The following is a 57671-nucleotide window of genomic DNA, read 5'->3' on the forward strand; positions in this document are numbered from 1 at the left end:
GTAAAGAGTCCCGATTGCCGCAAAAGCAACAGTAGAAATGACAGATACAAGAAAAAACGAACGTGCATTGTCTTTCATTCTGAATGACAAATCAGAGAAAATCACCATATTGGTCTTTTTCCAAAAGATTTTCTGATTTTTTTTTAACTTCTCAATGCTCCAGACACTTAATTGGTTAAACAAGAATCTAGTTCCGACAACAACTAGGAAAATAACTGGGATCATTACAACTGGAACCATCATTCCCGGTACAAGCAATGCAACTGCATAGCCAACTCCAATCAAAACAATTGCCAATATTCCTTTTAGTAAAGAGCCTTTGATCATTCCTTTACCTAAATCGCCTGCTTTCAGCAAGGTTTGCAACTTAAGTTTTGGCAAACGAAACTGGATGAAAAAAGCTATCATAAAAAATAAAAGTGTGAATGCCGCAATCGTAATCAGCATTGCCTGCAACGGAAAATAGAAAGCCAGCTGTACATGAATTAAATGATTGCTGATCAGGAGAATAATCTGAGAAAATCCAATTCCCGCAAATCCGCCGATAAATGTTGCAAAAAAACCAATGACCAGATTCTCAATAAAGATCATCCGCTTCAGCTGTTTCGGACTCATTCCCTGAATCATTAATAATCCAAATTCTTTTTTTCTGGACTGAATAAAAACATCCATCGAATATAAAACAAAGAAAAACGAAAAGGCATAAATAATAATTGCTGCACCAAGCATCCCCTGTCTTGCACTCGCATTCAGTCCATCTGATAAAGCAGGATGAAACGCAAAACCGGTAAATGTAAAGAAGACCATCACTGCAAACAATGTACTCAGGAAGTAAGCCATATACAGCCTTTTATTTCTTATTGTATTGCGGATAACAAATTGACTAAAACTCATTTTCAACACCTTCAATCTTAGCCAAATTTACCATAATCTCATTGTAGAACTGCTTCTGACCATTCATCTGCCTAATTTCACCAATCAGCTGTCCATCTTTAATAAAGACAATTCTTTGACAGTAGCTGGCAGCCAGCGGATCATGTGTCACCATTAGAATTGTCGCTTTTTCTCTTTTGTTCAGCTGTTGGAGCAGCTTCATAACATCTTTGGAAGACTTAGTATCCAGATTCCCTGTCGGTTCATCTGCAAGCAGCAGCTGCGGCTGATGGATCATCGCTCTTGCCACTGCTGCACGCTGTGCCTGTCCTCCGGAAATTTCAGCAATTCTCTTTTTGAGCAAAGGCGCAATTCCCAGCTGTTCTGATAATCTGCTCAGTTTTTTCTTCATCACCGAAATTTTTTCTCCATCCAAAGTCAGCGGCAGTACAATATTTTCTTCCACTGTCAAGGTCGGCATCAGGTTAAAGCTTTGAAAAACAAAACCAAGTTCTCTTCTTCTGAATTTAGCAATAGCCTCCTGATTCAATTCATTTGGATTTTTTCCATTTAGTTCAATCGTTCCTGAGGTTGGCTGATCAATTGTTGCCAGTAAATTCAAAAATGTACTCTTCCCACTTCCGGAAGGTCCCATAATTCCTATAAATTCTCCATCCTCAACAGTAAGATTCAAGGCTTTTAAAGCTTTATATTTAATTTCATCTCCATAGGTTTTACTTAGATTTTTTACTTGCAGCATTTTTCTCACTCCATTTTCTTTTTCCTTTCATTCTATAGGAGACACTGCTTACCAGCCATTGAAACAAATAACAAAGGACTTACATTTTTGTCATGTAAGTCCTTTGTTATTTATGCTTCATATTCAATCACGTAAGGATGCATGGCTGTGTTATAAACAGCCTCAGAAAACTCAACAATTTGGTCGTTCTTACCAAATGATCGGCGGATTCGTTTCAGCCCTGACGATTCAGCTGTATTCAAGATTTTTTGCAGCTTGGGAGTCAACGGGATAATTTCAAAGCTATCCTCGAATCGATAAATCTCTATATGATGCTGATCAAGAATCCGATAGAGTGATTCTGTTTCGAATTGTTCTACAGTCACATCCGACAGTGCTCTTGGCAGCAGATATTCAAAATAGATATAGGGCTGGCTGTCAAGCAGATAGAGCCTTGAAAACTTCACTGCGCTGTTTCCCAGTCCTTTGTATGCTTCCATATCTTCTGACAAAGTCACAAGCTCAAGATCAAAGTTCTTTTTAATAATATCCAATCCTGAATCATGGAGATATTCTGTAAAGGTTCCTGCTTTTGATAATTTGTTGTATGGACGATTACTTAGAACAGTCGTCCCTTTTCCACTTTTCTTTTCCACCAGCTCTTCATCTGCCAACATTTCAATTGCCCGACGAATCGTAATTTTACTAACCTCAAACAATTCTTCCAGTTCTGACTCTGTCGGAAGCAGAGAACCAACAGGATATTTGCCATTTAGGATATCCGCTTTGATTTGTTCTGCCACTTCCAGATATAAGACGCTTTTTCTCTTCATATCGCTCACCCTTATCCCTATTTTATCTATCTGTTCCCGCCAAACAGCATGCAGCTCGTATTTTTTCCTTACAAACTATTCCAAACAAGAACTAATACCTTTTTCTTTTTTCCAGACACTTCTGTTGTTTCTTCTCAAAAAATAAGCTGCGTTTCCTCAGAGCTTCTTTCACTGCGCTCGTGCTTTTTTCAATTCTCAATTCCTCGTACTGTTCCGCCATGACTGCCTGTGCTTTTTGTAATAACAACTAGTTTTTTTTCTTCTCTTTCTGAATCATTCTTTGTACATGCTTGAGATTCAGCCTTTTCTTTTCTGTCTTTACACTTGTTATCTGACTGTGCCATGATTCTTCCTTCTTAAAATGAAAAAAAGAACAACCGACACCCCAAGGAGGAAAGGTTACTGACAATTTATGCTTTTGGACTACCAACCAAAATATGTTTTTATGCTCTTATAAACATGATACCGCAAATAGAGCGGAATGCAATTCGATTAAGGTTGATTTCTCTAAAAAAAGAAGAAATATTTTATAAAAAAGGAAAAATCAGGTAACTTAGAAATATCTAAACAGTCTATCTTACTGGTTTCTAAACAGTCTTCAGACTGTTTATTTCTATCTGTATATCTTTCATTTTATTTCAGGGAGATATCTTTTGTTCAGATCAATCGAGCTGTTTATAGAATGGCATGATATCTACATACGAGCCATTCGAAAGCTTAAAGCCATTTGGCATAGCTCCCAGTGCTGTAGTCATATAAATGAACAGCTCCCTTATTAGCTGCTGCAATTTATACTGCTTCCCTTCTGTTTTTTAGTGTAAAAGAAGAGACCACGGAAATTCCTCCCATGGTCTCTGATACAACAATTTCTCTTAATTAATAATCTTGATCATGTTCAGGCGGTTGAACCTCTTCCTCTTCTTCCACTTCAACAAAAACTTTTCTTGGTTTGCTGCCTTCAGACGGACCGATAACATGATTGGCTTCCAGCTCATCCACCAGACGGGCTGCCCGATTATAACCGATTCTGAACCGGCGCTGCAGCAAAGAGATACTTGCTGTCTGCATTTCAATCACAAGTGCTTTTGCTTCTCCATATAGTTCATCCTGAGGATTTTCACTGCTTCCGGAAACAGCTTCTTCCGTAGGCATCATATCTTCCTGATAGTCTGCCTCCTGCTGCTCCGTCACAAAGCTCACTACACGTTCCACTTCGTGATCCGAAATAAATGCTCCCTGCACGCGTATTGGTTTATTTTCCCCCATAGGCAGAAACAGCATATCTCCGCGTCCAAGAAGCTTCTCTGCACCGTTACTGTCAATAATCGTTCGGGAATCTGTCCCGCTGGAAACCGCAAACGCAATTCTGGACGGAACATTCGCTTTGATAATTCCTGTAATAACGTCAACACTTGGCCGCTGCGTAGCAAGAATCATGTGAATACCCGCTGCCCTCGCCATTTGTGCCAGTCGAATGATTGCATCTTCCACTTCATTGCTGGCCACCATCATCAAGTCAGCCAATTCATCAACAATCACAACAATAAATGGTAAAATCGGACGGTTCTCGCCATCCTCGAGATTTTTCTGAATCACCAGCTCGTTGTAGCCGGATATATTTCTCACACCCGCTGCTGCAAATTTTTCATAACGGAATTCCATCTCCTGAACAACCTTTTGTAAAGCCTGTGCTGCTTTTCTGGGGTTTGTAACCACTGGCGTCAGCAAATGCGGAATCCCGTTGTAGACATTCAATTCCACCATTTTGGGATCAATCATCATCATTTTTACTTCGTGAGGCTTTGCTCTCATCAGAATGCTGGTAATAATCCCATTAATAGCTACAGATTTACCACTACCAGTAGAGCCGGCAATCAGCAAATGCGGCATCTTTGTCAAATCAGCAGACTGTACAACACCAGATATGTCTCTTCCCAAAGGCACTTCCAAAATTTTATCCGGATGACTTGGCTGAGCATCAATCACATCTCTAAATGATACTGTGCTGACTGTACTATTGGGCACTTCAATTCCAATTAAGGATTTCCCCGGAATCGGCGCCTCCATCCTTACATCTTTCGCGGCCAATGCCAAAGCAATATCGTCTGTCAATCCGACAATTTTACTTACCTTCACACCCACAGCAGGTTGAACTTCAAACTTGGTAACAGCCGGACCCAAGCTCGCCTTGACAACTTGAGCGTCAACACCAAAGCTCTTGAATGTCTGCTCCAAAACAGAAATATTCTTTTCAATCTTCTTATATTCTCCACTCTGGTCAGCAACAGGTACTGAGTCAAGAAGAGTCGAAAAAGGCAGTTGGTAGTCGCGGTCTTCTGCTTCAGCAGCAATATCAAAGTCAAGATCACCAGCCTCTTCCTGTTCGTTATAGTGTATCTCTTCCTGAGAATAATGCGGTTCAGACCTTTCCTGTTCCTGACTCTGAAAGCTGTCAATTGGTACCAAGGTCAACTGCTCAGGCTCCTGTTCAGGATAATCGTACTGCTCTCTTTCAGTTTGCGCCAGATGCTCTCCCGGCGTATGCTCTCTGACCTGATTCTTCTCAAGCCACTGTTCAGCCATCTCTCTGGCTCTTTCCTGTTTTTCTGCTTCCTTCATTTTTTTCTGTTCTGCACGCTTCTCTGCTCTCGCAGCCAGATGCTCATCACTTTTTGCAAATAGCGTTCCCAGTACCTTGCGAAATTTCTGAATACCATCCAACAGCTGCTGAATTTCCAGCATGCTGATCAAATAGCTGCCGGTCAATATCAACACAACAGCAACAGCATAACTCCCAAGCTGAGCAACCAGAAAATGGGTAACAGTGTACAAGCCGGCTCCGATCATTCCTCCGCCGATATTTTCAGCAATGGTGCTTCTGCTTAGATCCATTTTCAAAAAATCCCAGGTAGTATTAATAATATTAGGTGATCCGCTGCCAATATTTCGAAACCAGTAAACATGCAGGAATAGCAATACTCCTAAATATATCAGCAGCCCGCCAATAATAGGACGAGCGGATTTAATTGGAAAATTTTCTCCGAAAAGGACCAGCGAAAACCCATATAACATTAACAAAACTGCAGCAATGGTAAAGGTATTCCCCACTACCAGACGCAGTCCGTTTGCAATCAGTATCCCCAAGTATCCCAACTTTAGCAACCCCAGTAAACTAAAGCAAATAAAGAAGATACCAATAAAAATGTAACGCAGCTGTTCTTGCTGCTTTTTCTGTTTCTTTGTCTTTTTTTTCTGCGCCATTTTTTCCCCTCTTTTCAACAAATTCCATTATACCTGAAAACGAGCACGATCAAAAGTATCCCTATTCCTTTTTCAAAATTATTCACAGAAACATGATTTTATTCAGATTTACAGAGAGTTCCTTCTTAACATTCCCTTTATCAAATAGTCTAACTCTAATAGAAATATTCTCTCATTGAAGAAGCTTCTCCCTGTTTATACTGCCTGAAACCAGTAATCTGCATTTCTCATTTAATATTAAAGAAATATAATTGTAATATTTTTGACACGCAAGTAATATTATGTAATAATTTTTCTTAGGGGAAGTTAATATTATGGAGGGTACTGGTTATGGGAAGAAAATTATTTTGTGAAATCTCACCGACAACATACAAACTATCAGTCTATAAAAATATTATCTCAAGGCATTTTCAGGATAAACTGCAAAAGCAACGATTCGCTTCAAAAAAAGAGGCAGAGAAACTGCCTGTTTGTATTTATAAACATAGTTCGTTAATTAGAAGAAAGCTTGGAAATGTCGATCAGCATCTGCAGGATAACAAAGCGGTTAATTTGGCACTGTCAACCCCAAAGGTTTCAGGAATCCTCATCCGACCGGGCGAAACTTTTTCATTTTGGAAGCTGGTAGGCTCGTGTAAGGAAAAAGACGGCTATCAGGAAGGACTGATGATAGGCAAAGAAGAAGCGATCAGCGGAATAGGCGGAGGGATGTGCCAGTTTACCAATCTAATTCACTGGATGGTTCTTCATACTCCGTTTGAAATTGTGGAACATCATCATCATGATGGGGTGGATCTTTTCCCAGATTATGGCAGAGTCATTCCTTTTGGAACTGGAACATCCATTGTTTACAACTATATGGACTACCGTTTCAAAAATTCTTCCGATCAAACCTATCAGCTTATTACTTATACAGACGACACTCATCTTCACGGAGAGCTTTATGCTGAAAAAGAGCAGCCCTACAGCTATCACGTAAAATGTGAAGATGACTATTTTAGCAGAGAACAGGGAATTGTTTACCGCAACAGCAATATTTATCAACAAGTCATTGACAAACAAACAGGAAACGAAATTAAAAAAGTACTAATTAAAAAAAATCATGCCAAAGTTGTCTACCCTACAGACCATTTAACTATAATAGAAAAGTAGAACAACCGATAAATTATTTACAGCTTAACAAATTAATAGCGTGAATGGGACAGAAATAAAGTTCCCAACTCTCTTCGTATCTAATCCCGAATAAACGGCGAGACAAAAGCAAAAATTCTTTTTGCGACGAGTAACCGCAGGAGCAACTCCTTCGGAATTAAGCCAAACTATCCTGAAAATATGAGGAGCTCCAGGGAGGTATCAATTCACAGCTAGTCATTTTATGACTAGTGTTCCTTGACAATTTTCGGATATTCCTTCTTAATTCTCGGAGCTGATCGCTTTTGTCCCGACCTTGTTTTTTCAATAATTAATCAAAGCAGCAATGTTAACTCTTAATGGTAAAAATCAAAACGTCCTTTAGCCAATACTTCTTTTACTCCGCCCGTTTCAAATAGGGAGCGATCCATAATGGCTTTCTTAACAAATGAAGCAGGATAGCCTTTAATTTCCATTTTGCCAACCTCTCCAAAAGCATGGGTGTTTCCGATAGAGCAAACAGAGCCCAAAGAATGAAAAGTAAATGGCTGTGTTGATTTTCCTCTAAGCTGAGCTTTAATATTCTTTCCGGCGCACTCGCCCATTTTCAGTGAAATTTGAGCGGTTGTCGGATAAGGTCGTTGACTTTCTTCATCCATTACTGCAGAACAATCTCCGATAATGTAGACATTATCACGTCCGGGGTAAGTTAAATCAGGATTAACCATTACTCTCCCGCGTTTTTCTTCAAAGCCCGATGCGCCAATAACATGGCTGCCGCTGACTCCTGTCGTCCAAATGATGGTTCCGCCATGTAATTCTTTTAAGGTATTGTTTTCTTTGTCATCCAAATAAACAACCGATCCTTCTTTGATTTCCTTAATCGGTTTGCCTGTTAAGAACTCAACACCCCAATCTTTCAGCTTATTGATTCCATAATCAGAAAGTTTTTCACTAAACATAGGCAATAAGCGGGTAACAGCTTCAACACAATACAGTCTAATTTTTTCCGAATCTACACCAGCAGCCTCAGCCAGCTTTTTCTTTCCGTCTGTCAAAGCACCCAGCAATTCAATTCCTGTAAACCCTGCCCCGCAAACAATAATTTTCAGCGCATTTTCATCCTGCATTTCTTTATAGCTCTTCATTTGCTCCTCAATATGCTGATAGATTTTCTCAGCAGTATCCACATCAACCATTTGCAGCGAGTATTCGTCGACACCTGGGATTCCGAATGATTCAGATTCAAATCCTAAAGCTACCACCAAATAATCATAGGATAATGTCTTTCCATCTGCTAATTTTACCAGCTGCTGTTCAGTATCAATCGCACTGACGGTTCCCTGTATAAAGGTTGTACATGAATTTTTTACAACATCTCTGATCGGGTAAATGATTCTTTCGCTTTTTTGCGTACCGGCTGCTACCTCATGAAGATCTGTTGCTTCGTAATGATACTCATTTCGGTCCACCAAAGTAATTTCTATATCGGCTGCCTCTTTCTGCAATTCATGCAATGCTCTTAAACCAGCATATCCCGCACCTAAAATAACGATTTTTTTACTCATTTTATTTATCCCTCTCTCTACACGTTTATTTGATCATTCATCACTTATCGGCTGCCATCTTCTTTCACAAATATCCAAACCTTCAAATTCACAGCCACAAACCTAGCGCAAAAAAGAATACTTGAGCAAATGCTCCGACTGCCAATATTTTTACTGCACAGCTAAACGTTTTTGACTTTATCTGTTCTTTCAGAAAGCCGCAGGTCTCTTTCCAAACAAAAGGAATAACTACCACCGTCAGCAGTAGAGTCATCGGTGCCAGTCCTGCAATAACACTGTAAAAAACTGCAGATAAAGCAATCAACAATAATAAAACAAATAATGTAAGTGATTTTTTTCTTCCTAAATAGTGCACCAGTGTAAAGCGGTGATTTCTTTCATCCTCATCTAAATCACAGATATTATTTGCCAACATTAGATTGGCAATCAGACACATATTCGGAAGAGCAATCACAAACACATTGAACAAGCTTTCTCCTGTCCATTGAAAAACCTCAAACGTATTGATATAAACACAAATCAAAAGAATCATAAAGCCCATCGTAAATCCTGAAAAAAACTCTCCCAAAGGTAAACTGGATAACGGTCTAGGTCCTGAAGAATAAAAAATGCCGACTAGGTAACAATAAATTCCCATCCAAAGCAGCGGCCAGCCGACTACTGCTGAAAGTAAAATACCAATCACTGCCGAACTGCAGACCATCCATTGAATCCATTGACGAATCATTGATAATGACAATCTTTCTCTACCAATAATGTTCGTTTTTTCTTTATAATCATGTCCCTCTTTAGCATGAAGATAATCATTATAATTATCCAGAATATCTACAGCCATGTTAAAAACGATCATTGCTACAAAGTAGATAAGTACATACAATACGTGAACCTGACGATAATGATACCAGCTGAAACACAGACCTAAAAGAAATGGCAAAATACTGGCAGTTTTTGCTTTTAATTCAACTAGCTCAAAAAATATTTCTCTATTCAAACTATACTCCTATCTTCAGCTTTTTATCAAAAATTTGCTTTGCAAAGTTTTGATAAGATTTACTGTATTTATTTTGGCTCTTCGTATACAATCAATAGTATTGAGCTATTGAAAGGATTATTTATGTTATGGAAAAATTTTGGACATATTTCCCATTGATCCAGCAACAGTTAGATGAAACGCGGTTGCTGATCATAGAAAAAGTCAACAGTCGCAACAAAGAGATTAAACAGGCTTTGGTTGAATTGACCAACTCCGGCGGTAAACTACTGCGCCCGGCTTTTTTCTTTATCTTTACCCAAATGGGAAATGCCGATCAACAAGACCGCCAGCAGCTGATTAAAATTGCTGCTTCACTTGAGATTTTGCATATGGCAACGTTGATTCATGACGACATTATAGATGATTCTCCATTACGTCGGGGAACACAAACCATTCAATCACGTTACGGCAAAGACATTGCAGTATATACAGGGGATCTGCTGTTTACAGAATTCTTTGATTTGCTTGCTGATACTATGAAGGATTCTAAATATCTTCAAATTAACGCCCATTCAATGAAGCGCCTGCTGCTTGGCGAGCTAGACCAGATGCATACCCGCTATAACCAAAATATCACGATTACCGATTACTTACGAAGTGTAAATGGAAAAACGGCTGAGCTTTTTTCATTGAGCTGTCTGGAAGGTGCACACTTTGGTCACGCGTCTAAAGAAATTGAACAGTTGGCTAGACGAATCGGGCGTCATATCGGAATTGCCTTTCAGGTTTACGATGATATTCTTGATTATACAGCGACCACAGAAACGTTACAAAAACCGACAATTGAAGATATTGCTCAAGGTGTTTATACACTGCCGCTGATCTTTACCCTGCAGGAACACCCCGCTCTCCTTGCCCCTTACTTAAATAAAAAGGAGCAGCTGACTGCTGAAGAAGCAGCAGAAGTCGCCTCGATTGTTCAACAACTGGATGGAGTGGAAAAAGCAAAGGAATTCGCTGATCTGATGACCGAAAAAGCCAGACAGGATATTGCCAAGCTGCCAAAAAGCACCAGCCGTAAACAGCTGCAGAAACTGACTGAACTATTACTAGTCCGTAAGTACTGATAATGCCTGATAAAAGCATGAGGTATAAACAACTCTCATGCTTCCAGGATTGAAGCATGGAAGGGCTTTTTCTTTGAATACTCAGCGCATGTATGAACTTGCTCCTACGCTTCTTATCGAATGCTCGAATCATACAAAGACTGGAACACCGTTGATTCGGTTTTAGGGATCTCAGACATACTTTTGTCACAGTCCCTAGTGAGAACCACAGAGACAAAAACTAACAGAGCTTCTACTGGTCCGCAGTCATTAATATACTTGGTAAATACGCAGAGGGGATGTGACAACGCTACGTCGCATCCCCTTAAGCATTGACTAGTAGATGATACATGGTACCTGTCTTGTGCTAGAAGCTGGATGCTTATATCTCTGCGATTAGCTGTCTCCTATTTAAGTTTGAAGAATATCTGCACATTCAGCAGATCGTTGTTTCACATACAACTGTATCTTTGTATCTGAAATAAATTCTGACAAATTTATCCCCATCAGTACTTCGCATACAAGCAGCCTCTTAGCAATGAACATAGCTGTTTGTTCATTTATGCATTGGTATGTCTTATATGCCCCTCAAATATACGATGAGCATTCATAGAAGCGTAGAAGCAAGTGACCCCTTCAGCCAAGCAAAGAGCTGTCACAATCTCTTTTAACTAATGCATTGCTTAATAGATAGATTGCCTGTACCAGCAAAAGAGATGGAAGTTCCATTTCTTTGACTGTAAACGTCGTTATGATTTGAAGCAGTCAGTATACTAATTTAAGCCTTGATCAATTCTATACAGCATTTGGAAATGCCGGTTTCCTGTCATCAATTCTTCAGGTGTTCCGCTCATCATCAACTGACCATCCTCAATAAAAATTATCCGATCCATTTTTTGTACACTCTGCAGGTGATGTGTAATCCAGATGATCGTTTTATCCTCAAGTACATCAAAAAAGGTTGTTAACAGTTTTTGCTCTGTAATTGGATCCAGTCCTGTTGTCGGCTCATCAAGCAGAACAACTGGCGTATCCTGCAGAAGAATCCTGGCCAGTGCAAGTCGATGCCGCTCTCCTCCGGAAAAGCGGAGTCCGGCTTCATCCACCATTGTCTGCAATCCATCAGGCAGCTGCTGAACCATTTTCTTAAGTCCAACTAATTCCAGAACATGCCAGACCTCTTCTTCACTTGCTGATTCCTTACCAATTCTAAGATTATTGAGGATCGTTGTATGGAACAGATACGGTTTTTGTTGAATTACCCCGATATATTCTGTAATAGAATCCCCTAGTTGGTCTGCCGGCACACCGCCAATCAGCATTTCTCCCTGAGTCGGCTGAAGGTCCCCTCTTATTAAAGAGGCCAGCGTACTTTTCCCAGAACCACTGCGCCCTAAAATCGCCAGTTTCTCTTTTTCTGGAATCTCAAGCGACAGATTGCTCAGCACAGTCCGTGAAGCATTCTGATACGTAAAGGTCAGCTGTCGGGCCTCTATCTTTGTTGAATTCGGGTTTGACGCAGCGGCTTCTTTTGCTCCTTCCACTTCCGGAAGCTCATTCAAACGTGAAATGGAATCTTTATAAATTGTCGTTTCCTGAGCCGCATCCGACAATGGAGCAAACGCATCAATCAAAGGAAAAACAGTTAATACAAATGCTGCTATCCAATTAGCGGCACCACCATGATTTCCTGGAAAGCGAGTGCCTGCCCAGATTAGCACAGCAAGTGCAATCATACCAAAGAACAGCTGAAACACAACATCTCTTCTGCGATCAAACTTCTTAATTTCTCCATCAATCTCACGCAGTTCCTTTTCCTTCTCTTCGTAGGAAAGAACAAATTCCGAACCCCGCTGACTGAAAACCCAATCAGAGACGCCCAAAATATTATCCGTCAAAATTTTATACAATTGATTTTTTGTTCCTTTCTGCCGCTCCTGTCTGGCGCCGTTCACCAGTACAGACAATATCGGCAGGAGAACAACCGTTACGCCTAAAAGAAGAAGCATACAAAGAGCAAACCACCAGGAAAAGAAGCCCAAGCCAATCACAATGACTACATACAGCAATCCTGCAATAATCATTGGAAAGATTGTTCTCAAATACAAATTCTGCAAATGATTGATATCTTCTGAAAGCAGCCCCAGAATATCTCCGGTTTGATAATTTGATTTAAGAAACATTGCATCTTTTTCCAAAATCCGATACAGCTTTAAACGCAGATCAGAAGTCATTTTCAATACCCAGTTATGGCTGACCAGGCGCTCAACATAGCGGAAAACAGGACGACTGATACCAAACGCTCTTGTCAAAACAATCGGAATATAAATCAGCAAAATGTTCTCAGGCAATGAAGCTGCCCGGCTGATTAAATAACCTGAATTGAACATCAGAGCACCAGCACTGAAGAAGGTGAGGAAACCTAAAAAAATTGCCAGCATCAGCAGTCCTTTATATTTTTTTAAAAACGGTCGAACCCACTGATCCTGCTGCCCATTGTCAGTCATTGACAGTTTCATTTGCTTCCCCCCTCATTTCTTTAGTCAACGCTACGTAATACCCTTCTTTTTCCATAAGCTCATCCAGCGTTCCTGCTTCAACCAGCATCCCTTCATCCATGACTAAAATATAGTCCATCTCTTTCATCCAGTGAAGACGGTGAGTGGCAAAGAAAACCAGATGATCTTCTATTAACGGCAGCATTTTATCTTTAATCTCAACTTCGGTTTCAATATCCAAATGTGCAGTTGGTTCGTCAAATACCAAAATACGGCGTTCCTGATCCAAAAATGCTCTTGCCAAGGCAATACGCTGCGCCTGACCACCGCTGAACATTCGTCCGCTTTCGCCAATAACCGTCTCTATTCCTTCCGGAAGCTCCGCTACCAACTCTGTCAATCCGACTAAGTCAATCACATGCATAATTTCCTGATCAGAAGCTGCCGGTGTATAAAATCGAATGTTATTTGCCAGTGTATCCTGAAAAATATAAGGAGACTGCGGAATATAGAGCATTTGTTTCTGCCAGTCCTTTTGATTTAAATGAGACATCCCTTCTCCATTAATAGCAAAGCAAGAATTGTCCGGAGCAAGAAAGCCGTTCAATAAATTTATAAGTGTAGATTTGCCCGAACCGCTGGAACCGATAATTCCAATTTTTTGAAACCCCCGAACAGAAAATTCTACCTCTTTCAGCGCAGGAAAATCACTCTGTCCATAGGTAAAATTAAGCTTATTGACTGTCAGCTGATCATTCCTTGTCCAAGTTGATAAGTTTAACTGATCTGTATCCATTATTTCAGGAAGATTCATAATCGCTTGAATCGCCTGAAAGGAATTTTTTCCATCAAGAGTTGCATGGTAGTCACCTGCAAAATCTCTGACCGGAAGAAAAAATTCCGGAGCCAGAATCAGGGTGGTCAATGCAGGGAACAGCAGAATCTGTCCATTAAGCAATGCCAGTCCCAAGAAGACTGCGACCACTGCGACAGAAAGTGTTGTAAAAAAGTCCAGTGCAAAGGTCGATAAAATTGCTATTTTCAAAGTCCCCATTGTTGCTTCCCTAAACCGCTCACTGGTAGCATAGATGCTTCTAGCATAATTCTTGCTCAATCCGAACAGTTTTAATGTATCCAATCCTCTCAGAGAATCGATGAAATGATTAGACAGCAGCTGAAAGGCTTTATATTGCTTATCTGCTTTACTTTGGGCTGCATACCCCAGAATAATCATAAAAATAATGATGATGGGAAAAACAATCAGCAATACAGCAGCTGATCGAAGGTCCAAAGTAAACAGGAAGATCAGGATGATCCATGGAATCATCATCATGTTGATTATTTTCATTAAAATCAGCTGCAGATAATTTTCTGTCTGATGAATACCTTCCAATGCCATGGTTACCATGTTGCCGGTCCCCTCTTCCTGCACAACAACAGGGCCAAGACGAAACACCTTGGATAAAAGTGCTGCTCTTAACTCACTGGAGCGCTTGTAGCTGAACGTATCCAAAAGCTTGTCCCGGAAAAAAGTGATCATATGACGACCGCTGTAAAATAAAAAAAACAGGAGCATGGACAGCCCCTGCTCCTGTAACTGTCCGCCATTCCAAAGCCCAGTAACTGCTTTGGCCAAATAATAAGCCTGCCCAATAATAAACACTGCTTGCAGGAAAGCAGCCCCTGCAAGCAATAGCATTACTTTTTTTATCTCAGGCATTTTTAAAATTGCCTTATCTATCATTCGCCATACCCCGTATGTGTCGGCAGATTGGAAACACGTTTTCTGAAGACATGATACGTCCAACCTGTATACACCAGTACAAATGGCAAAATACTCAACGAAATCCAAGACATGATTTTCAGTGTGTATGGGCTGCTGGATGCTGTTTCAATCAACAGATCGTTGGAAGCTCCTAAAGAGCTGATCATTACTCGAGGGAACAACCCGCTGAATAATAATGCAACAAGAAGGATCATGGTCAAACCGCTGGCAACAAACGCAAGCAGTTCCTTTTGCTTGAAGACACTGATATTTGCAACTACAGTCAAGCTTACAATTCCCACAAGCAAAATCAGTGTAGTCATCAAATGACGGTCAAAAAAGTCTGTATTGAAGTACAGTAATACAGCAAAAACAACTAAGCCGACATAAAGAATCCCATATAAAAACTGTGCATAGTTTCTCGCACGATGTCTGATATCACCATCGGTTTTTAAAGCAATATAGTTCAGTCCATGCAGATAGCACAATAATGTCAATGCAACTCCGCCAACTAAAGAAAATAGATTGATATAATCTGAGAAGCCTGCTGTCATATTGCCTGCTGAATCAATCGGCATTCCCTGAATCATACTGATAAATAGAATACCAAAGAAAAACGGCACAATAAAACTGCCTATCGACAAAGTCCAATTCCAGACATTTCTCATTTTTCCTTCCGGCATCCGATGACGAAATTCAAAAGAGACACCTCGAATAATCAAACCTATTAAAATAATGAATAAAATTAGATAGTAGCCGCTGAACAAAGAGGCATACCAGTATGGAAATGATGCAAACATTGCGCCGCCTGCAGTCAGCAGCCAGACTTCATTTCCATCCCAAACAGGTCCAATAGTCTCAACGATCTGATTTTTTTCTCCATCATTATGTGTCAGAGTCTGAACAGCCATTCCAACTCCAAAGTCAAAGCCTTCCAAAAAGAAGAAGCCTGAGAAAAGTACCCCAATCAGTACATACCATAATAACTGCAAATTACTCATTTAATTAAAAACCTCCTTATCAAAAGGATCAGAAGAAGCTGTTTGTTTTTGCGCCAGCATCTTTTCCTCATAATCAGGTCCCTTTTTCAATTCTCTGATAACCAGATAGATCATTACAGAAGCCAAACCAGCAAACAAAACGAAGTAAACAATATTTGAAATCAGCAGTGAAGTCACTGATACGTTTGGTGAAACACTATCTTCGATTTTAAATAATCCGTAAACCGTCCAAGGATAACGTCCCAGTTCAGTAATCAGCCAACCAGCTGTATTTGCCAAAAACGGTGCAAAGGTGCACAGCCCCATAATCCACAGCATCCAGCGTTTCTCATAGAGAGAGGGTTTCTTTTTACGGGTAAAAAATAGTCCCAGTGCTGACACCAGCAGCATCAGCATACCAAAGCCGGCCATCACACGGAAGCTCCAGAACAGTGTATTCACCGGAGGGAAATAATTGTCTTCCCCATATTCTTCAATCAGCTTCCTATTGACAGTATCCATCCCATCGACTGATCCTGAAGGTTTATTATAAGACAAGATACTCAGCATATATGGAATTTTAATCCCAAAAACCTGCTTGCGGTTGGCTTCATCTGCCCAGCCAATTAACGTCCAGGCTGCCGGATCTCCAGAGTCTTCATACTCTCCTTCCATTGCCGCAAATTTCATCGGCTGATCATCAAGGAGAGCTTTCATCTGCATATCTCCTGTTCCCAGCACAAAAAGAGCACCAAACAATGTGACAACCAATCCTAAACGCATGGAAGGTTTGTGAAACTCGACATCTCTTTTCTTTAAAATCTGAAAAGCAGCCAATCCGGCTACGATCATTCCGCCCATTGTAATTGCTCCCGCAATCACGTGAGTAAACTCATATAAAACCTGATGGCTGGTCAGCAGCGCTCCAAAATCAGTCATTTCTGCACGGCCATTATTAAGTGTATAACCCACAGGATGCTGCATAAAGCTGTTGGCTACCAGTATCCAAAATGCTGACATCATAGAAGAAATGGTTACGAGCCAAATAAACAATAAATGCAGTTTCGGTTTTACTCTATCCCAGGTAAAAATCCATAAGCCTAAAAAGGTTGACTCCATAAAGAAAGCCAGCAACGCTTCAACAGCTAACGGTGCTCCAAAAATATCCCCGACAAAACGAGAGTAATCAGACCAGTTCATACCAAACTGGAATTCCTGAATAATCCCTGTCACCACACCAACTGCAAAGCTTAAGAGAAAAATATTTCCCCAAAATTTTGCCATTTTTCGATAACGTTCATCTTTTTTCCATACATACATTGATTCCATAATTGCCACAACAAGAGCGACCCCAATAGAAAACGGTACAAAGAAAAAGTGAAAAACCGTAGTCATCCCAAATTGAAATCTCGCTAAAGTAACAATATCCATAAAAATCCCCCTCCTAATCTCTGTTTTTCCTTCAATTAAGAAAAACTTTACTAAATAATCATTATAATGATGTCAATTCGAGTATACTCCTTTAAACAGAAAAGTACCAAATATTTGTTAAAAAATTTCAACTTTTTACCTAGTTCTATTCAAGGATTTAAATGGATACGGTCTTTTATAAAAATAAAAGAACCCGACAAGGCTGAAAAAAGTACGCTTTTTTAAAATAAGCGAAAATATTTTTTTATTTCAATATAAACCAGCGGAAAGATTGACAGCCCAAGAACCCATATCCAGTTAATCAAGCTGATTGTTACAAACCCAAAAATTTGTTGCGTTACAGGGATATTTACCAGAAGAATGATGATCAAAGCTCCTGCAATTGTGGTTGCTGCCAGCAAAGAATTACTTAAAAAGTCCATTTTGAAAATAGAGCCGGTACTCCGACAGTTATACATGTGTACGATTGTCGACAGCCCCAAAACAATAAATGTCATTGTTCTTGTTATCTCAACCGATTGTGCTTGTCCCACTAAAATAGCAATTAATGTAACCCCTGTAAACACCGCAGAAATTTCAATAATTTTAAGCAGCAAACCATTCAAAAAAATACTCTCATATTTACTTATAGGAGGATACTTCATCCCTTCTTTATCTGCAGGTTCTACACTTAAGCTGAACCCTGGAATACCATCTGCGACTACCTTAATAATTAAAAGTTGAATGGCTGTAACCGGTGCTCCCCAGCCAAGTAATAAAGAAATCAGAACAATGGTCAGTGCCGAAATGTTGCACCCCAGCATTGCATATAAGGATTTCCTGATATTGCTGTATACACGCCGACCTTCCTCAACAGCTGCTACTATCGTTGCAAAATTATCGTCTGCCAAAATCATATCTGAAGCCTCTTTTGCAACCTCTGTTCCTCCCCCCATAGCAATCCCCACATCAGCGGCTTTCAATGCAGGAGCATCATTCACGCCATCCCCAGTCATTGCGACAATTTCATCATTGCTTTGAAAAGCTTTGACAATGCGGATTTTATCTTCGGGAGACGTACGAGCGAAAACCCGGTAGTCTTGAATAACAGCAGCTAATTCCTCATCCCCCAATTTATTTAGGTCTGCACCTGTCATCGCCTTTTTTCCTTCCGCAAGAATCCCCACATCTTCTGCTATCTTCTCAGCTGTTAATAAATGGTCTCCGGTAATCATGACCGTTTCAATTCCTGCTTGTTTTGCTGCAGCAACAGCCTGATAACTCTCTGCTCTTGCAGGGTCCATAATTCCCACAAAGCCGGCAAGATTCAAGCTGCATTCCAACTCATCATCAGAAATACCAGTCGGAAAATTTTCATATATCTTATAGGCTGCTGCCAATACACGGTAGGCTTGTTCAGCTAATTTATCGTGTTCCTGCAAATAAAAGTCCTGCTTATCATTTATAATATTTAATCGGTCAAAGGCTCCTTTTGTTACTGAAATATACTGCTCTTTAACTTTATATAAAACAGTCATTCTTTTTCTTTTGGAATCAAAGGGGACTTCATAAACTTTTTCAACTGTTGAAGCAGCATTCGTTAATTCTTCCTGCGTGAAAGCCTCAGCTAAAGCTTTACTAATTGCCAATTCAGTGGGATTGCTGCTGACAGTCGCGTTTGCTTCAATGGAACTAGCAAGATAAAATAAAAACAATAAATTTTTTTCCTTATCTTCTGTAATATTAAAAACTGTATTTGATAAGTCTCCCAATGGACTGACACACTTAACTGTCATTCTATTTTCTGTTATTGTCCCTGTTTTGTCTGAACAGATAACAGACACTCCGCCAATGGTTTCGACGGTTGAAGGTGTTCTGACAATTGTCTGTTTTATCGCCATATTGCTCATTCCTACTGCCAGTGAAATAGTCACTACTACAGGCAAAACTTCAGGAATCGCAGCAACAGCCATTGAAATAGCTGTCATAATACTTGTTTCCAAAGGCAAGCCTTTGATCACGCCTATGCCTATCGCAAAGAATCCAGCTAAAATGGCAACAAACCCTAATGCTTTTCCAAGCTTTTGCATTTTAAGCTGCAACGGTGCTGTATTCGCAGCTTCATTATTTATCAAGCTGGAAATTTTGCCAATTTCTGTATGAATACCTGTTTTTTCAACTCTGACTTTCGCTTTTCCTGTTACTACCAACGAGCTTGAAAAAACTAATTCTTTTCGATCCCCCAGTGAATCATGCTCCAAAGGAATATACTCAGGATTCTTTTCACTGGGTTCACTTTCACCTGTCAAAAATGATTCATCAACAAAAAAATTGCTGCAGCTCAAAATTTTTGCATCGGCTGGAATTCGGTCCCCCAGTTCCAGCTGAATGATATCATCTGGAACAATCGCTGTACTTTCAATTTCTTTTATTTGTCCATCCCTAAGAACTTTACTTGTCGAAACGCTCATTTTTTTCAGCTCATTCATTGATTTTTCCGCATTTTTTTGCTGCCGAATGGATAAATAAATGTTAAGCAGAACAACTGAAAAGATAACAATCGGTTCAGAAAAATCATCCGGGTGTACTGTGAAAGCAATGTACCCTGATAGAATCGTTGCAAAAATTAAGATAAGTATCGTGATATCCTTTACCGTTTCTTTTAAATACTCAAAGAACTTTTTTCCAGTCCGGATTTCCAGTTGGTTATAGCCAAATTCTTCTAATCGTCTCTGCACCTCTTCTTTTGAAAGCCCCATTTTTTCGTTAACTTGCACTTCTTTTCCAAAGATTTCTTTTGTCATATGCCTGTACCTCCTATGAAAAAAGGAGCCAGCCAAACGAACCATTAAAGCCTACGGTCCGTTTGTCTGACTCCTGCAAGATTGTTCCGGCGAACAAATCTTAAGTCGTTTCTATTTTGAAGCTATTATTTCACACTTTAAAAAAGAGTTCAAGGGGCAACTTATTTGAATTTACCCATTCCCCACTAAAACTACTATTATATCAGTAGTTACAGAAGCTGCTTTGTAAACAAATGAAATACACTTTAAAATACTGCTAGTTCAATAATTTGGGGTAAATTCAAAATAACTTAAAATAACAAGTAAAGAAAGACTGACTTTTCATTCTCATTTATAAAATCTCGATTTTTCCATATCTGTGATGCTCTTATTCAACAATTACTGCAACATTATAACCAATGCAGCTATTCATTTTAGACTAGTCCCAGCATCTATATATCCCAGGCGTTCTTCCCCATAACTAATATCAAATTTTCCTGCTTCTTCAAGCTATCCGAATTATAAACAATAATTTCCCAATTTAATCCATCATTCAAGGACGATTACATATTTTTTTGCCAACACTTTCCACCTGCTAATCCAAAAATGATGAAAAGAATCAAAGCCGCAAATAAAATTCCTGCCACAATAAGAATGTCAGTCTAAAGATTTATAAGCTATAGAAATTATCTAGTGTATTAACCGAATTAAAACTAAGTTAGGCTGCTAATTCAAGAAACGTACAGCCGGCACGGGAGCAAAAACAGCTTTGTGAGTTGCTTTTCATCAGTAACAGTTTAATTTCCTCTTTCAACAAAGAATTCAATAACTTCTTGTTTAGTTTTTAATTGATTCAAAAGAGTAATGCTGCCATCTTCAGTGATCTTTATCAACGTTTTGTAGAAGCCGCGAATCGTTTTTTCAGTGGTAAAATCATTGATCTCAGAAACAACAAGAAAAAAGATATGCTTAACTTTGTCTGCTTCTGTCCATTGAATCGGCTCCTGTAAATTAATATAAACAATGATTGATTTTTTCACTAATTTTGAATTTCCATGAGGAATTGCAACTGCAGAACCAATTTCCGTAGAAACAAAAACTTCCCGTTTAATAACCGATTGTATATAGTTTTTGTAGACGTATCCTTTTCTCTCTAAAAGCCTGCAGATTTCTGTAATAATTGTGTTCTTTTCTTTGGATGGATAGTCCAGAAAAATAAATTCTTCCTTGAGTCCCATTGCTTCATTCACATCTCGTTTTTTATTGCCTAATATTTTCTTTTTAATCAATTCTTTAACAGTTGATAAGACCGCAATCTTATCATTTTCAGTTAGAATACGTCCAATATGAATGACTTTTTTTGAGGTATAGTTACTTACATTCATTAAAGGTGAAACAACTATATCATAGACATCCTGATACTCTTCTGTTGTTTGGCAGCTCAAAGAAATTCTCGGATGAAGATTCCTGATTTGCTCATACAATAACTCTGAAAAACTATTCTTACCGTTCACAAGTAAACAAATATTAATATTTTGTTTTCTTTTTTCCTTTGCGATACCCAAATATAAAGCAATATAAGCAATTTCATCTTCATTAATTGTTGCATTATAGTATTGATCGAAAAGCAAGCTACTGGCCCAGGTAGCTTTATAGACCATTGAAAAGTTTTTCTTTACCTCATAAAGAAGCGGGTTATGAATACGAATACTCATAGTCAGCCTTAAGATCGTTCCGCTAAGATGATGGACAATTCCCTTTTTCAGCTGCTTATCTGTACCAATATCAATATTTAATATACCTTCAGTGATGCTTAAAAAGTTATCAATAAACTCGTTAAATCTCTCAGATTTTTCTACCTCAAGTTTCTTTTTATCAAAAGAATTGGAAGTCAGCAGTCCATATAAATCAAGGTAAAGATAGATATAGGAAAGCTCAGTTTTAGATGGCTCTGTTGTATAATTTTCCTTGAAAAACTGTCCCAATTCATTTAAAAACATTTTGGGAAAAGAAGCGATTAGCTCTTTCTGTTGTCGAGTATATGTCAACTTATACCCTAATTTTTCACGAATGATCGCTAAAGAAATATGCAAAAGTACCGTATTTCTGGAAAAGTGATCCAGCTTTAGCTGATTTTTCTTTTCAAAACCCAAAATCAATTGTTCAATCGGATGATAATTAAACTCGCCAAAAACACTTTTAAATGAGTACTCTTGTTTTTCATTAAAGAAGTGCTTCCCAACTGCAACTTGTGTTGGAAACAAATAGGTTTTTAAGAACAATTCGATAATGGCATCACGAATATCGAATTCACTGCCTTCAATGACCAAACCATAATTTTTAACTCGTTTAATCATCACATGGTAGTCATGACAAATTTGATTTAAATCTTCAATTTTATGAGCTAAATAGCTGCGGCTTACATATAATTCTCGTTTTAGTTTCTTTTCTGTAACAATAGTCTTTTTCGGCCCCATGAAAAGTCGTTTTAGCAGGTGAGACACATCATCATCTACAGAGATTTGATAGCAGGCTTCTTCTAGCTTTTGCTTCGAAACAGCGTCTTCAATCAGTAAACGAATTCCAACACCACGACTCTTGATCAGCCTGCCATACTTCCTCTTTTTCAGTTCTTGATCAATTACCGTCAGTTCATTGAGAACAGTCTTGTCAGATAAAGAAAGCGTCTCTGCAATTGCTTTACTAGTTGATTGTTCCTTTTCTAGTAATACTTTAACAATCATCTGTTGCCGTTTCGTCAGCATCTTATCGCACCTTCTCTCTCGTTCTTACTTCTTATATCCTAATTTGAAGCTTTACCTGCTTGACCGGCTAACTTCATATAATAAATAAGTCTATCCTTAAATCCCTTTTGCAAGCGATGATAAATCATATAAGATTCTCCGAGTTGATTGCCTTCATCAATCGCAGCTGTAAACAGATCCGTCGCGATATTGATTTTCGTAATCCCACATTTGATTGCTTTCACTAAGTTGGCATCTCCTGTACCGCTCCCTCCATGCAAGACCAATGGAATTAACAGCTTTTGATTCAATTCATTTAAGAGTTCGAAGTTTAAATGAGGTAATCCGTTATACTGTCCGTGAGCAGTTCCCACAGCTACTGCTAAACAATCTATACCCGTCTTTGTAACAAAGCTCTGGGCTTCTTCCACATCAGTATACAGTCCTTTAACAGAATCTCCATACATTTTGCCTTCTCCAACATGTCCAAGCTCTGCCTCAACACTTACATTTACTGCATGAGCCATTTTCACAATTTCCTTTGTTTCCCTAATATTTTGTTCCAGAGGCGCCGTACTGCGATCAACCATTACTGAGGTAAAACCCGCTCGAATTGCCCAAACGGCTTGCTCGAAAGTAGCACCGTGATCCAAGTTTAAAGCGATAGGAACAGAAACTTGATTGGCTAAATATTCAATGATTCTTCCTAAATAGACAATGTCCTTATGAAATACAAAACCAAAATCTAAAATCAAAGGAGCATCTAACTCAACAGCAGCTTCGATACAGGCTCGAGCAGTATCTTCATTAATAACATTGGGTGCAATCACCCCATATTTTTGTTCTCTGGCTTTTTCTAAGATTTCCTTCATTGGAACTAGCATGCTTTCATCCCCTACTAATTGAATTTAATTTCAAAATCAATCTCTTCTTCTTTTTCTTCATTTTCAATCGCTTTTGGTTTCAGTATGATCAAACTAATTGCCGTAACCGCTACACCAATAACAAATGCCAGGATAAACATGAACGGTCGTTCAATAAATGGAATAGCAAAAATGCCGCCAGCTGGAATCGGACACAAGCAACCAAAGACAACGGCCAAACTGCCGGATATGGCACTTCCTAAAGTACAGGAAATAATGATTCGAATGGGATCAGTTGCAAGAAACGGAAAAACTCCTTCAGTAATGAAGAATAACCCTAAAGGAAAAGCTGTTTTTGCAGCATTTTGTTCTGCTTGCGTGAATTTTTTTCGGGCTAAAAATACAGCTACTGCAACACCAACCGGAGGTGTCATACCACTAACCATACTAGCCGCTTTGGGTGCATAAATACCTTCTACTAACATGGCATCACAAAATGCACTTGCTGCTTGAGCAAAGGGGCCTCCCATATCAAAACGCATCGCTCCGATAATACCGCCTAGAAGAAATCCAGATTCTCCCTGCAAGCTAAGCAGCCAGTCGGTCATACTGCTTTGAATAAAAGCCAGAGGTCCTCCTAAAGCATATACAAAAACAAGTCCGACAATCAGAGTAGAACTAACAGGAATAATCAAAACCGGCATTAACCCTTGCAATACTTTTGGTGGTTTTACATAGGTTTTCACCATAAGTGCAATATAACCAGCTAGGAATCCACCCACAAGACCACCAAGAAAACCTGCTCCTACAGCATTAGCCAAAGCTCCGGCTGCTAATCCGGGAGCAATCCCCGGCCTTCCCGCAATTGAATAGGCAATTGCCGCAGCAATAACAGGGACCGTAAAAGTAATAGCAGCTACACCAATATCTTGAAGCGAAGCAGCAAAAGTTCCAGGCTGAATATCAATACCACCGAATATTTGAGATAATCCTAGGCAAATCCCCCCAGCAACGACAACAGGAATCATAAATGAAATACCAGTCAATACATGTTTTTTAAATTGAAGCTTCTCCATGAGATTTCCTCCTCACTCTGATTTCAACTTTTCTTCTATCTTTGACAAGAGATTTTTAGGAGATTTCATCGCAATTTTCATTGGAACTTCTAAAATTTTTTTCCCATCAAATCTTTCTCTTCCAGATACTTCAATATCTGCAGAAATAATCACTACATCTGCTTCTTCGATATCGTTGCTTGTTAAAATATCTTCATTTCCAATACTTCCCTGAGTTTCAATTTTTATTTCATGTCCTAATTCTGCAGCTGCATTAATCAGCTTTTCTTTGACTAGATAAGTGTGCGCAATGCCTGCAGTACAGGCAGTAATCCCCACAATTCTCATACTAAATTCTCCTCTCTTTGCGAAAAGATTTCAACGACTTCCTTTGCATTTACGGCCTTCTTCAATTGCTCCTTCAGCTCATCATGTGCCAGTACCTTTGCAACATTCGCCATCATTTTTAAATGACGTTTGCTGCTTCCATATTCCTTAGTAGAGACAGCAAATAGAACAATAACCTTAATTTTTTCATTATCGACACTTTCCCAATAGATAGTTTCTTTGAGAATACCAACAGCTATCGCATCCTTTTCTACCCCGCTTGAAACGCCATGGGGAATTGCTACCCCATCCCCAATGCCTGTCGCTCCTTCTTTTTCTCTAATATAGATATCCATAATAAACTGCTTTTTATCCGATAAAACACCATTATCCTCCAATAGATTTGCTAAAATTTTTACAGCCTCTTTTTTGTCTTTTGCTGAAACATTCATTAAAACAAACTTCTCATCAAGTCTAATTTCTGCAGTCATCCACTCACCTCTTTCTCTACACTTAAATCATAGCATTGATTTTAAAATCAATAATTCTGATATTTACCTTAAAAAAAAAGAAATTTTTGCATTATCTCTTAAAATCTGCCTATTCCTTCAAAGAAGTCAGCTTATTAACCTATTCAAGCTTGAGACTGACAATTCTACTAAAAGTTCACATACTAGTAGAATATCCTTATATCTACAAGTCTCACATTGTTCGGCTCTCGATACAGATGCATCTACTTGAAAAAGCATTGGTGTGTCTTGCAGGACCACTCAGACATACGACAAACATTCGAAGAAACGTAGGAACACGTTCTTACATGACCCTCAGACATGCGACGAGCATTCGAAGAAGCGTAGGAGCACGTTCTTGCAGGAGCCCTCAGAAAAACAAAAACCGATACAACCCTTTTTTGTTCTTTAAATACAGCTTAACAGTCAATTTCATTACACATTATTTAGGACATGTCTGAAAATTCAAGCGGCGAATATTTTGATAATTTTTATCGAACTCCTCGTCATAAATACTCGCTTATGAACCACATAAGCTGTGTTTTCTTCCTTGATTTCAACAAAAATCACTGAAAAATTCGAATTCCACTAACTTTTCAGACATACCCTAGTCTGATTGCTCTCTGTTTTTTTCAACTCTCAAACATGAAAATCGGAAATGGACTCATCAATACGCATGCTGAGTCCATTTCCGATTCTGTTATATTCTTTTTACTTATCTTCACCCAATGCAGCTTTCAGCGCCTGAGCCAACGCACTCTCTTCCGGCTCTTTTTTCTTTGAGTACTGCTTCATTAAACGCTTCTCTTCATGTTTAGTCATTTTTTTACTATGCTGTTTTTTATCAGGAATTTTTTCACTGATCGAACACTGATTACATTTAAAATAGGCACCATTTTTCCCTTCAATAATCACCATTTTACGATGACACTGCGGACAGCGATGATTAGAGGTTTTCGGTTCTTTTCTGCGTTTATAGCTGCATTCCTGGTTCGAACAGACATAGAGCTTTCCGTCTCGAGTATTCTTCTCTTTGAGATTTGAACCACAATCCGGACATTTTTTCTGTGTCATTGAAAAATCCTGATAGCTGTTTTCGCTATGTTTAATCTCACTGACCAGACGGCTCGTGTCCGCTTCTATTTCACTTAGGAAAACCTTGCTGTTTTTCTTTCCTTTGGCAATGCCCTCCAACGTTTTCTCCCATTTTTCCGTTAGCTCCGGAGTAACTAGTGAAGCATTTACCAGCTGCAAAAGCTGTTTTCCTTTAAGTGAAACCTTCAATCCCTGTGGTGTTCGTTCCATCAATTCTGACTTAATCAGCTTTTCTATGATTTCTGCCCGAGTTGCCGGTGTTCCTAAGCTATGCTTCTCCATAAAGCCCAGCAGACTACCTTCGTTCAATGGCTTGGGCGGCGAAGTCAGTTCTTTATTAATTGTAAAGTCGGCAGGAACAATCATGTCCTTTTTCCAGGCAACAGTCGAAACTGCTTCATCTTTTTCCTGTTTCCAGCCTGCTTCCTCTACCTTATTTTGTCTAAAAATAAATTGTTCCTTCCCAAACTGAGCTATGATTTTTCGCTGATTCACTCGATGGGGCTGGGCAAAAATTCCCAAAAAGCGATTGACAATCATCAAATAAATTTTCTGTTCGTCATTGCTCAGCTTTTCAAATCTGGGCTGCTGCTCTGTTGGAATCAGTGCATGGTGATCACTGACTTTTTCATTGTTAAATACTTTATTTAAAACAACTTTTCCGCCTGTTTTCAGATACTCTTTTGCTTTTGGAAAGCTTAAACTGATCGCACGAAGCCGCTCTTTCATCGTATCCTTCATGTCTGTTGTCAGATATTTACTATCCGTCCTTGGATACGTGACAATTTTATGAAATTCATAGAGACTTTGAACCAGTGACAGGGTCTTTTTAGCAGAAAACTGATAGCGTTGATTAGCCTCTCTCTGAATCTCAGTTAAATCATACGGAAGAGGTGCTGCTTCTGTCTTAATTTTATCCTGAATATCTGTCACTCTGCCTTTAGTTTTGCTCAGCTCTTTGACAAAGCTTTCCACATCGTTTCTTTCTTTGAATGCAAACTGATTTTTCTGAACCAGCCGTCCTTTTTCTTTTTGATAAAGCAAATCTACAGTAAAATAAGTTTGCGGTCTAAAGGATTCAATCTTTTTTTCCTGATCCCTGACCAGTGCCAGAGTAGGTGTCTGCACACGTCCCGCCGAAAGGTTATCCTGATATTTTACAGTCAAGGCTCTTGTCACATTCAGACCCACCAGCCAGTCTGCTTTCGCTCTTGCCAAAGCAGAATAATAGAGATTATCATATTCTTTTGCCGGTTTTAGTTTTCTAAATCCTTCTTTAATTGCTTTGTCTGTCTGAGAAGAAATCCATAAGCGCTTTACAGGTTTATCAAAACGAATGTATTCCAGAATCCAGCGGGCAACCAGTTCACCCTCTCTCCCAGCATCTGTTGCAATCACCGCTTCACCAACGTCTTTACGACTTGCCAGTTGTTTAATGGCTTTCAGCTGATGACCTGTTTTTGGCAAGGGCTTAATTCCCAGTTGTTTTGGCAGCATAGGGAGAGTTTCCATTTGCCAGTTCTGCCAGTCTTTATTTAAATCTTCGGGCATTTTCAAGCCCAGTAAATGTCCCAATGCCCAGGTAACAATCACATCAGGACCTTCATAGTAGCTTTTGTTTTTATTTTTAGCATTCAAAACACGACTCAAATCTTTCGCTACACTGGGTTTTTCAGCGATAATTAATTGTTTTTTTGCCATAATACTCTCCTTTAATTTTTCTGCAGCACTTTAATTATAACAAAACTGGAAATAATAAATGAATCTTTTTATAAGTGTTTGTACCGCCGTTTATTCGGGGGTAGACACGAAGAGAGTCCAGAACTTTATTTCTGTCCCACTCTCCTGTCTATTTAAAAGAAAAAAGATGGGCCGTTGTCCAATTGACAGTGCACCATCCCTTTTGTGGTTTTCATTGAATTATCTGTATTGCCGACGATTTGCTTACCAGATTTCGTTTGCAGCATTTTGCCTTGCCGCATTTATTTGTCACTTCTGAAAAATCACTGCTGCTTTCATGCGAAACAGCCTGATAATCTTTTAATAAAGCCAAGCCAATATACTGCTGCAAATCTTCATCGCATTCTTCACACCATCGTTCATCGCCATCATTCCAGAAAGCAGCCAGATAGTTGGGTTTAATGTTCGTATATGTATATTTTGAAGAAATTTCTTTCCACTTTTCCAAGTAGTATGTAACTGCTTCATCTAAACTATCGAATTCATATTTTTCAACAATGTCGTCCTGCCATTCTTCAAAAAACCACCATGGTTCATTATCACCGTACATCACGATCACTTGGTACAATCCACTCACCTCTCCAATTCATACAACTGCTATTGTAATCACTTCCAAACGAAGATGCAAGTGTTTGAGATTCTTTTCTCCGCATTTTTCAAAATTCTTTCCATTTTAAAACAGAAGAAGCAAAGAAATTGATACTCTTCAGCCTCTCCTATTCTAATTTAATTTTCTTTTATTTTTTAACATTTTCCAGTCTGCAACTGATTAAACGTATTGAAGTATTTTTTCTTCTTTATAGGCCTGATCAATCAGACCCCCGCCCAAACATTCCATACCATCATAGAAAACCACCGCTTGTCCCGGCGTAATGGCTCGAACTGGTTCGTCAAAAATTACCTCAGCCTGATCATTTTCCAGGAGACGTACAGTTACAGGTACATCTTGCTGACGATAACGGAATTTTGCTGTACAACGAAATTCCTTTGGCTTTTCTTCATTCGTCGTAAAATGAATAGCACTGGCATCCAAACGAGTCGCATAAAGTGTTGGATGATGAAATCCCTGTCCAACAATCAGCGTATTGGTTTCCAGTTCCTTGCCAATAACAAACCAAGGGTCCTGGGAGGTTCCGCCTCCGCCGATCCCCAAGCCTTGGCGCTGACCAATCGTATAATACATCAATCCGGCATGCTGACCTTTAATTTCGCCATCTTCTGTCACCATGTTGCCTTTTTTAGCCGGAAGATAGTTGCTTAGGAACTCTTTAAAGTTCTTTTCACCGATAAAACAGACCCCTGTTGAATCCTTTTTCTTGGCTGTTGCCAAGCCCGCACGCTCAGCAATTTCACGTACTTCTGATTTTTCCATTCCACCAAGAGGAAACATTGTTTTTGATAATTGTTCCTGAGAAAGCTGACTGAGGAAATAGGTTTGATCCTTATTATTATCTATCCCTCTCAGCATATGAACCGTACCATCCTCATCTTTTGTTACCTGCGCATAATGTCCGGTTGCCACATAATCTGCACCAAGCTGCATGGCATAGTCGAGAAAAGCTTTAAACTTAATTTCTTTATTGCACATCACATCTGGATTTGGTGTTCTGCCTAAACGATATTCCGCTAAAAAATATTCAAACACCCGATCCCAGTATTCTTTTTCAAAATTAACAGAATAGTAGGGAATCCCAATTTGATCGGCTACCTTGGCAACATCCTTGTAATCCTCTGTTGCTGTACATACACCGTTTTCATCTGTGTCGTCCCAATTCTTCATAAAAATTCCGACAACATCATAGCCTTGTTCCTTGAGCAGTAAAGCAGTGACAGATGAATCCACTCCTCCGCTCATCCCGACAACCACACGTATTTGTCTGTTGTCTGTCATTGTATCACCATCATTTCATATAGATTCTGAAATATCCACGATTTGAAGGTCGCTGTTTCCAGTGTTTCTAATTATACTAGGTTTTTTGGAGATGTAAAGATGTTCGCAAGATGTTGAATAACACAATAGCCCGTACTGCTTTAATTAACAAAAGTCTTTCAAAAAAAATGTTTGTCACAATCTCTTCAATATGCTTTTAGCGAACGAAGGCTCTTCTGCTTATTAACTAAAGCCGTATCGTTCGCCATTTCATTGCATCTTCCAAAAACTATCAGCTCTTAACCACTTTCATTATCTCGCTTTTTTGTTTGGATATCTCAACTTTATACTGATGACCTTTCACAAAAATTTTAAATGACAGCTTCTGCCATTTTTCAGGCAGCACCGGATCGACTGTAATAATACCAGCTTCATTTACTTTCAAGCCGCCAAACCCCAGTACCGCTGTCATCCAAGCTCCGCCATTAGCTGCCGGATGAGTTCCGCCAATGTAGATTGTGCCGGCAAATTGCTTGGATTCTCCAGTCAAGTCTACTGAAGCTGTTTTCATAAAATAGGGATAAGCCCACTCAGGATCACCAATATCACAGGCCTGCATCGCATAGGTACAAGCACTTAGAGAAGAACCATGCTCTGTTCTGGGTTCATAATAGGTCCAGTTTGCCTCTTTGTCTTTCTGTGAGTACTCTTCTTTGAACAGATTCAGCAGCAGCACAACATCTGCCTGCTTAATAATTTGTGTATCCGAAGCGACTCCATAAGCTCCGCCCCAGTATTCTTTCGGATTAATCAATCGGGAGCGAACTTCCTCGACCGTAGTATCCTCCAAATTAAAATAACCATCAAACTGTTCGATTAAGCCTGTTTTTCTATCTGGTTCAGGTACATAAAGCATTCGCTTCAACCTTATGATTCCTTCAAGGTCCTCCTGATAATTCAGCTTGTCAATCAACGCTTCATAAAAATTCGGTTCTTCTTTCAGCAATTCCAATGTTTCCAAAGCAATTTTAATCGTGTAAACAGCCATTTTATTGGTATAAGCATTGTTATATACGCGCTCATGATATTCATCCGGTCCAATTACATCAATCAATTCAAAACGTTCTTTCTCTTCTTTATAATAGGAGAAAGAGCAATAGAAACGGGCACATTCTAAAATCACTTCTGCTCCTCCATCCAACAAGATTGAGCGATCACCGGTTAGAAGATAAACCTGCCAAATGCCATATGCCACATCCGCGCTGATATGAACCTGCTTATCTCTAAAATACGTTCTCATCGGCCGATTGGTAAATACATCTGTCACATTATAATCCGAACAGGCATCCTGCCCGTTTTCCTGGCTTTCCCAAGCATAAAAGGCCCCTCGGAATCCATATTCAGCAGCTTTTTTTCTAGCCCCATTTAATGTTTTGATACGGTAATTCATTAGATTTTTCCCAACTTCCGGATCAGTATAAAGGAAAAAGGGCAGCATAAACATCTCAGTATCCCAAAAAACGGCTCCTTTATAGGTTTGTCCTGACAATCCTCTTGCAGGAATTGAAGCAGCCTGAGTATGACGGGGAGCAATACTCAGCAGCTGATAGATACTGTACCGTAAAGCAAATTGTGCCTCCTTATCTCCTTCAATAATAACGTCTGCCGCTTCCCAGTAGTCTGCCCAGATTTTCTCATGCTCTTTTTTCAGCGTATCATATCCTCGCTCAATGGCCGAACAACTTTCTTCAAGTGCCAATGTCAACGGATCTGCAACATCTTCTGACGTATAGACAACTACTGCTTTACTGATTGTATAGGTTTTTCCAGCTTTAGCAGAAAAACTGATTTTTCGAAAAATTCCTTTGTCCTTTTCGATTATTTCCTGTCTGCCTTCAACGTTCATTACCGCAGTTTCTGCTGTGACAACGTGATGATGAAGCTCTCCGGTAATCACCTCTACAGCTAGTGCTGCTCCCTCTTTATGATAAGCATAATCAGCAAAGTGAGGTCCGTTGATATCCCATACATCTCCATCAATTCCGGTAATCAGCTGTACTTCTGCTGAATGAGTAAATGAAAAAGAATAGTTCATAGTCAGCAAATGATAATCTGCTGCACTGGCAAATCGTTCACTTTTAACTTTAACTTCATTGTTTTTACCAGATAAAACGGATTCTCTTAAATGTATAGCAAATCGCATATCAAGTTGTTGATTATGGTCCTTCACATCACAACTCAATAGATCGTATGGTTCGCCATCAGCCAACAATTTTGTATACATGCCATTTGGCGCATTAATCGGCTCCCGCCAGGCAGTTCCCTGCTGATCATAAATTCCTGAAAGAATACATGCAGTAAATTCTTTTTTCCCATATTCCTCCATTGTACCGCGATAACCCAGATAGCCGTTCCCAACTAAAAATTTATTCCCGAAGTCTACTATTTTTTCCTGCTGCAAATTTTTCTCTCCAACAATCCATTTCATTGCTCTGCCTCATTTCTCGTTTAATCAGATCGCAACAGCTATATTCAATTCCTTGAATCTTGCAAAGTATTCTGAATCAGGACTCTTTTAACTGAACAGCAGAAAAATCCAGGCTCTTTTTCACTGCTGAAATTCTTTTCCTGCAGCTTCGTTACTACCTTCCGGTTAGCTAATTCGCTTGTCTTCTGGAATCGTTACTTTCGCTTCTTCAGAATCGACTGTCATTGGACTGCCGTAAATAATGAAATGAATTTTATCCCCTTTCAGCACATTAAGCAATACCTCTTCCTTTGTTACCTTGACTTCCAAAATCGTCTTTCTGTATTCAATTCGGAATGTGTAGCTGTTCCATTGTTTTGGAAGAACAGGATTCAAAATTAATTCCATTCCGTCACTGCGCAACCCGCCAAAGCCATAAACAATATTCATCCAGGCAGCAGCAAGCGACGTCGTATGCAGACCATCTTTGGTATTTCTATTGTAATCATCCAAATCCATCCGTGTTGAAAAGGAGAAAAATGACAATGCCTGATCAAACTTTCCCAGTTCTGCTGCTAAAATAGAGTGCACTGAAGGTGATAAAGAAGATTCGTGAATGGTCCGAGGTTCGTAATATTCATAATTTACCCGTTTTGATTCCTCAGTGAACCATTGATTATGGAGAAATTGAAACATCAGCACATCCGGCTGCTTGATCATGTCATTACGGTAAAGCCGATCATGTGCCCAGTGCTCATAAAGTGGAAACTGGGTTGGCGGAATCAAGTCAGCATCAATATGCGGCAGATCAAAGAATCCTTTATTTTGCTCAATAATTCCTTCCTGACTTTTGTGGAGCCAAGTATTCTTGGCACATTTCCACCAATACTCGCGTTCTGTTTCTGTTACACCAGTTCGTTCTTTTAACTGCGCCAAAATTGCCGGTTTCTTTTCTGAAAGTTCACTTAAAACCATCAAAGTATAGGCAAATGTTTGTTGAGCCATGTAATTGGTGTAAGCATCGTGATTTACCATCATCTGAAATTCATCCGGTCCCATCACGCCATAAAAGCCAAACTGGTGAGATTGCTGCCCCCAATCGCCTCGGGAAGCCAAAAAACGGGAAATTTCCACCAGCATCTCAATTCCCTTTTCATAAAGAAACTCCTTATCACCTGTCAAATTGACATAATGCCAAACACCGTAAGCTACACCGGTGCTGGCTTGAAACTGACCATTGGCATATTCCCAAAATACACAGGCTTCTTTTCCGTTAATTGTCGAAACCGGATAACACGCACCATGACAATCCAACTGAGTTGCTCTAATTCTGGCCTCGTTCAATGTTTCATAACGAAATTCCAAAAGATTTTTTGCTGCTTTCACATTATTAAACAGATAGTAAGGCAGACAGAATATTTCCGTATCCCAAAAGGTATACCCATTGTAAACCTCGCCGGTCAACCCCTTGGCTCCGATATTATGTGTATGATCCTGTCCATGATAGGTCTGCTGCAGCTGGAAAATACAATAACGGATTCCCTGCTGATTCCTTTCATCGCCTTCAATCTGAATATCATAATGATCCCAGACAGTCTTCCAGTATTCTTCCTGATCTCTCTTTGCCTGATCATAAGTCAGCTGAGTCGCTTCAGTCAGCGTTTCAATTCCATCCTGCCAAAGCCTGTCAGGATTATCTCCATTTTTACGGCTGATATTTGATGCAATTCTTTCGATCTCTGCTGCTTTTTTTTCAGTCAGAGAAAGCGTCATCTGAAAACCAATGAATCGTTCTTTTTCAACCAATTTCTTCTGGTACTCCTGATTCACCTGAATATGGCAGCCGGCAAAAACTTCTTGTCTGGTAGAGGTAGTCTCACAAAGTATGCCTAAATCAGCTCCCATATCTCCCTTCTTTTGTTCTTTCCAAAAGGAAAGGGGATCGTGTCCATCTCTGGTATCGAAATCAATCCCCATCAGCACATTGATTTCGCCGGAAAAATTAAGCGGCTCCAGCGTTATTTTCTGATAACCGTTTGTAGATATTTCCATATGCAAAAAACGTTCAAATGTTAATCTCAGCTCTTTACCAAATTGTGTACGCCAAGTAAAGGTGCGGGTCATTGTCCCTTTTTTCAAATCTAAAACACGAGTAAAATCTTCAAAAAATATCTGGTTTAAATCCAGCTGTTCATTCTCCAGTTCAATTCTGACATACAGCCAGTCAACCGAATTAATCATAAAATGAGGTCTTTTGACAACGCCTCTATAATTTGTATCTCTTTCTGTGCGGCTGTATTCATAAATCCCGTTAAAATAGCTGCCTAATAGTGTTTCACCGGTTGTCCCTTCTTCAAAGTATCCGCGTACACCCATATATTCATTGGCCTGTGAAAAAATTGACTCATCGACTTTTGCATGCTTAGGGTCAAATCCCTCTTCAATAATTTTCCAGGGATCTACTTTCAAATGTTCATCCGCAATTTTTGCCATAATTTAAAACACCGCCTTTTCTTTATTTGACTGTTCCACGCATAAACAACCTCTATCAGATCCTATTCAGTCTCCCTATTCATTCCTGAACACTTTTCCAGCTGCTGCAGCCCTTATCTGTATAAAATGCTCCTTCCCTTTTAGCAGCAGGTCCTTTTACTATTACTTACTGGTCATTATATCGGTAATTCAAAAAAGGATGCAAATGTTCTAACTGATTCAGGTACCATATTTATCAAATCTTACCTTCTTAATCCCCTCTTTCTTTTAGCAAACTGGATACTTTACCGAAAACAAAAAAAAGATAAAACCAGCATTATCTGCTTGTTTCATCTTTTCATTTACTTACCATAACTTTTCGATAATCAGACTTTTTCCAGCACTCCCCGGCTGATCATGCCGTCCATCAGAAAGTAAAATTTTTCCTGACTCATGTCATGCTGTTCGTTTTTAAAAATATTCATTGATTTCAAGCCGTTTGCTGTGGTTACTGACATTTTCAATGTCTTCAGATCATTGGAAATAGTGATTTTCAGCTTAAAGCCTTCCTTACTCTGAGGCGTTGCATCCAATGAACGAATTAACTGGAAATTGCCTGAATTAGTCTCTGTAAATCCATTATCTCTTAGTGTATATCTTTTTGCAGCGGGATTCACTTTGTAAAAAACATCTGATCCTTCAACTGCTGCCTTTTCTTGAAAAGCCATTTTTTTCCCCCCTCTATTTCATTTCACCTTTTATTATAGTAGTTAATTATTTCTTTTTCCAGCCCTATTCAGAAAATCTCCCTCAGGATTTCAAGCGTTCAATACTTTGAATCAGACTCTTGGTAAATATTTCAATCTCATTTTCCGAATTTCCATATCCGAAACTGATACGGATTGATTCTTTTACTGCCGGACTTTCCTCGCCATACATTGCTGCAAGGACATGCGAAGGCTCAACCGTTCCCGCTGTACAGGCAGATCCTGTAGAAACAGCTGTCCCGTTAAGATCCAAGTGCATCAGCAGCAAATCATTCGGAATCCCCTTGATCCAAATATTCAAAATATGGGACAGCTTTCCGTCCAGCGAGCCGTTTACTTGGTAGTCAATACTGTTTTCTTCCAGCTTCTGAAGGATCACTTTCTGAAAGCGGCTGTTTCTATTCTTTATTTCTTCTTTCACTTCTGGAGTCAGCAACTCCACTGCTTTGCCCATTCCGGAAATCCCAGGTAAGTTCTCTGTTCCTGCCCGCCGTTTTTCTTCCTGTTCACCGCCTCGAATCAGCGGTTCAAAAGGGACACCATCACGCTTATACAAAAAACCAACACCCTTTGGTCCGTTAATCTTATGTGCAGAGACACTAAGAAGATCTACCCCCAGCTTCTCAACATCTACACTTTCAGAGCCATAGACTTGAACAGCGTCTGTATGAAAAAATGCCTGATGATCTTTCAACAGCTCACCAATTTCTTTAATCGGCATCAGCTGCCCAGTTTCATTGTTGCCTGCCATTACAGAAACAAGGATAGTCTCTTCTCTTAATGAAGATTGAACTGCTTCTATTGTAAGCTTTCCTGTCCTATCAACCGGCAGATAAGTAACGTCAAAGCCCAAAGTTTCCAGATACCTCATTGGCTGCAGAACTGCCAAATGTTCAACAGCTGTTGTGATAATGTGGCTGCCTTTATCTTTCCTTTTTATCGCTGTTTCGACGATTGCCGTATTGTCGCCCTCAGTTCCGCCGCTGGTAAAAATAATTTCGTGAGGTGCGGCATTGATACTTCCGGCAATAACCTGACGGACAGCTTCCAGCTTCCGATGAGCCTCTCGTCCAACACCATGGATACTGGATGGATTTCCAAAAATATCCCGCATAACAGCTGTCATTTCTTCAATTACATCCGGATGCATGGGAGTTGTTCCTGCATGATCTAAATAAATGTACTTCATCGGATTACGTCCTTTCTCAACGATTTCATTTTGAATTATTCTAGCATAGAGAAGTGTGTTACTCCAACTATCCTTACTTTTCCATTAATGAATGCTCTTTTTTGTATAGCAGCATCGTACTGTAGGCAAAAACCATAATGCCCAGCCAGATAAAGCTGAACGCTGCAAGCTGAGCCATTGTGTAAGGCTCACGAAACAGGAAAACCGCAAATAGCAGCATAATTGTCGGGTTGATATACTGAATAAAGCCAATAATAATATAAGATATTCTCTTTGCCGCTTCCGCAAACAACAGTAGAGGAATAGCCGTGACAATACCAGCTCCCATCAGCAGAATAGTTGTACTTACTCCATAATTCATGAATCCCTGTTCAGAAAAGAACAGCAGATAAATCAGCGCAATCGGCAGAATTACCAAGGTTTCCAAGGCCAATCCACTATAAGAACTGACATTGATCTGCTTCTTTATCAGTCCGTAAAAACTAAAAGAAAAAGCCATAATCAGTGAAGCATAGGGAATTACTCCTGTTTGAACCGTTAAGAGAATGACACCGGTTAATGCAAGCAGACAGGCAGTAATTCCGGCACGGTTAAGTTTTTCTTTTAAAATCACCGTTCCCAACAGAACATTCACTAATGGATTCATATAATAACCCAGGCTGGCTTCAGTCACTCTTCCCTGACCGACTGAATAAATAAAGGTAAACCAGTTAATAGAAATCAGGATCGCTGCAGTAATGATACCCAGTGTTTTCTTTCGATCGTTTAAAATAACTTTCGTTTCATTTAAAAATATCTTGCCGCGTCTGGTTACCAGAATATATAGGCCCATAAATAGAAATGACCAAAAGATCCGATAGCAGAGAATCGCCAGTGATTCCACTTCTGAAAGAAGCTTCCAGTAAAGAGGAATAATCCCCCACAAAACATAAGCACTGATACCTAAAGTAATCCCCTTTTTCTGTTCGTTCATACAATCTCCCTTCATTTTAAAACAGCAATTAACATATCAGGCAGTCACCTGTATTCTATAGCTGTTCAAAACTCCTATACCTCATTGAAGATAAAAAGAGTAAGGCAGCCGCTGACAAATCGACTTGCCTCACTCTCTTCCTCAGGTCTTGTCTGTTTCTTTATTTATTCAAACGGAACAGCGGACTCATTGGTGTATTCTCATGGATACGTTTCAAGGCTTCGCCCATAAGCTCCGCACAGGAAACAACCATCAGCTCTTCCGGTTTTCGTTCTTCAGTAATGGCGACAGAATCAGTCACACAAAGCTGCTGAATGGGTGAATCATCAATCAGCTTCTTGGCTCCTTCAGATAATAACCCATGAGAACCGCAGGCATAAATTTCTGCTGCACCATTTTCAGCCAGTATTTCTGCTGCTGTCGTCAATGTTTCTCCAGTGTTTATAATGTCATCTACCAGAATACAGGTTTTTCCTTCTACTTCTCCAATTACGTAACCTGAGCGTTTTCCACCATCTGTTTCCACCTGATCAACAATAGCCAGAGAAGCATCCAGATACTCTGACAGACTACGGGCACGCTGTACACCGCTGTTTTTAGGTGAAACAACCACAACATCCTCTCCGGTCAATTTTTGATCTAGATAGTGCTGTGCAAACAACGGCATAGTAAATAGATTATCAACTGGAATATCAAAAAATCCCTGAACCTGTACAGTATGCAGATCCAGTGTTAAAAGACGACTCGCTCCGGCTTCCACCAACATATTTGCAACCAATTTAGCCGTAATCGGTTCTCTTGGTTTCGCTGTCCGGTCCTGACGTGCATATCCATAATACGGCAGGATGACATTGATCGTTTTGGCACTGGCTCTTTTCAATGCATCGATCATTATTAACAGCTCCATTAAGTGATCGTTTACAGGTGCATTGGTTGACTGAATCAGGTAGACATGATCTCCCCGAATACTTTCTTCAATGTTGATCTGTATTTCTCCGTCACTAAATTGTCGGACAGTGCTTTTTCCTAATTCCGTTCCAACAACCTCAGCTATCTTTTCTGCTAAAGGCTGATTGGCATTTAAACTAAAAATCCGCAACGTTTCATCCTTATATTTCCGGCCCATAACTTCCTCCATTTTTCTATTTTCTACGGTCTCCATTTTACCACTGATTGACAGAAAAATCATGGAACATCATAAAAATATAAAACAAGAAATTTCTACGGCAAGATTACCTGTCTCTTGTCGAACAATACTCATCAAGTTTTATCTTCCCGCTTACCTTTCTAATGCATGCATTTCATTGTATGTCTTTCCTTTCTTGAAGGTAATGATATTAGTATATTCAGCGATCTCGGAAAAGAGTATACGGAAGTTAGCGATACTGTCCTACAAATGAATGTTCCAAACAAAGCGACCGTGATTATGAGATCATTCTTTTTTGATATGTCAGAGGAATCTCAAATGGGAGAAAGTGATCTTTATAAAGTGGTTATTCCAATGAACCGCTCTCTCAAAATAATATGATTGTGATGGAAGTATTCTTTACTTAAAAAGATATTACCAAACTTGAAAAGATTTGTATTCTATCAAAAGAACACATAAAAAATAATCAGTGAAATTATTCAGCCAAGGTATAATTGCTGCCAGATTTCAATGACTATCTACTAAAACACTAGCCCAAACAATCAACGCTTATGATAAAAAAATCCATAAATAGATTATTCAGAAAAGAACATTTTAAACTAAAAAGTGAAGAGACTCAGCCCAATTCTTTTATACAAATGAACTTTCAACAGGTTTGAATTCACCTATTCCCACTAAAAACCCTATTATATCAGCAGCTACAGAAGCTATTTTCTAAACAAATGAAATACGCTTCGAAATACTTCTAGTTCAACGTTTTTCTGTATTAGCTTCAAAAATTTTAGGTAAATTCAAATCAACAGATTATTGACAAAGCCTTTTAAATTAGGTATTCTATATCTTGTGCTGAGTGAGCAGTTGTCCTGATTCAAATGCACAAAAAGACAGAAGATTATCTGATTAAATCTGTTGTTTTGCCTCGATAGTTAAATGGTATAACGCGAGCATGGTAAGCTCGTATTCCGAGTTCAATTCTCGGCCGAGGCTTCATTTTTTTATCACTTGAATTGCTCTGCACTTTGCAAAATTAAGTTGCAAATGAAAATCTTCAATCATTCCACAAACCAAAAGTTCCAATACGATAGTTTCATTTCTGATAATGCCAGCTGCCTCTTGACATATCTCGAAGGACAGTCGCTGAGCATCACGTCTGCCTTATTCGCTGTATAGGCTCCTCATCTCTGTTAAACACCGTCCATTCATCTGATAAAAGCTCTTTTAATTCTTCCTAATTCTATGCTAACATCAATTTATTACAAAAATATACTGCATATCCTTTTTTTTCTCACTTTCGCTGATTTATTTGATTACAGCAAAGCATTTTCTGAAAAGCATCAACTTTCTCTGCAATGTGCAAGTAAGGATCATATTTACCCGGATTTCTTTAGTATTTCCAAGCATTCTCCTTTTCTCTACATAAAAAAACAGGTGCAGAAATACTATCAAACTAGTATTTTTACACCTATTTTGCAAGAAACTCATTTTCAGTCCATTCGGCTGCCATCTCTTTATAATTTATTCTATTTTTAGGGGACTAGAAAATCAAAAGATAATCCGAATGCTGAATAGTTATTTTCCTTTATTCAAAAGAGCCAGGCTTTCTTTCAAAACTGCTTCTCCATCAAGCGTCTCGTAATCCTCAGCTGAGATCAGCTTGTAAGGAACAGCTTTATAATTAAGAAAATCTTTTAAACGATTAACCTCATATTTAGACTGTGGACCAATCAGCAGAGCATCAACCTCCTGTGTTTGAATAATTTGTTCCGCAATAATCGCAGGAGCTGAATACACGTGAACATTGATCTTCTGTTCATCGGCAGCCTGCTGGACATTTTTCACCAGCAGTCCTGTTGTAATTCCTGCAGTACAGATCAGCAGAATGGTCTTTTGTGAATCATTGGCAGTAGTCATAGCTCCTCCCTCCTCTTAAGAAATCTTTTTTTTCTTATTGTAAATATCCAAAACAACTGCCAACAGAAGAATCAAGCCCTTAATTGCCTGCTGCCAGTCAACACCAATTCCCAGAATGGACATCCCGTTGTTCAGAACCCCCATTACAAGACCACCGACAATGGCACCCATAATCGTACCAATACCGCCCGAAGTAGATGCACCACCGAAGTAAACGGCAGCCATCGCATCCAATTCCATAGAAGTTCCTGCCTGAGGTGTCGCTGCATTCAAGCGAGCAGCCAAGATTAATCCGGCTAAAGCGGCCATAACACCCATATTAACAAAAACCAAAAACGTAATTTTTTTCGTTTTAATCCCTGATAGCTCAGCAGCTTTTTTATTTCCGCCGGTTGCATAAATTTGACGACCGGCCACAGTTTTATTTGTCAAAAATCCATATACCGCTACAATCACACCAAGGATAATCAAAATGATGGGATATCCTTGATAGGCAGCAAAGATATAGGTTATACCCACAACAATCAGCCCTGTGAAAACAGCTTTTACAAGAAAAGCATTCATCGAATCCACTTCAAACAGATTTTTCTTGCGTCGTTCACGTGAACGCCATTGTCCCAAAATTAAAGCAGCTGCAATAATAATTCCAAGAAGCATTGAAAGGAAATGGATATGTTCTCCTCCTGCAATATCCGGCAGATAGCCTGTTGAAATTTTCTGGAATGCAACTGGAAATGGTGCCAAAGATTGCCCCCCCAGAACGACCTGTGTCAGTCCGCGGAACATCAGTAAGCCGGCAAGCGTGACAATAAAAGCAGGTATGCCCACATAAGCAACCCAGAAGCCCTGCCAGGCACCAATCATTGCACCAATCACTATACAAATAGGGACAGCGAGTACTGGACTCATTCCATTGTTCACCATCAGCATTCCTGCAATTGCACCGACAAACGCCATCACAGAGCCAACAGACAGATCAACATGCCCTAATAGAACAACCAGCAGCATGCCTGCGGCAAGTACTAAAATATGACTGTTTTGCAAAACCAGATTCGTGATATTCAGCGGACGCCAGAAAATGCCGTCTGTCATAATCTGAAAAGCAATCAGCAAAGCTGCAAGTATAATCACCATACTGTAGCGGCTGAAAATATCCATTGCTCTATCTTTAATATTTAAACTGTTTTTCTCTTTATCTACTTTATTTGTCGTATTTTCCATGCTAACTCACACCCTTTTCTTCCATCGTCATCAGATTCATCAGGACTTCCTGATTTGCCTCTTTCTTCAGTACTTCACCTGTAATTCGACCTTCATTCATCGTATAAATGCGATCACACATTCCAAGAATCTCAGGGAGTTCAGAAGATATAATACAAATACTTTTTCCGGTCGCAGCCATCTCCTCAATAATTGTATAAATTTCGTATTTGGCTCCCACATCAATTCCGCGAGTTGGTTCATCTAAAAAGAGAATATCCGGCTCTGTCATCAGCCATTTCGATAAAACGACTTTCTGCTGATTTCCACCACTCAAACTGCCGACATTTTGGAAAACAGAATTTGTTTTAATCCTCATTTTCTTCCTATAGCTCTCTGCAGCAACAACTTCTTTTTCTTTATCAATAACACCGTTTCGGCTGATTTTCCCAAGACTGGCTGCTGTTGTATTTTCTCTGATATCCATCAACAGATTCAAGCCGAGTGCTTTCCTGTCCTCCGATACATAGGCCAGTCCATTTTGAATGGCTGCCGGTACGTCCTTAACAGATATCTCTTTGCCGTCTTTATAAACACTTCCGCTGATATTACTTCCATAAGAATGTCCAAACAAACTCATGGCAAATTCTGTGCGTCCTGCACCCATCAAACCGGCAATTCCAACAATCTCGCCCTTACGAATTTCAATGTTCACTTGGTTATTGATCGTTCGAGTCCCGTCAATCGGATGATGAACCGTCCAGTCTTTGACTTCAAAGTATGTATCGCCAATCTGCGGATGACGTTCCGGGTAACGGTTTGTCAGATCACGACCAACCATTCCACGAATAATTCGTTCTTCATTAATGTCATCATTTTCCAGTGTCTCAATTGTCTGACCATCACGTAAAATAGTAATACGATCCGCTACATCCACAATCTCATTCAGCTTATGAGAAATGATAATTGACGTAATCCCCTGTACTTTGAATTCCTTAATCAATTCCAGCAGATTAGCACTTTCTTCTTCATTCAATGCAGCAGTCGGCTCATCCAGAATCAACAGTCGTACTGATTTGGAAAAGGCTTTTGCTATTTCAACCAGCTGCTGCTGTCCGACACCGATTTGGGAAATCAGAGTGTTGGGATTAATGCGCAAGCCAACTGTTTTCAACAAATTATCTGTCTTTTTCTCTGTAAGGTCCCAGTCAATAACGCCATGCTTTGCTTGCTCATTTCCTAAAAATATATTCTCTTTAATGGATAAGTAAGGACTTAATGCCAGTTCCTGATGAATAATAACAATCCCCTTATTCTCACTATCACGCAGATCCTTGAATTTACAGGCTTCTCCGTCATAAATAATATCACCTTCATAGCTTCCGTAGGCATATAAACCGCTGAGTACATTCATCAACGTTGATTTTCCTGCACCATTTTCACCACAAAGTGCATGAATTTCTCCCCGTTTTATTCGCAGATTAACATTATTCAACGCACGCACACTGGAAAATTCTTTAATAATGCCTTTCATTTCCAAAATATAATCCGCCATATTTCCCATCCTTTCTTTGCTTCCAGCTCCCTTAAAACAAGCGATCATTTAAAATAAACTCCAATTCCTTTCTGGATAATGAGAAGGGACCGAATAAATTCCGATCCCCGCCTCTTTTTATAGACAGATACTTCGTACTTCCAGTTGTTGTATGCTCTCAACCATACTGAATAATCTCAAATTTATCTTTTTTACAGAAAGTCTGGATTTTTGCAGTGCGGAGCCTGGAAACTTAATAGAACATATTTTATTTCAAATCTGCTTCTGTATAATAATCTGTATCAATCAATTCCACCTTGTAATTGTCTTTATCAACAGAAATTGGGTTAGCCAGATATGTTGGAACAACTTTCACACCGTTGTCATAAGTCTCTGTATCGTTTACAGGAACCTCTTCATCGTTGTTGATCGCTTCGATCATTTCAATAGTATTTTTAGCCAGAATACGAGTATCTTTAAAGATTGTCTGTGTTTGTTCACCGGCAATAATTGATTTCACACCGGCAACTGTTGCATCCTGCCCTGTAATAACCGGCAGCGGTTTATCCGAAGGCCCATAGCCTACACCCTTTAAAGATGAAATAATTCCCAAGCTGATTGGATCATAAGGTGAAAGAACAGCATCCAATGTTTTGTCTGTATAATTTGCACTTAACAGGTTATCCATACGGGCCTGAGCCGTTGAACCATCCCAGCGCAGTGTAGCAATCTGATTGAAGCTTGTTTGTTTTGAGGGTGCAACTAGTTGTCCGCTGTCAAAATACGGCTGGAAGATTGACATTACACCATTATAGTTAATCAATGCATTATTATCATCTGGGGACCCGCCGAACAATTCAATATTAAATGGCCCTTCACCATCATTCAGTCCAAGTTTTTCTTCTATATAAGAAGCTTGTAAAACTCCAACACCAAAGTTGTCAAATGTTGCATAGTAGTCGACATATTCAGAATTCATCAGCAAACGGTCATAAGCAATTACTTTAATGCCTTCATTATGCGCTTTTTCCAATACGTCCGTTAATGCTGAACCGTCAATTGATGCAATGACCAGCGTATCCACGCCTTTTGTAATCATGTTCTCAATTTGTGCAACCTGGTTTTCTACCTTATCTTCTCCATATTGCAGATCAGTTTTGTAATCCAGTTTTTCAAGCTCTTCTACCATATTATTTCCATCGGCAATCCAACGTTCTGCTGATTTAGTCGGCATGGCAATTCCAACATATCCTTTCTCGCCGCTGCTGCCATCTGAAGCCGAGCTGCCGCCGCATGCCGACAGTAATGTTGCTCCTGTCAGCAGTAACGCAGCCAAAGTTACCGTTTTCTTAAAACCAAATTTCATCTTGATCCCTCCAATTTTATAATTGCTTTACATCCAGAAGTATACCGTTTTCAGTGACCGCTTACATTAAATATCTTTCATGTTTTCTGGAAATTCTTTTTGCGTTTTTTTGCACAAACAAATGCATCTGGGAATTTTTTAGTTTTTCTTGGATTTTTTTCGTATGTTGTTTCCAGCAACTAAATCCAGCTGATTTTTGGTAAAATATAGAAAAGAGGCAATGAATAGAAATATTCGACGTCAAAATTTTCAAACACATCCCAAGGAAGAGTGAATAAATCATGAAAAAATTTTTCCCCGCCATTTTTCTTTTATTATTTTTTTTAAGCGCTTGCAATTCTGCTGTTATTTCAGATGAGGAGCAGCAAAGCCTGGTCATTGGTTTTTCACAATCAGGAACTGAGAGCAAATGGCGCAAACGTCATACAGACTCTATCCGCACTGAGCTGGAAAAAAATAATCAGGTCCTTTACCGTAACGGATATATGAATCAGGAACGCCAGATTCAGGATATCCGTACTTTTATTGCCTACAAAGTGGACATGATTGTCTTTACTCCTCTGCAGGAGGATGGATGGGAACCGGTTCTGAAAGAAGCCAAGCAGGCAGCAATTCCGGTTATCGTTGTGGATCGGCATATTAATGTGTCTGATCAAAGTCTCTATGTTACACATATCGGGCCCAGCTTTAAAGCCGAAGGGAATCGAGGTGGGCTCTATGTCAGCAACCATTTTTCAACTGTTGAACAGCCGGAAATAAATATTTTGGAGCTCGCCGGACTGCCTGATACCTCTCCTACCACACTTCGGACAGACGGCTTTCAAGAAACCATTTCACGGGATAACCGTATGGAAGTAGTCGATACACTGTACGGAGACTATATTCGGATGAAAGGAAAAGAACAAATGGAAAAATATATTGAGGCTCATGACATTTCAACCATTGATGTTCTTTACAGCCATAATGATGAAATGACACACGGAGCTTTGGAAGCCTTGAAAAAGACAGATATCATTCCTGGAGAAGACATTGTTATCGTGACCATTGATGCCCAGGAGGACATGATAGAAAAGCTTCGGACTGGGGAAGTAAACTGTGTGGTGGAATGTAATCCCAACGCAGGCTGGTTTGTAGCAAATGCCATTGAACGCTATTTTGCCAGTGACAATAAAGAGGATTTTGTACGTGAAATCTATATGTTTGAAACAGTCTTTTCCGAAACCAATCTGGATAAAATCCCTACCAGAAATTACTAAAGGAGCCGCTTATGAAAAAGACACTCAGCATTAAACAAATCTTTTCCCATGCAAATAAATTAATGCTTGCTCTGGCGATTGTTCCTTTATTTATCAGTATTTTGCTTTATTCCAGACAAATTTTTCTTTATAAAAACACTGTGACCAATATTCAGAAAGCCAATGAGATAGCAGCAAAGGTAGATGAAGAGGTATTGGAGGATATGTGGGATGTAGTGACCGGGCAGACTGCATTGAACTCTTATATTGGCAACAGCATTGTTGATGAACTGCGGGCGGATATTCATCATATTCAGGAAAACACCAGCACAAACGGGGAACGGAGCATATTGGAGGTGGCGCTGAGAATTATTGATTCTCTGGAAAATTATCAGACAAAGATCTTCGAAAATCTAACTCAGGAAAACTCCTATGAAAAAAATAAAGAAATAATGATTCAGGTCGAATCAGTCACTCAGCTTCTTTCAGACATTCTGCAGGAATTTGTACGAATTGAAATCAATTTAGCCAGTCAGAAAAATAATGAGCTGGCACACTCTCTGGTTATATTGTCTCTCGCAGAGCTGGGGATAGTTATAGTCATTCTTTATTTTGTTCAGAGAAACCGCAAATTTCTGGATGAAAAAATTCAACAGCCGCTGGACAACGTAATTGTTATGTCTCATGAATTGTCAAAAGGTCATTTGGGCTATCGGCTGGAGCTCCCGGATACACCGGAGCTCTCCTCCTTAACAGAAAGTCTTAATAAAATGGCAGACGACCTGACGCAGCTGCTGGAAGAAAATGTGTTAAAGCAATACCATCTGGCGCAAAGTGAAGTACGCGTGCTGCAGGCGCAAATTACTCCTCATTTTGTTTACAACAGTTTAGATGCAATTGTCTCTCTGATTGAACAAAAACACTATGATGAAGCAAAAGAAATGACCTTTGCTCTTTCAGATTTCTTCCGAATTTCTCTAAGTAAAGGAAAAGACTGGATTACTGTAGATACTGAAATCCGACATATCAAGGATTACCTGATTATATTAAAAATTCGGTATGGAGAAATGCTGAGCTTTGAGATCAATGTTCCGGAACAGTTAAAAGATTATGAAATTCTAAAAATGATTTTACAGCCTCTGATCGAAAATGCTGTTTATCACGGAACCAAATTTATTCGACGTACCGGATACATTCAGGTAACCGTCACAGAAACAGAAAACGATCTGATTTTTACTGTTTCAGATAATGGTATCGGCATGCTTCCTGAACGACTTCAGAAGGTTCAGGAAGAACTTGAAAAAGGGATTGATTCTGATTTCAGTACAGGTTACGGTTTGTATAATGTGAACAAACGCCTGCTGCTCTACTATGGCAGAGAGGCCGGCATCCAAGTTGAAAGTCAGTATCGGCATGGAACAGTCATTACAGTGACCGTCCCTAAGCGACAGGAGGAACCGCCCAATGTATAAAGTTTTTATTGTTGAAGATGAGCATTTAATCAGAGAAAGTTTACGAAAACAGATTCTGACACTCAGTGAAACATATCCCATTACTTACGTTGGAGAAGCCGGTGATGGGGAAATGGCTTTAGCCTCAATCCTGGACTTTCAGCCTGACATCATTCTAACGGATATCAAAATGCCTTTCATGGACGGGCTGACATTTGCCAGAGAAGCGAGAAAAGTACTTCCCTGGACCCGTATCATTTTTATCAGCGGCTTTGACGACTTTGATTATATGAAGGGAGCCATACAGGTTCAGGCAGATGAATACTTACTAAAACCAATTAAAACAGATGAGCTGGAAACAACCATCGCACGGGTTGTTCAACGTCTGTCGCAGCAGAAACAGTCCACTGCTCCACAGTCAAATTCAGAGCTGCTGATCACTGAAGTAAAGAAAAATCATTTCCTGAATGGACTTTTCAAAGGCGATTTGGATATACCAACAGCCATTAAAGAGTCTCAGAACTTTCAGCGGACAATTATCGGCAAAAAGCTTACCGTTATACTTGCAACCAATCAATTTAACAGTAATTTTGAGGACTATGCCCATTTCAGCGAATATCTAAATTATCTTTTTTCCGAAGATGACAGTATCTTGTTTTCCAGTGTCTCCTCTCATTTTATTAAATTTCTGATTTTTGATACACAGAAGGAAGATGTACTCGAAAAAAGTTATCAGCTGGCACAGACGCTGATTCACGAGCTGGAACAAAATTCTCAGGATGATATTGCCGTAGCGATTGGTCCGGTGGTAGAACGAATCAGTGAAATCTCCGGTTCATATCAAAAAGCAAGAGAGATGCTGGCTACCTACGGCTACCTTCGAACAGAAAAAATTATCAGCTATGAAGATGACATGAAGGAAGGAGAGCTCTCACCAACTCATCCGTTTAAAATGGATTTGGCAGATGAAATTTCCGGCCTTACTCAGGAAAACAGTGAAGTACTTGTTCAAAAGCTTTGTCAGCACCAAGACACATTTGAACGTACTCGAATGGTTCGATTCTTCATTTTAACTGAACTGACTGGTCTGGTTAAAAAGAAACAGCAGAATGCACCGGAAAAATTTTCATCTGCAGATGCACTAACTAATTTGATTGAAATATCTTCAAGCAGCGAGCGTTATGAAAAAATGATTCGGGAAATGATTAACTATCTGATTGAGGTTAGGATTCATCCCTCTATGTCAAAATACCAAAGCGTCATTAATCATGCTCTAACCTTCATTAATGAAAAGTATACCGATCCTGATATTTCCTTAAATATGGTTGCTGATGAACTTTCCTTAAGTCCCGCTCATTTCAGTACCATTTTTTCACAATCACTAGGCAAAACATTCATAGAATATCTTACTGACCAGAGAATTAATCTTGCAAAATCTTTATTAAAAGAAACGAACCAAAAGCTGTCCGAAATTGCATTTGAAATCGGCTACAATGACCCTAACTATTTCAGCTTTATATTTAAAAAGAAAAAAGGGATTTCTCCTAAAGAGTATCGACAAAAAAATTGAATTTATCCATTAAAATTACCTTGTAACATTAAAAACAGGCGAAGCTCCGATCATTGCTGCTGACCTTCTGGAGCTTCTCCTGCTTTATTTTTTGTTTAAAAATCATTTGTTTGTCAAGCATTTCTCTCAGATACAGAGCGACATTTCCCCACTCCAGATAATCAGTTACACCGGACGGCACTTATATTTCCAGTGTAATCTCCCCATGATGAACAAGCTTTCATCCATACATAACAAATTCCTCTGAACCAAAGTTTGCTGTGAAAATAATGACAGACAGATCATCTGTGGGCATTCCCACTTTAACCTTTTCATCAGTAAGAAGGATAATCCAAGCCGTCGATACCACTCGGCTGATCAGCGGACTGAGCAAACAGTTCCACTAACTTTTTCCTCCCATTGAAATCAAGCATCGCTAGCTATTTGCAGCTTATCACTTAGAAATAATGGACAGCGGACCTGCAGAATGAACGCAATCGACCCCTAGGAATTAAAAGTCGCTTGCTCTCTACTTTTAAAAGGAGTGAGACACCTCTTTCCCTCCGGATAGTTGTCTCACCCCTTCCGATTTATTTAAAAACAACAATCGGTTCGTTTTATTTAATTAAAATATAGTCCAGTCCCACCAGCTTCGCCCAGGTAATAATCTGGTCTGAGGTTACGTTCAGTGAAACTACAGTATGATGTCCGCCGCCTGCTTCAATCCATGCTCCAACCCCTTCCTGGAAGTTTGGTTTTATTTCCCACAGCACACGGGCAACCGGTAGCATAGGTGCTTCCTCTGTTGGTTCGAACAACTCTACTTCATTAATCAGCAGCTTGTAATGCGTCCCGAAGTCTGCCATTGAAACTACGACACCCGCTCCTGCTTTGCCGTCAAATACCAGACGTGCCGGATCTTCACGATCACCCATTGAAAGAGGTGAAACAACAATTTTGGGTTTATTATTTGCCAGCGTCGGATCAACTTCCATCATATGAGACTGCAGAATGGATTCACGACCGGCTGCCAGTTCATAAGTATAGTCTTCCATAAATCCGGTATTTTCATTACGAGCCATTACTTTCATTAAACGATCAATTGCTGCAGTTTTCCAGTCCCCTTCGCCGGCAAATCCATATCCTTCAGCCATCAAGCGCTGAACAGCCAGTCCTGGCAGCTGCTGCATGCCATACAGATCTTCAAAGTTTGAACTAAACGCATTATAATTGCCTGCTTCAAGGAAATGACGAATGCCGATTTCCTGACGAGCCTGCACTTTTACATGCGCTTCCCATATTTCATGATCATAGTCTCCATAGTCAAAATCATAAAGGTTTTTATATTCTGCAAACAACGCATCAACTTCTTCATCTTTTACCGCATCAATATATCGAACCAAATCGCCAATCCCAAAATAATCGACAACCCAGCCAAATTGAATTTGCGCCTCTACTTTATCCCCTTCTGTTACAGCCACATTCCGCATGTTATCTCCGAAGCGGGCAACCTTGATATTGAAGCTTTCATTAAAGGCAACAGCCACGTCCATCCATTCAGCAATCTGCTTTTGAACTTCCTGACGTTTCCAGTAGCCAACGACAATTTTATTTTGTTTTTTCAGACGAGCATTAATAAAGCCGTATTCACGATCTCCGTGAGCAGCCTGATTCAAGTTCATAAAGTCCATATCAATTGTTTGCCATGGAATACTTTCATTGTATTGGGTTGCTAAATGAAGCAGCGGTTTTTGCAGCAATTTCGTTCCACGAATCCACATTTTTGCAGGTGAGAAGGTATGCATCCAGGTAATTACACCGGCTACTTCATCCCGATAGTTAACTTCCTTCATAATACGAGTTATTGCATCTGCTGAAACAGCCAGCTCCTGCAGAACAACAGGATAAGAGAGCTTGCCATTGTCATTTAATTCTTTTACCATTTCTTCTGCATGACTGCGTACCTCCTGCAATGCTTCTTCTCCATACAAATGCTGTGAGCCTACAACAAACCAAAATTCTTTCTTTTCTACTGTTAACATATTATTCGCTCCTTCACTAGTTTAATTGGGCGGTTACATATGTGTATCTACAAGTCTTACTGACATTCAATTTTCAATACAAAGCTTCCAAGTCTTAGATGCTTTGCTCGTTTCACACATTCATACCCATTCCTGTTATTTTTAAATCAGGTTATTTCTGTCCATAATAAGCATCTTTTCCATGCTTTCTTAAATAGTGCTTATCTAAAATCCGCTGCGGCAGTTCTTCCGCAAAGCTGTTCAGCTGGCGGGCAAAAAGATTCATCTTACATACTTCTTCCAGAACCACAGCATTCATTACAGCGCCGGCTGCACTTTTCCCCCAAGTGAACGGTCCATGCCCGTGAAGTAAGACTCCGGGTACTTCCATCGGGGCAATCCCTCTTTCTTTAAAAGTCTGAACAATAGCGTGCCCGGTTTCTTCCTCGTAGCCTCTGTCAATCTCTTCCTGAGTCAAAAAGCGTGCACAGGGAACTGTTCCGTAAAATGTATCTGCATGAGTTGTTCCCATCGGAGGAACATCCAGTCCTGCCTGAGCCCAGATCGTTGCCCATGCTGAATGAGTATGAACTATTCCGCCTATATCTTCATATTGACGATACAGCACTGCATGGGTCGGTGTATCAGAAGAAGGATTCAGTTTACCTTCAATCACATTTCCTTCCAGATCGCAGACAATCATATCATCCGGTGTCAGTGTTTCATAATCCACTCCCGAAGGCTTAATCACAAACAGCTCCTTGTCCTTGTCAATCCCACTGACATTTCCCCAGGTATATTTAATCAAGCCCTGTTTCGGAAGCTCCAGATTGGCATAATAGACTTCTTCTTTTAATACTTCAAGCACATATATTTCCCCCTTCTCTGTTTCCAATGCATTGATTTATGTCGCTTAGTTCAAAAATTCAACAGCCGCTTTTTCAATAGGCAACCCTGTTGCATATCGCTTCGCAAACTGCTCAAAGCCTTTAACATCTTCCAGATCAGGCACAACTTCAATTCCTTCATTGCTGCCAAACACCTGAATATTTAAATAATCGGTTAAATTTTGTCCCTGCTTTGCATACTTCAAATAATCTGCAAGAAGTGCAATTCCCCAGGCTCCGCCTTCTCCGGCAGTTTCCATCAGTGAAACAGGCGTATCCATCGCTGCCGCCAATATTCGCTGCGCCACTCCTTCAGTCTTAAAAATGCCGCCATGTCCCATGACCCTGTCAATATTGACCTGTTCTTCTTCCACCAGTATCTTCATACCGATTTGCAACGCTCCAAATGCTGAATAAAGATGAACCCGCATAAAATTCGCCAAGTTAAACAGACTGTCCGGTGTCCGCACAAACAACGGTCTTCCTTCCGATATGTGCGTTATATTTTCTCCGGAGAAGTAGCCGTAAGAAAGTAATCCGCCGCAGTCTTTATCACCTACCAGTGCTTGTTTGAACAATACTTCATACAAGTGTTCTGTACTTATATCAAATCCACTGACATCTGCAAATTCTTTGAACAGCTTCACCCATGCATTAATCTCAGAGGAACAATTATTGGCGTGCACCATTGCTGCAAGATCACCTGCCGGCGTTGTAACCAAATCCAGCTCCGGATGTACGTTCTTCAACTCCTTTTCCAAAACAATCATGGCAAAAACAGAGGTTCCAGCTGAGATATTCCCTGTCCGCAGAGCTACACTGTTTGTTGCTGTCATACCAGTTCCTGCATCTCCTTCCGGCGGGCAAAGAGGAATCCCTGCTTTTAAATCACCTGTCGGATCAAGCAGCTTCGCTCCTGCTTCAGTCAGCTGCCCGGCACTTTCACCTGCCACCAAAACCGTTGGCAGAATATCTTTCAGCTTCCATAAAAATTGCTTTCCCTTCACCTGTTGATCAAATTTTTCAAGCATATCAGAATCATACTCTTTTTTCTGAGGATCTATCGGGAACATCCCTGATGCATCTCCTACTCCCAGAACCTTTTCACCTGTCAGCTGCCAATGTACATAGCCGGCCAGCGTTGTAAAAAATACTGTGTCTTTTACATGTGTCTCATTATTTAGAATCGCCTGATAAAGATGAGCGATACTCCATCGCTGAGGAATATTATAGTCAAATAAAGCAGTCAGCTCTTTTTCTGCCTCTGCTGTGATTGAATTTCTCCAGGTTCGAAACGGCACCAGCAGCTGGTCCTCTTTATCAAAAGCCATATAGCCATGCATCATTGCACTAAATCCAATCGCTCCAACCTGAGTCAGCTCTGCATCAAACAATGTCCATACCTCATGTTTCAAGTGCTGATAACTTTCCTGCAGCCCCGACCAAATCTCTTCCAAGCTGTATGTCCAAATACCATCAATCAATTGATTTTCCCACTCGTGACTTCCTGACGCGACGGGTTTTTGCTGTTTGTCAATCAATACTGCCTTGATTCTTGTTGAACCCAATTCAATCCCCAGTGAAGTATTTCCCTGAATGATTGACTCTCTTACTGCCTGCTTATCCATACCAGCCCTCCTGTATACGTTTTCATTCATTCGAAAAAAATTTCCATAAAAAATTCTTCTTCTACTTTTTCAAAGGAAGTATATCACATTTGTACGTACATGTAAACGAGTTAATCGAATTTGTACGCACAAAAAAAAGAAACGAACTTTATCTGTTCGTTTCCATTCCTACTATTATTTTTCTGCTATCTGTTATTCTGACGAGGCTGTTCTGACGGAAAAAATATCTTCTCAATAAGACTGCTTTTTCAGTACTGATTGACGTTCAATCACTTCCGGCTCATACACAATACTGTCACTGAGCGTCTTTGTTTCAATCGCTTTAATCATCCACTTAGCTGCATCTATTCCCAGCTTTTCTTTCGGATGACTGATGGTGGTTAAAGCGACCTCACCGGCTGTACTTAATGTCGAGTTATCCTGCCCGATAATGGAAATATCCTGAGGAATCATTTTTCCTGCAGCAATTAACCGCTGAACAAGCAGATTAGCAATCTCATCGTTATAGCAGACGACCCCTTTAACAGCAGACTGCTTCTCTAACAAACGACTGGCAACGGTCTCTGTAATACTTGCTTTTTCCTCTGTGGCATACGTAAAAATATTTTGTGAATCAAATGTCAGCCCATATGTTTCAAAAGCATCAATGAATCCTCTCATCCGAAGTTTCCCCTGTAAATCATCCATCTTCACAATCAAGGCCAGCTCGTTTATACCGTTTTCCAGCATGTAAGAGGTAGCCAGGAAACCAGCCTTTACATCATCCAGGCAAATGGAGGGGAGATCAATTGCTTCATAATATGCATTAATCATTACAACTGGAATCCCAGCCTCCTTAAATGATAAATAATAAGAAAGATTTGGATTATACTGATTGCTTTTGGTTGGCTCGACAATTAGCCCGTCAACTTGTTGCAGGAGCATGTTTTCCAGGCATTTCTTCTCCTGCTCCGGATTGTTATTTGTACTGGCAAGCAGCAGAGAATAACCTTTCTTTTGCAGCTCTTCTTCAATCCCCCGAATAATTGAGGGAAAAATATAATCTGATAAATAAGTAGTAATAACACCAATTGTTTTTGTTCTTTTTTCAGAACTGTTTTGATTTTTAAAACGGTCATCTACATAAGTGCCGGAGCCTTTTTCTTTTCTTAAAAACCCTTCATTAACCAAAACGGCAATCGCCTGCCGGATGGTGTGGCGACTTACTTGATAACTGTCCATCAGCTTAAGTTCCGGGGGTATCACTGAACCGACAGGATATTCCTCGCTTACTATTTTCGAGCGGAGCTCCTCCGCAATGACATTATACTTAGACACCATGATAGTCCTCCAACGTAAATTTGTACGTACAATTTTATCATATGATGATTTGGCAAAAATAGCAAGTCAGGAATGATTGAGAAGTAGAACGAAAATCAAAAATACAGCGTTTTCCCAACCTAAGCTGTTACTTATATAGAAAGAGCCCCAAAACCTGAAGTCGGATTCAGCATTTCGGAACTCCCCTCTTTTTAATAATCATACCTCTTGCGTTTAGATGAAGCTGGAATGTTTAAGGCCTCACGATATTTGGCCACCGTTCTTCTGGCAATCTCAATCTTCTTCTCCTTCAGCAGTTCGACTAGTTTTTGATCAGAAATTGGTTTAGCTTTATCTTCCTCATCAATCAACTGCTGAATAAATTTTTTCACGTCAATTGCTGACATCTCTTCTTTACCGTCAGCTCCGCGAGACAAGCCCTGAGAGAAAAAGGAACGAAGCTCGAATGAGCCGAAGTTTGTTTCAAGATATTTCCCATTCACAGTTCGACTGACAGTAGACTCATGAATATCCAAATCCTGTGCAATTTCCTTTAAGGTCATTGGTTTAATCGGTCGTCCAGGTTTCAAAAAGAAATCCTTCTGTCTGGCAACAATTTCTTTTCCAACACGCAGAATGGTATCGCCTCTTTGAGCAACTGTTTTCTGCAGCCATTCAAAATCTTTCTTTTTCTCTGAAATATATTCCTGAACTTCCTTGTCTTTTGTTTCTTCCATTTTCTTAAAATAGGCTTCCTGAAAACGAATTTGAGGTGCCCCTTCTTTGTTTGAGATCACGATTAACTGATCTCCTTCAATTTTTACTTTTAAATCAGGACGAATATAAATACCTAAAGTCGAACCAAAAATACTTCCCGGTGAAGGAGTCAGTGTTTGTATATAATCAAAAATTTCCTGAACCTCTGTTAGTTCGATTTCAAACTTTTTACTGATATCTGCCCATTTCCGATTGGCAAGAGCTGTAAACTCTTCTTCCAGTACAATATAAGCAAGAACAGGTGCCTGATCATCCCGCTCAGTTTGCAGCATAAGACATTCCCTCAAATCTCTGGCCCCAATGCCGGCAGGGTCCAGCTGTTGAAGCAGGGTCAATGCATCCAGCATTTCTATTTCCTCAGCACCTGCATTTTCTGCAGCTTCTTCAAGAGAAATGGTCAGGTAGCCATTTAAATCAATAAACTCTGTTAAAAACATCACTAATGTCCGCAAATATGTATCACGATAATTGAGATGAATCTGATCAATTAAATATTCAAATAAGGAAATCGAGCTGTCAGGAATCTGATTCATCAGATTGGACTCTTTTTCATTATTGTATTGTGTACTTCGACTGCCTGAGTATGTATAGTCGCTATGATTGGGCTGCAGCTCAATCAGGGGATTTTCCAACGCTTTATTTTCAATAAATGTCTGCAGCTCTTCTGTGTTGTACTGCAGTACTTGGATAGATTGCTGAAGCTGCTGTGTCATGGCTAATTTTTGAACTTGTTTTTGCTGTTGAGACAAGTGCTGCTCAAATTTCATAAATTTCAATCTCCCACTTGTTTTTTTTGAAAATATCCGCTAAACTAGTATTCGTGCCTGCGCCCTTAGTGTAGTGGATATCACGTAAGATTCCGGTTCTTGAGACGGGGGTTCGATTCCCTCAGGGCGCGTAATTTATAAAAGTATTTGTTATACTCTTGTTTACAACGTTCTTTAAATATTGACTTCATAAAGGATTATAACATATTTTCAATTACATTTTAATTCATAGTTTTTAGGTGAATGTATGTAAAAAATCAAAACCGACAGTGAAGTTTCTGAAAAGAATTCACTGCCGGTTTTCTTTGTTCTTTCTATCTGCACCTATGGTAAATCCCTGCTGAAGCTGCTTAAGTACTTTATACTCTTTTTGTTCAGATTTCTTCAGACACTTTTCCATTCATCCAGCATCAGCTTCACAGAGCGAGTCATTTCATCAGAAAATTCAGTACCTGTCTTTCTGAAATAGTTGAACTGACCAAAGTTTTCTGCATTAAATTTATTCTTGGAATTAAACTCTTTTTCCTTATCTGCCATCATTTCCTGAAGCTCTGCATCAGAAAGATGATGATAGGTTTCCTCAGATACGATAAACTTGCTGTCAAAGCGTGTATTAACTGAACGTTTGTAATTATCAGGATAATATCCCAGACACAGCATTCCCACTGGCAGAACCCACTTGGGAAGCTTCAACAGCTCTTTGTGTATTTCATAATTCTCAACGATGTCACCAATATAGCAGCTGCCGATCCCGCAAGCCTCAGCAGCTACGGTCGCAAAGCTTGAGGCAATTAATGTGTCCATTGCTGCCAGCAAAAATTCCCCCTCTTCCGGAAGATGAAAAGCCGTTTCTCTTTCCAGACAAACTTCAGGAACTCCCGACAGCTGATAGTAGTCATACCATCGTT

The 57671-nt window shown here is 39.7% G+C and carries 41 protein-coding genes and 2 tRNA genes (2 of these 43 cut by a window edge); 7 read left to right on the plus strand and 36 right to left on the minus strand.

Annotated elements, in window-relative coordinates; genetic code table 11:
* From LI954_RS03905 to LI954_RS03925, 5 genes are all read right to left on the minus strand, one after another.
* On the minus strand, window positions 1–894 hold the 5' portion of the coding sequence (locus tag LI954_RS03905; RefSeq protein ID WP_229443693.1) for an FtsX-like permease family protein. The gene continues 936 nt to the left of window position 1, outside the view; the window shows 894 of its 1830 coding nt (coding positions 1–894); it begins with the start codon at window positions 892–894; its stop codon lies beyond the left edge, outside the window.
* Window positions 884–1633 (minus strand): ABC transporter ATP-binding protein, encoded by a 750-nt coding sequence (locus LI954_RS03910; protein WP_202067505.1) that lies wholly within the window; start codon window positions 1631–1633, stop codon window positions 884–886. The genes LI954_RS03905 and LI954_RS03910 overlap by 11 nt, the downstream gene beginning before the upstream one ends.
* 110 nt (window positions 1634–1743) lie before the next feature.
* Window positions 1744–2445 (minus strand): GntR family transcriptional regulator, encoded by a 702-nt coding sequence (locus LI954_RS03915; RefSeq protein ID WP_202067506.1) that lies wholly within the window; start codon window positions 2443–2445, stop codon window positions 1744–1746.
* A gap of 188 nt (window positions 2446–2633) precedes the next feature.
* Entirely contained in the window at window positions 2634–2789 is a 156-nt protein-coding gene (locus tag LI954_RS03920) for a hypothetical protein (RefSeq protein ID WP_229443695.1), read from the minus strand.
* Between the two features lie 532 nt (window positions 2790–3321).
* Entirely contained in the window at window positions 3322–5706 is a 2385-nt protein-coding gene (locus tag LI954_RS03925; protein WP_202067507.1) for a DNA translocase FtsK, read from the minus strand.
* Between the two features lie 330 nt (window positions 5707–6036).
* Between LI954_RS03925 and LI954_RS03930 the strand changes: the two genes are divergently transcribed.
* Complete coding sequence (locus LI954_RS03930; RefSeq protein ID WP_202067508.1) at window positions 6037–6858, plus strand: VanW family protein; 822 nt, start codon at window positions 6037–6039, stop codon at window positions 6856–6858.
* Between the two features lie 335 nt (window positions 6859–7193).
* On the opposite strand, the gene LI954_RS03935 is transcribed toward LI954_RS03930, so the two are convergent.
* Together LI954_RS03935 and LI954_RS03940 are read right to left on the minus strand one after the other, a co-directional pair.
* Window positions 7194–8405, minus strand: a complete 1212-nt coding sequence (locus LI954_RS03935) for an NAD(P)/FAD-dependent oxidoreductase (protein ID WP_229443697.1) — start codon at window positions 8403–8405, stop codon at window positions 7194–7196.
* Between the two features lie 88 nt (window positions 8406–8493).
* Window positions 8494–9396, minus strand: coding sequence for a prenyltransferase (locus LI954_RS03940; RefSeq protein ID WP_229443699.1), 903 nt, complete (start codon window positions 9394–9396; stop codon window positions 8494–8496).
* A gap of 128 nt (window positions 9397–9524) precedes the next feature.
* Here LI954_RS03940 and LI954_RS03945 point away from each other — a divergent pair, with 128 nt between their 5' ends.
* Entirely contained in the window at window positions 9525–10505 is a 981-nt protein-coding gene (locus LI954_RS03945) for a polyprenyl synthetase family protein (RefSeq protein ID WP_229441773.1), read from the plus strand.
* Window positions 10506–11257: 752 nt separating this feature from the next.
* Here the strand turns inward: LI954_RS03945 and cydC are convergent.
* The 19 genes from cydC to LI954_RS04040 form a co-directional block, all read right to left on the minus strand.
* A complete protein-coding gene (gene cydC / locus LI954_RS03950) occupies window positions 11258–13003 on the minus strand; it encodes a thiol reductant ABC exporter subunit CydC (protein WP_229443701.1) in 1746 nt (581 codons plus the stop codon).
* Entirely contained in the window at window positions 12984–14726 is a 1743-nt protein-coding gene (cydD, locus tag LI954_RS03955; protein WP_229443702.1) for a thiol reductant ABC exporter subunit CydD, read from the minus strand. The genes cydC and cydD overlap by 20 nt, the downstream gene beginning before the upstream one ends.
* Window positions 14723–15748, minus strand: a complete 1026-nt coding sequence (gene cydB, locus LI954_RS03960) for a cytochrome d ubiquinol oxidase subunit II (RefSeq protein ID WP_202067514.1) — start codon at window positions 15746–15748, stop codon at window positions 14723–14725. The genes cydD and cydB overlap by 4 nt, the downstream gene beginning before the upstream one ends.
* The gene (locus tag LI954_RS03965; protein WP_229441776.1) at window positions 15749–17158 is read right to left on the minus strand and encodes a cytochrome ubiquinol oxidase subunit I; all 1410 of its coding nucleotides are present in this window, start codon (window positions 17156–17158) and stop codon (window positions 15749–15751) included. It lies immediately after the preceding gene.
* A gap of 221 nt (window positions 17159–17379) precedes the next feature.
* Complete coding sequence (locus LI954_RS03970) at window positions 17380–19941, minus strand: cation-translocating P-type ATPase (RefSeq protein ID WP_229443704.1); 2562 nt, start codon at window positions 19939–19941, stop codon at window positions 17380–17382.
* Between the two features lie 776 nt (window positions 19942–20717).
* Window positions 20718–22685, minus strand: coding sequence for a BglG family transcription antiterminator (locus LI954_RS03975; RefSeq protein WP_229443706.1), 1968 nt, complete (start codon window positions 22683–22685; stop codon window positions 20718–20720).
* A 38-nt stretch (window positions 22686–22723) separates the two neighbouring features.
* Complete coding sequence (locus LI954_RS03980; RefSeq protein ID WP_229441778.1) at window positions 22724–23548, minus strand: class II fructose-bisphosphate aldolase; 825 nt, start codon at window positions 23546–23548, stop codon at window positions 22724–22726.
* A gap of 14 nt (window positions 23549–23562) precedes the next feature.
* The gene (locus LI954_RS03985; protein ID WP_229441779.1) at window positions 23563–24603 is read right to left on the minus strand and encodes a PTS fructose transporter subunit IIC; all 1041 of its coding nucleotides are present in this window, start codon (window positions 24601–24603) and stop codon (window positions 23563–23565) included.
* A 12-nt stretch (window positions 24604–24615) separates the two neighbouring features.
* Window positions 24616–24930 (minus strand): PTS fructose transporter subunit IIB, encoded by a 315-nt coding sequence (locus LI954_RS03990; RefSeq protein WP_202067520.1) that lies wholly within the window; start codon window positions 24928–24930, stop codon window positions 24616–24618.
* The gene (locus LI954_RS03995) at window positions 24927–25400 is read right to left on the minus strand and encodes a PTS sugar transporter subunit IIA (protein ID WP_229441780.1); all 474 of its coding nucleotides are present in this window, start codon (window positions 25398–25400) and stop codon (window positions 24927–24929) included. Before LI954_RS03995 ends, LI954_RS03990 begins: the two co-directional genes overlap by 4 nt.
* 729 nt (window positions 25401–26129) lie before the next feature.
* Entirely contained in the window at window positions 26130–28214 is a 2085-nt protein-coding gene (locus tag LI954_RS04000) for a DNA topoisomerase 3 (protein ID WP_229443708.1), read from the minus strand.
* 211 nt (window positions 28215–28425) lie between these two features.
* Window positions 28426–28821: a DUF1033 family protein gene (locus LI954_RS04005; protein ID WP_202067523.1), complete on the minus strand. Its 396-nt coding sequence runs from the start codon at window positions 28819–28821 to the stop codon at window positions 28426–28428.
* A 201-nt stretch (window positions 28822–29022) separates the two neighbouring features.
* Complete coding sequence (gene mnmA / locus LI954_RS04010; protein ID WP_229441782.1) at window positions 29023–30144, minus strand: tRNA 2-thiouridine(34) synthase MnmA; 1122 nt, start codon at window positions 30142–30144, stop codon at window positions 29023–29025.
* A 271-nt stretch (window positions 30145–30415) separates the two neighbouring features.
* The gene (locus LI954_RS04015) at window positions 30416–32611 is read right to left on the minus strand and encodes a glycosyl hydrolase family 65 protein (protein WP_229443709.1); all 2196 of its coding nucleotides are present in this window, start codon (window positions 32609–32611) and stop codon (window positions 30416–30418) included.
* 165 nt (window positions 32612–32776) lie between these two features.
* A complete protein-coding gene (locus LI954_RS04020; protein ID WP_229441784.1) occupies window positions 32777–35083 on the minus strand; it encodes a glycoside hydrolase family 65 protein in 2307 nt (768 codons plus the stop codon).
* Window positions 35084–35448: 365 nt separating this feature from the next.
* Window positions 35449–35790: a DUF1831 domain-containing protein gene (locus LI954_RS04025; protein WP_202067532.1), complete on the minus strand. Its 342-nt coding sequence runs from the start codon at window positions 35788–35790 to the stop codon at window positions 35449–35451.
* 82 nt (window positions 35791–35872) lie between these two features.
* Window positions 35873–37018 (minus strand): cysteine desulfurase family protein, encoded by a 1146-nt coding sequence (locus tag LI954_RS04030; RefSeq protein WP_229443711.1) that lies wholly within the window; start codon window positions 37016–37018, stop codon window positions 35873–35875.
* A 73-nt stretch (window positions 37019–37091) separates the two neighbouring features.
* Window positions 37092–37991, minus strand: coding sequence for an EamA family transporter RarD (gene rarD, locus LI954_RS04035; RefSeq protein ID WP_229441786.1), 900 nt, complete (start codon window positions 37989–37991; stop codon window positions 37092–37094).
* 160 nt (window positions 37992–38151) lie between these two features.
* Window positions 38152–39117: a ribose-phosphate diphosphokinase gene (locus LI954_RS04040; RefSeq protein WP_202067536.1), complete on the minus strand. Its 966-nt coding sequence runs from the start codon at window positions 39115–39117 to the stop codon at window positions 38152–38154.
* 937 nt (window positions 39118–40054) lie between these two features.
* Between LI954_RS04040 and LI954_RS04045 the strand changes: the two genes are divergently transcribed.
* Window positions 40055–40125, plus strand: a tRNA-Thr gene (locus LI954_RS04045).
* A 582-nt stretch (window positions 40126–40707) separates the two neighbouring features.
* On the opposite strand, the gene LI954_RS04050 is transcribed toward LI954_RS04045, so the two are convergent.
* From LI954_RS04050 to chvE, 4 genes are all read right to left on the minus strand, one after another.
* Entirely contained in the window at window positions 40708–41049 is a 342-nt protein-coding gene (locus LI954_RS04050; protein ID WP_202067537.1) for a PTS sugar transporter subunit IIB, read from the minus strand.
* Between the two features lie 15 nt (window positions 41050–41064).
* Window positions 41065–42270: a multiple monosaccharide ABC transporter permease gene (mmsB, locus tag LI954_RS04055; protein ID WP_202067538.1), complete on the minus strand. Its 1206-nt coding sequence runs from the start codon at window positions 42268–42270 to the stop codon at window positions 41065–41067.
* 1 nt (window position 42271) lies between these two features.
* Complete coding sequence (gene mmsA / locus LI954_RS04060) at window positions 42272–43804, minus strand: multiple monosaccharide ABC transporter ATP-binding protein (RefSeq protein ID WP_202067581.1); 1533 nt, start codon at window positions 43802–43804, stop codon at window positions 42272–42274.
* A gap of 247 nt (window positions 43805–44051) precedes the next feature.
* Window positions 44052–45149 carry a multiple monosaccharide ABC transporter substrate-binding protein gene (gene chvE, locus LI954_RS04065; RefSeq protein ID WP_202067539.1) on the minus strand — a complete coding sequence of 366 codons (1098 nt, stop codon included), beginning with the start codon at window positions 45147–45149 and terminating at the stop codon, window positions 44052–44054.
* A 281-nt stretch (window positions 45150–45430) separates the two neighbouring features.
* On the opposite strand from chvE, the gene LI954_RS04070 reads away from it, so the two are divergent.
* The 3 genes from LI954_RS04070 to LI954_RS04080 are packed head-to-tail and all read left to right on the plus strand — an operon-like array spanning window position 45431 to window position 49405.
* Entirely contained in the window at window positions 45431–46405 is a 975-nt protein-coding gene (locus tag LI954_RS04070; RefSeq protein WP_229443713.1) for an ABC transporter substrate-binding protein, read from the plus strand.
* An 11-nt stretch (window positions 46406–46416) separates the two neighbouring features.
* Window positions 46417–47856 (plus strand): sensor histidine kinase, encoded by a 1440-nt coding sequence (locus LI954_RS04075; RefSeq protein WP_229441789.1) that lies wholly within the window; start codon window positions 46417–46419, stop codon window positions 47854–47856.
* Entirely contained in the window at window positions 47849–49405 is a 1557-nt protein-coding gene (locus tag LI954_RS04080; RefSeq protein WP_229443715.1) for a response regulator, read from the plus strand. The genes LI954_RS04075 and LI954_RS04080 overlap by 8 nt, the downstream gene beginning before the upstream one ends.
* A gap of 596 nt (window positions 49406–50001) precedes the next feature.
* Here the strand turns inward: LI954_RS04080 and araA are convergent.
* The 5 genes from araA to rpoN all read right to left on the minus strand — a co-directional run bounded on the left by araA (window position 50002) and on the right by rpoN (window position 56763).
* Window positions 50002–51426, minus strand: coding sequence for an L-arabinose isomerase (araA, locus tag LI954_RS04085; RefSeq protein WP_229443717.1), 1425 nt, complete (start codon window positions 51424–51426; stop codon window positions 50002–50004).
* 151 nt (window positions 51427–51577) lie between these two features.
* Window positions 51578–52273 carry an L-ribulose-5-phosphate 4-epimerase gene (locus LI954_RS04090; RefSeq protein ID WP_202067544.1) on the minus strand — a complete coding sequence of 232 codons (696 nt, stop codon included), beginning with the start codon at window positions 52271–52273 and terminating at the stop codon, window positions 51578–51580.
* A 45-nt stretch (window positions 52274–52318) separates the two neighbouring features.
* Window positions 52319–53920: a xylulokinase gene (locus LI954_RS04095; RefSeq protein ID WP_229443719.1), complete on the minus strand. Its 1602-nt coding sequence runs from the start codon at window positions 53918–53920 to the stop codon at window positions 52319–52321.
* Between the two features lie 231 nt (window positions 53921–54151).
* A complete protein-coding gene (locus tag LI954_RS04100) occupies window positions 54152–55237 on the minus strand; it encodes a GntR family transcriptional regulator (RefSeq protein ID WP_202067582.1) in 1086 nt (361 codons plus the stop codon).
* Between the two features lie 194 nt (window positions 55238–55431).
* Window positions 55432–56763, minus strand: coding sequence for an RNA polymerase factor sigma-54 (gene rpoN, locus LI954_RS04105; RefSeq protein ID WP_229441794.1), 1332 nt, complete (start codon window positions 56761–56763; stop codon window positions 55432–55434).
* A gap of 59 nt (window positions 56764–56822) precedes the next feature.
* On the opposite strand from rpoN, the gene LI954_RS04110 reads away from it, so the two are divergent.
* A tRNA-Arg gene (locus LI954_RS04110) sits at window positions 56823–56894 on the plus strand.
* 253 nt (window positions 56895–57147) lie between these two features.
* Here LI954_RS04110 and LI954_RS04115 read toward each other — a convergent pair.
* Window positions 57148–57671 carry the 3' portion of a nitroreductase family protein gene (locus tag LI954_RS04115; RefSeq protein WP_202067547.1) on the minus strand. The gene runs 253 nt beyond the window's last position, so the window shows 524 of its 777 coding nt (coding positions 254–777); its start codon lies off the right edge, out of view; the stop codon is at window positions 57148–57150.

This window comes from Enterococcus sp. CWB-B31 (genome assembly GCF_020567645.1).
Taxonomy (GTDB): domain Bacteria; phylum Bacillota; class Bacilli; order Lactobacillales; family Enterococcaceae; genus Enterococcus_L.

What these genes read in the sequence shown, in the direction of transcription:
- chvE (WP_202067539.1), bottom strand. Translation starts at nt 45,149, where the DNA reads ATGAAATTTGGTTTTAAGAAAACGGTAACTTTGGCTGCGTTACTGCTG.
- LI954_RS03945 (WP_229441773.1), top strand. Translation starts at nt 9,525, where the DNA reads ATGGAAAAATTTTGGACATATTTCCCATTGATCCAGCAACAGTTAGAT.
- LI954_RS03970 (WP_229443704.1), bottom strand. Translation starts at nt 19,941, where the DNA reads ATGACAAAAGAAATCTTTGGAAAAGAAGTGCAAGTTAACGAAAAAATG.
- LI954_RS03995 (WP_229441780.1), bottom strand. Translation starts at nt 25,400, where the DNA reads ATGACTGCAGAAATTAGACTTGATGAGAAGTTTGTTTTAATGAATGTT.
- LI954_RS03990 (WP_202067520.1), bottom strand. Translation starts at nt 24,930, where the DNA reads ATGAGAATTGTGGGGATTACTGCCTGTACTGCAGGCATTGCGCACACT.
- LI954_RS03965 (WP_229441776.1), bottom strand. Translation starts at nt 17,158, where the DNA reads ATGGATATTGTTACTTTAGCGAGATTTCAATTTGGGATGACTACGGTT.
- LI954_RS03925 (WP_202067507.1), bottom strand. Translation starts at nt 5,706, where the DNA reads ATGGCGCAGAAAAAAAAGACAAAGAAACAGAAAAAGCAGCAAGAACAG.
- LI954_RS04070 (WP_229443713.1), top strand. Translation starts at nt 45,431, where the DNA reads ATGAAAAAATTTTTCCCCGCCATTTTTCTTTTATTATTTTTTTTAAGC.
- LI954_RS03935 (WP_229443697.1), bottom strand. Translation starts at nt 8,405, where the DNA reads ATGAGTAAAAAAATCGTTATTTTAGGTGCGGGATATGCTGGTTTAAGA.
- rarD (WP_229441786.1), bottom strand. Translation starts at nt 37,991, where the DNA reads ATGAACGAACAGAAAAAGGGGATTACTTTAGGTATCAGTGCTTATGTT.
- LI954_RS03975 (WP_229443706.1), bottom strand. Translation starts at nt 22,685, where the DNA reads ATGCTGACGAAACGGCAACAGATGATTGTTAAAGTATTACTAGAAAAG.
- rpoN (WP_229441794.1), bottom strand. Translation starts at nt 56,763, where the DNA reads ATGAAATTTGAGCAGCACTTGTCTCAACAGCAAAAACAAGTTCAAAAA.
- LI954_RS04020 (WP_229441784.1), bottom strand. Translation starts at nt 35,083, where the DNA reads ATGGCAAAAATTGCGGATGAACATTTGAAAGTAGATCCCTGGAAAATT.
- cydC (WP_229443701.1), bottom strand. Translation starts at nt 13,003, where the DNA reads ATGAAACTGTCAATGACTGACAATGGGCAGCAGGATCAGTGGGTTCGA.
- LI954_RS04030 (WP_229443711.1), bottom strand. Translation starts at nt 37,018, where the DNA reads ATGAAGTACATTTATTTAGATCATGCAGGAACAACTCCCATGCATCCG.
- cydD (WP_229443702.1), bottom strand. Translation starts at nt 14,726, where the DNA reads ATGATAGATAAGGCAATTTTAAAAATGCCTGAGATAAAAAAAGTAATG.
- mmsB (WP_202067538.1), bottom strand. Translation starts at nt 42,270, where the DNA reads ATGGAAAATACGACAAATAAAGTAGATAAAGAGAAAAACAGTTTAAAT.
- mmsA (WP_202067581.1), bottom strand. Translation starts at nt 43,804, where the DNA reads ATGGCGGATTATATTTTGGAAATGAAAGGCATTATTAAAGAATTTTCC.
- araA (WP_229443717.1), bottom strand. Translation starts at nt 51,426, where the DNA reads ATGTTAACAGTAGAAAAGAAAGAATTTTGGTTTGTTGTAGGCTCACAG.
- LI954_RS04075 (WP_229441789.1), top strand. Translation starts at nt 46,417, where the DNA reads ATGAAAAAGACACTCAGCATTAAACAAATCTTTTCCCATGCAAATAAA.
- LI954_RS04000 (WP_229443708.1), bottom strand. Translation starts at nt 28,214, where the DNA reads ATGGCAAAAAAACAATTAATTATCGCTGAAAAACCCAGTGTAGCGAAA.
- LI954_RS03985 (WP_229441779.1), bottom strand. Translation starts at nt 24,603, where the DNA reads ATGGAGAAGCTTCAATTTAAAAAACATGTATTGACTGGTATTTCATTT.
- LI954_RS04095 (WP_229443719.1), bottom strand. Translation starts at nt 53,920, where the DNA reads ATGGATAAGCAGGCAGTAAGAGAGTCAATCATTCAGGGAAATACTTCA.
- LI954_RS04015 (WP_229443709.1), bottom strand. Translation starts at nt 32,611, where the DNA reads ATGAAATGGATTGTTGGAGAGAAAAATTTGCAGCAGGAAAAAATAGTA.
- LI954_RS03915 (WP_202067506.1), bottom strand. Translation starts at nt 2,445, where the DNA reads ATGAAGAGAAAAAGCGTCTTATATCTGGAAGTGGCAGAACAAATCAAA.
- LI954_RS03910 (WP_202067505.1), bottom strand. Translation starts at nt 1,633, where the DNA reads ATGCTGCAAGTAAAAAATCTAAGTAAAACCTATGGAGATGAAATTAAA.
- LI954_RS03980 (WP_229441778.1), bottom strand. Translation starts at nt 23,548, where the DNA reads ATGCTAGTTCCAATGAAGGAAATCTTAGAAAAAGCCAGAGAACAAAAA.
- LI954_RS04040 (WP_202067536.1), bottom strand. Translation starts at nt 39,117, where the DNA reads ATGGGCCGGAAATATAAGGATGAAACGTTGCGGATTTTTAGTTTAAAT.
- LI954_RS04080 (WP_229443715.1), top strand. Translation starts at nt 47,849, where the DNA reads ATGTATAAAGTTTTTATTGTTGAAGATGAGCATTTAATCAGAGAAAGT.
- cydB (WP_202067514.1), bottom strand. Translation starts at nt 15,748, where the DNA reads ATGAGTAATTTGCAGTTATTATGGTATGTACTGATTGGGGTACTTTTC.
- LI954_RS04025 (WP_202067532.1), bottom strand. Translation starts at nt 35,790, where the DNA reads ATGGCTTTTCAAGAAAAGGCAGCAGTTGAAGGATCAGATGTTTTTTAC.
- LI954_RS03920 (WP_229443695.1), bottom strand. Translation starts at nt 2,789, where the DNA reads ATGGCACAGTCAGATAACAAGTGTAAAGACAGAAAAGAAAAGGCTGAA.
- mnmA (WP_229441782.1), bottom strand. Translation starts at nt 30,144, where the DNA reads ATGACAGACAACAGACAAATACGTGTGGTTGTCGGGATGAGCGGAGGA.
- LI954_RS04050 (WP_202067537.1), bottom strand. Translation starts at nt 41,049, where the DNA reads ATGACTACTGCCAATGATTCACAAAAGACCATTCTGCTGATCTGTACT.
- LI954_RS03930 (WP_202067508.1), top strand. Translation starts at nt 6,037, where the DNA reads ATGGGAAGAAAATTATTTTGTGAAATCTCACCGACAACATACAAACTA.